Source organism: uncultured Clostridium sp. (assembly GCF_900547735.1).
Lineage (GTDB): Bacteria > Bacillota > Clostridia > Lachnospirales > Lachnospiraceae > Otoolea.
On record NZ_URHZ01000007.1, the window covers coordinates 1 to 56,557 of the forward strand.

Here is a 56,557-nt window from a genome sequence, read left to right on the forward strand (position 1 = left end):
CACTCCCCCGTCCGCCGTCTTACAGAGGCGTCCTCGCATCTCAACTAAATCCTCACACAAAGAGAAAAGGAGAGCTTCCCTTTCCGGAACATCTCCCCTCTTCCCGCCGCTTTTTTGTAATGAACTTTTTTTCCTTATATTATATACATAATTAGATAAGGCAACTTTACTGCTGTGTCTGTTACTCAAACTATATCCGCTATTTCTGCTTTTTAGCCTCCAGAAAATCATTCAGCTCCGTGTTCAGCACATTGGTGATGAACATATGTCCCGGAGCGTGGGTGATGACAAGCGGAAGCTTTGCATTCTCAATCGCAGCCTGGGGTGTTACGCCGCAGGCCCAGAATACCGGGATTTCTCCCTCGCGAATCTCAACGCTGTCGCCGTAATCGGGCTTGTTGATATCCCTGATTCCGATTTTTTCCGGATCCCCAATCTGAATCGGCCCTCCGTGAACATTTGGATAACGGTCGGTAATCTCCTTGGCAATCTGTGCATTCTCCGGAGTCATCGGGCGCATGCTGACAACCGTCGGCCCTTCGAATACGCCTGCTTTCTCGCACTGGATATTGGTCTTATACATCGGTACATTGCAGCCCATCGCGATATGGCGCACTTCGATTCCAGCCTTCATAAGCGCTTCCTCAAAGGAAAAGCTGCAGCCAATCAGGAAACCGGTAAAATCATCCTGCCAGTAGGAGGAGGCATCGGTTACTTCCTCAGCTCTGACGCCGTCCCTGTAAATAAAATATCTCGGGATATCGGTCACGATATTGGAACCTTCTCCCATATCGTGAACATCGGGAGTTCCCTCCACCACTTCCAGGATTGGGCATGGTTTCGGATTTTTCCTTGCGAACTCTTTAAAATCTTCAGCATACTGTTTGGGCAGGATGACCAGGTTTGCCTGAGCATATCCCGCACACATTCCCGCTGTCGGGTAATCAATTTCGCCGGACCGGATCAGTTTCCATATTTCTTCCGGTGATGTCTTGCTGTAATCTTTCATGGGTATCTACCTCCCTGTTCTAATTTCCGATATGCCGCTACCGCAGGCCTTCTCTCTCTTCCTGGATTTCAACGATAAATTCCTCACCGTCGATCCGGACTTTATACTTGCCTGCCCGGCTCCAGTATTTGCGCGCCTCGTGGGCAACCGCCGCCTGAATGGCTGCGTCCCGCTCCGTACACGGTTCCGGCGCCTTGGAAAGCTTTTCCTTCAGCGCTTTGAACTCTTCCGCCTGGGCAATATATAACTGCTGGGCCTCCTCGATGGAAACCTTCTTGAATTTTACTTTATATCCCGGCCTGGACTGTGCAACCTTCGGGAGATCCACGGAAATTACACTGGCAATCTTTGTGTAGCCTCCGGTCGTCTGGTGGTCGGCCATCATGATGATTGGCTTGCCGTGGGACGGAACCTGGATTGCGCCGAAAGCGATACCGTCGGTGATGATGTCGCCGCCGTTCTTGTGCTCAATCACCTCGCCCTCACAGCGGCAGCCCATACGGTCCGATTCATTGGTAAACGTATAGGTTTCGCTTAAGAACGTATTAATTCCCTGCTCCGTAAAATAGTCGTCCTGCGGTCCCATCACCACGCGCAGCTCCTGCTCCGTTTTAGTGAAATCGTCGGCCTTTATTTTTCTCAGATACATGTTGGGAAGGGTGGTCTTTGGATCGGTAAATGCGATCTCATCTCCTGCTCCCAGCTTCCTGCCCTCAAATCCTCCTACTTTAGATTTCAGGTTTGTGGACTTGCTTCCCATAATAAGCGGAATATCCAGCCCTCCCGCAAAAGCCACGTAGGCCCTGCTGCCGCTGAACATTCCGGCGAAACTCATGGAATCGCCTTTCTGTACCGGCACCGCCTGGTACATCGGCAGATCCTTCCCGTTTAACTTCGGTCCAAGATTCGCTCCCGTCACCGCAATGATATTGTCGGCCGTGAATTCCATCATCGGTCCCATCAGTGTGACTTCGAGCACGCCCTCATTCTCGTCATTCCCAACAAGGATGTTCGAAAGCGCCGCAGAGCGCTGATCCATGACGCCGGATACGGACATACCGGACTCCTGGTAACCAACGCGTCCCATATCCTGGATTGTTGTGAGGAATCCTCCATTTAAAAATTTGACGCCCATCGTTACACCTCCTTGTCGTACACAACATACTGGTAGCTGCCGTCTTCCACAGCTTTCAGCGTTTTGTCATACTCATCCTGGGTAATGGACTTAAATTTTATGTACTGTCCAGCCTCCAGAAGCACCGGTTTTTCACGCTCCGCGTCATAAAGCTTAAGCGGAGTCCTTCCAATGAGCTGCCATCCTCCCGGGGAATCCAACGGGTAGATACCGGTCTGCTCTCCGGCGATTCCAACCGAGCCGCCGTCGATTTTTACCCTTGGGCTTTTAAGCCTTGGAGTTGCGATTTCTTTACTCATGCCGCCCAGATAAGGGAATCCGGCAATAAATCCAATCATATAAATCAGATATTCTTCCGATGTGTGAATCTTAATTACTTCGTCGACTGTCTTTCCGTTGTGTTCGGCCACGTTTACAATATCCGGACCCATTTCTCCTCCATAGAGAACCGGAATCTCAATCACGGATGGCGGCGGAATCTCAATGTTGTCCAGGGAGCCCATCAGCTCCTCAAATTTTTCGGAAATCTGTTTAAAGCTGATGACTTCCGGCTTGTAATAGACAAGCAGGGAACGGTAGGTGGGAACCGTCTCTACGATTCCTTCAATACCGCTTTTTTCCACAGCAATTTTGAATGCCCTGATTTTTTTGTTAATATCGGGGCTGATCTCGTTGCCGAACTCTACGCATACAGAGCAGTCGCCCGATACAAGGTATCTTACTTCGCTCATTTATTTCCCTCCGAATTCGTCAGACGTCGGGCAGGAAATCCCCGCCCGACGGAACAGTTATATTTTATCAGCCAAAGATAGTCAGAATCTTCGGAAGTGCCTTGATGCCTGAATAACCGGTCAGGAGTACAACGCCGATTCCCAGAACGATCAGAATCATAGGATGTTTGTAGTTTTCTCCTACAATGTCTTTTCTCCTGCTGGCCAGAAGGATGGTCAGAAGAGTCAGAGGAAGGATCAGTCCGTTTACGGAGCCCGCCAGTACGAGCAGGGTTGCCGGCTGTCCTAATAAGGTCATAATAAACGTTGATATTGCAATAAATCCGATGACAAACCATTTCTCATTTGCCATGATAAACGGATGCAGTGTTTTTAAGAAGGATACGGACGTATAAGCCGCACCGATAATGGACGTACAAGCCGCAAAGAAAATTACGAGGCCGAAAATCTTATAGCCAATCACTCCCGCGCCTGCCTGGAATGCTGCTGCCGGCGGGCTGGCCACCCATGCATCGCTTCCGACAACCTGAGGCATAGCCGTAACAACGCCCAGGACTGCAAGGAATAATAAGATTCTCATTGTTCCGGATACGCCGATACCCATAAGAACGGATCTGCGTACTTCCGGAAGGTCTTTTGTGCCTGAAAAACCTGCGTCAAGCAGACGGTGGGCGCCGGAGAACGTAATATATCCGCCGCAGCTTCCGCCAAGCAGTGTGATCATCGGGAATACCAGTCCCGGAGCTTCGGAAAAACGGAAGACACTTGTCACTGCCTCTCCTACCGGAGGTTTGGATTTAAATGCAACGAAAAGTACTACAAGAATCATAATACTTCCCAGGTATTTTGTCATCTTATCCATTCCTGCTTTCGCATCCTTGGACAGGAAAATCAGAATACCGATAGCTCCGCCGATGATTGTGCCTGCCTTAATTGGAAGGCCGAACATGACGTTCAGTCCGGTGGCTGCGCCGCCGACGTTACCGATGTTAAATACCAGGCCGCCGAGGGCAACAAGGAATGCGATAAAATATCCCAGTCCCGGAAGTACCTTGTTGGCAATATCCTGGCCGCGCATACCGGAAACTCCGATAATCGACCAGATGTTTAACTGTGTTGTAAGATCCAGAAGGATCGTACAGATGATAACCATTGCAAATACGGAACCGTACTGGCCTGTAAATGTAGCCGTCTGTGTCAGGAAACCGGGTCCGATTGCCGATGTGGCCATCAGGAACGCGGCGCCCAGAAGGACCGTCATATTATTCTTTTTCTTCTCTCCCATATATATCTCCTTCGCCTTAGATTACTTTAAAGCTTTGTTTTCATTCCCCTTACATGAGATTTTTAATCTCTACGCCTTCCGCGATCAGAGTTTCGCGGATATTTTTTACAAATTCAAGAGCCTTTGGATTGTCGCCGTGAACACAGATGGAATCTGCCTTGATGGCGATGTCATTGCCGTTAATGCTCTCTACCTTGCCTTCTTTGACCATTCTGACTACGCGTTTGATTGCCAGATCTTTATCCTTAATTACAGCGCCCTCTAATTTTCTGGAAACCAGAGTGCCGTCGTCATTGTATGCCCTGTCTGCAAATACTTCACTGGCTGCCTTAAGGCCTGCCGCCTCTGCTGCCTCGATCATCTTCGAACCGGCCAGACCCATGAAAATGATATCTTTATCAACTTCATAAACTGCCTCGCACATTGCCTTTGCCAGTTTCTCGTCAACTGCCGCCATATTGTAAAGCGCGCCGTGCGGTTTTACATGCTGAATCTTAACCCCGTGGCTGTCCGTAAATGCCTTTAAAGCGCCAAGCTGGTACTTCACATAAGCCTTTGCTTCCTCCGGAGTAACCACCATATTTCTTCTGCCAAATCCCATTAAGTCGGGAAATCCCGGATGGGCCCCTATAGCTACCCCATTTTCCTTCGCAGTGGCAACCGTTTTCTCCATCACGATCGGATCACCTGCATGCCATCCGCATGCTACGTTTGCGGACGATACATATTTAAGAATCTCACCGTCCATGCCAATGGTATAATTGCCGAAACTCTCGCCCAAATCACTGTTCAGATCCACATAATACATAGTCTTATCCTCCTTACCTTGCTCATTGTCTTTGCCCCTTGGACCATATGATCCCAACAGTATTATTTTATCTGACTTTTCCATATTTTTCAATATTGATTTTGATTATATTTATTTTTCTTTCTTATTAACGCAAAAATCGTGCAAAAACGCACGAATTTTGCGTGCGTTTTTGCACGATGTGACTTTTTGCACTGTTCACATCCGCCCGAGCCCTATTCCTCCCGGTCCATCCTTCTTTTCATCGAAAAACGGGTTGTTCCGAGAAGGGCCGCTGCCTTCGTCAGGTTGTTGTTACAGAGTTTAAGCGCCTGCTCCATATAGAGTTTTTCCAGCACGGAAACCTCCTGTTCCAGACTGATTGGGCCTTCATCCAGATTCTTAAGGTAATAGCAGTTTCCGCTGCCTGAGGCCTCCGTTTTTTCAACCGGCGTCAGTTCCACATGCTTTTCCAGCACATTGCCCTGGCTGAATAAAAAACAGCGTTCGAAAATATTCTTAAGTTCCCTGACATTACCTTTCCAGTCATACAGTATCAGCTCCCTCATAAATCCCGGCTCCACTTTTTCAATATTCCTGGCAAATGATTTATTATAGTAGTCGAGATAATAATCGCAGAGGGCCGGTATGTCCTCCCGTCTCTCCCGAAGCGGCGGAATTACGATCTGCATGACGTTGAGCCGGTAAAATAAGTCTTCCCTGAACTGTTTGCTCTCGATGGCCTTTTCCAGGTTCCGGTTCGTGGCCGCAATCACTCTGACATCCAGTTCGATATCTTCCAGCCCGCCGATCCGTTTATATTTCCTGTCATCTAAAAATGCCAGGAGTTTTGTCTGCATGGCCAGGGGCAGTTCTCCTATCTCATCCAGAAAAACGGTTCCCCCGTTCGCCAGCTCGATCAGCCCCTTCTTCGTCTTTAACGCGCCCGCAAATGCTCCCCTCTCATAGCCGAACAGCTCGCTCTCAAGCAGGTTCTCAGGAATAGCGCCGCAGTTGATTCTGACCATCAGGTTCTCCCTCCTGTCACTGCAGTCGTGGATCTGCCTGGCCACCACCTCTTTGCCGGTTCCCGTTTCTCCCCGGATCAGGACATTGACGGAGGAATTCTCCCCCAGCACCTTAATCTGAGAGCGGATCTGACAGACCGCTTCACTGACTCCGGTAAAATCCTGAGATTTTCCCTTTAAAAATTCCAGGGAATCCTTCCGTTTCATCTGCTCCAGACATCTTTTGATGATAAAGTCGATCTCATCCACGTCAAACGGTTTCAGGACATAGTCATAGGCCCCTCTCTTTGTGGCCTCCACGGCCTGGGATACGGAGCCGTAAGCCGTCATGAGAATGACCTGGATGTCGTCATCCATTCCCTTGAAGGTGGCTATCTCGTCGATCCCCACGCTGTGTTCCAGGAGGTTGTCGAGAATCACCACATTGGGATGGAAACTTTTCACGCATTCCAGGGCCTCCTCAATGGTGCCGGCGGATTTTGCATCGTATCCCCTGTCCTTTAATCCCTCTTCCAGTGTATAGCGGATCAGAAATTCGTCATCCACGACTAATATTTTCTTCATAGTCTTCCTCCCTCCTGTAAAATGTGAGTCTCACGCAGGTTCCCTCCCCGCAGGCGCTGGCCATTTCCAGAGCGCCTCCGTTCTGTTCCACCAGTTTCTTGACAATGGCGAGGCCGATGCCGATTCCATTGATGCTCTTTGTGTAAAACGGTTCCATGGCCTGAGCCAGTTCCTCCTTACTCATGCCTTTTCCGTTGTCCTGAAATTCTATCAATGCCCTGCTGCCGTCACTCTTTCCTGTGATTTTAAGCCGTCCATCCGTGCCAAACGGGATGGACTTGATGCTGTTGCTGATCAGGTTATGGGCAATCTGGCGGAATTCATTTTCATTCAGATAACCGGTCAGCCCCTCCTCAACACCGGTTTCCATCGTGACTTTCTGTCCCTCCGGCCCCTTGGAATAAATCATTGCAATCTCGCCAATCACCTTTTCAAAGGATATCAGTTCCTTCGGGGACTCCTTTTTCACGGAGAGGGTAAACAGGTTCATAATAAGAGCCGTCACCCGGTCGATCTCCTTGATCATGCTCTCACAGAGCATCCTGTCTCCCTCTTTGGCCGCCCTGTCCTTCAGAAGCTGGATGCCAGAACGTATCCCTGCGATGGGATTTTTTATTTCATGGGCAAGGGTGGCGGACATCTTACTGGTATATTCCATCTTGGTGTAGTTGTCCATATTGCGGAGCAGGCTTTCAAATGTGACGGCAAGCTGGCCAATCTCATCCTTTCTCTTGACCGACTCAAACCGGTAATTTCTGTAATTTCCCTTATTTTTATTGATTTCCCTGCAGGTGCTGCTCATGCTCCTGATGGGCCTTGTAATGTTGTGGGAAATAAAAATACTGGCCTGGATAATAATGAGAAGAGACGCAATCGCTCCGACCACCACATAGTTCTGTTTTTCCAGGATCTCCTCCCCAAATGTCTTACCGTCTATCAGGAATTCCAGCTTCCATCCCAGTTTATTGCCAGTCTCATTGGTGAGGAACACCTCCCGGTCGGATGCTGCGCTGCTTTCATAGGTCAGAACCGTTCCGTTTTCATCGGTGATTCTGATATATCCGCGCCCGTAATATCTGTATTTCTCCCTCAGATCGTCCTCGCTGATTTTCCCGGTCAGGAAATTGACGTCCTTGTTAATCTCATCAAACATCTGAAGCGCCATTGCTTTCTGGTTATCCCTCTGCATCGTGTAGCCGTTGTAATAGGAAATGGCGCCGAACCCGCAGATTACGATGATTCCTACGAATAAAAAGGGAACCAGGATTTCATTTTCTATCTGGAAAAACCATTTTGACAGTCTATCACTCAGCCATTTCATCTCTCATCCCCCATTTTCTCTCAATGTACGAAACTGCAAGGTATGCAAAGACGGAACAGGCCGTGGCCGGAAAAGCCCAATACACCCTGGTGGTTCTCCCCCAAAGCAGGAGCGAACAGAGGACTCCCGTTATAAATGCCGCATAGGCCCCTGCTTTTGTTCCCTTCGGATACAGCAGGGCGCCGTAAATAAGCGGCGTAAAAACCACTGCAAATGCTCCCCATACATCCGCCCCAAAAAACAGGATATTGCCCGGCGGATTGATGGAGAGAATCAGGGACAGGGTGCCGCCGATAAAAATAAACCATCTGGCCCGGACCAGGAGCTTTTCCTCCTTCATCCCATTGCTTCCGAACTGGCCGGCCACGTCGTAGGAGAGCATGGAGCCAATCAGCAGAAGCTGGGAGTTGGCGGTAGAGAGGCAGGCTCCGATCACGCTGATCAGGAAAAAGCCGCTGAACCTCGTATGGAGCAGATGATCAATCGCGTAGACAAAGATGTCGTCCGTTGCACAGAATGTCTCCAGATGAGGAAACAGGATTTTAAGCCCCAGACCGATCTGGGTCAGGGCGAAATAGAATACCGCCAGAAACCCCATAGCGCAGAGAAGCATCCTCTTTGCCGTTTTCTTATCTTTTGCTGCAATAATTCGGACCATATACTGGGGATTCGTAGCCAGCCCCATCCCCCAGCCGAAGAACATGGAGATATACATAAGAGGGGAATAATCCCGGAACAGTCCCTTCTGCTCCACCACCGCTCCGGCCTTCATTGTTTCCCGGGCCACGGTGCCGTCGGTCAGGAGCCATGTTCCCTCCACTTTTCCCACAATGACAAAGTAGATCACCCCGACACTGATTGCAAGCATCACCAGATTCCCGGCGTCCGTCTTGGTAACGGAGTTAAAACCGCCGAAGGTGGAATAAAGGATGAACAGATACACCAGAAAAACGGCCACCTTGTAGTCGATATTGAGCAGGTTGGAGGCGGCAATGCCAAACCCCTTTATCTGCATGACGAGATACAGCACATATCCGCCCGACATCAAAAGGGCCGAGGCAATCTGCAGTCCCTTGGAGCCGTACCGGTTGCGAATTAACTGGGGAATTGTAAAAATGTCGTTGTCGTAAAGCCGGTCACTGATTGCATACAGCATCACGGCTCCGATAAACCACGGAATAACGGACATGGAAATGACGGCCACACCGTTCTGGTACACGTTTCCCGTATACCCCAGAATCGTGGCCGCCGAAATCCAGGTTCCCACAAATGTAAAAAAGAGCCGGCAGACGCCGATTTTCCTCTCTCCTACAAAAAATTTAGAAATGGAATCACTCTCGCCGAAGGACGATTTTCCTATAATAAGAATTGCCAGCGAATAAAGTCCGAAATAGACCAGATAAACAAATGTTTTGCTCATTTTCCCCCCACTATGCCGGTATGCCTTAAGGCATGTTCTTCCGTTTTTTCCTGCTCTTAATTATACGTGGTAGGGGAGGGTTCGTCAATAAAGTATGGTTGAGATGTGCGGACGCTTCCGGAAGACGGCGGGCCGGGGGAGGTTATCATCCCCCGGCCGGCGGCGTTCTTATTCCTCTGAAGAATAGAACAGAATATTTCCCGGACACTTCATATTCCTGTCCACAACTTCCTCTTTGCTCACGGTTCCGTCCGCGGCAACCGCCAGCCTGGTGATACTGCCCGTCAGATTTGCCACCAGCAGGAACCTGCCGTCGGGGGAAACGGCAAAGCCGCGCGGTCTCTTTTCTTTCAGTTCCAGGCTCTGGATCATGGTCAGCAGCCCGCTCTCTTCATCCACGGCAAATACGGTCAGCGCATCCGTGTACCGGTAGAAATCATAGACAAATTTCCCGTCCTTACTGATTTTGATATCGGACTGGGAAATGCGTTTTCCCTCTTTGACGCAGCCGAGACCGGGAGACGCATTCAGAGTCTGAACCATTGAAAGACATCCGTTTTCATCGTAACGGATGGTATTGACCGTGAGCGCACGCTCATTATTCATGTAAAACAGCTTTTTTTCCGGATGGAACGTCCCGTAGCGCGGCCAGCTTCCCTCCGGACATCTGAGTGTGTCGCAGATTGCAAGCTCTCTCCGCCTGTGGTCGATCCGAAGCATGAGAACCCGGTCCTGTTTCATATTGGTTATGATAAGATGCTCCCCGTCCGGCGCAAAATAGACGGCGTGGAGACAGGCGTTCTTTACCGGAATTACGCTTCTGTCGGGTTCAAATTTCAGCATATCACAGGCAGGCAGGATACTTCCGTCCCTGTCCAGCGGATAGAGCGCCACCGTAACCTCGCTGAAGTCCGTGACGACACGGAACTTCCCGTCCCTGCCTTTCACGGCCTTTGTAATCGCCTGCTTATCTCCGTGGTTTACAACGACCAGCCAGTTTCCGGTACCGTCCTGGGCCGCATAGGTCGGGAGGGTTCCGAAGGAGGGCTGTTCCTCCCCAAGCTGTGTCAGAGAACCGTCTTCCCGTCCGACCGAAAAGGCAAGCACCCGTCCGCCGCCGCCCTGCATGGCAAAAGCGGGGCTGTTTTTCTGTTCATCCACCATGTAAAGGACGTTTCTTCTTTGATCCGCACAGATTATTCCGGGTGTGATATCCGGCCGCACGGTTTCCAGATATTGAAGTGAGCCATCCTCTTCCGAATATTTATAAATACCGATGCCGCTCTCATTATCCTCTGCCTGGACGGTCCAGTTTCCAGCGTATACAAAGGTATTTCCCCGTCCCGCCGCGGTACAGTTGTTTTTCTTAAGCTCTTCCATGGGCTTTTCCTCTGATTTCTCAAACATATTTGGTGTGTTTTGTCTCACAGGGATGAAAGGTATCTTCCCAGAGACATGGCCGCAGTTACCCCGTCACCCACGGCTGTCGCCATCTGGGCCGGTGAATACTGTCTGATATCCCCGGCTGCGTAAACGCCCGGAAGTTCGGTGGCCATGCTCTCATTGACCGGAATCTGGCCGGCCGGGGTAAGGTTTATGGTGTTTTCCAGGAACTGCGTATTGGGAATCAGACCGATTCTGACATAGATTCCCTCCACATCCAAAACGCGCTTTTCACCGGAAGCCACATCTTCCACCGCAACGCCGGTCACCCATTCTTTCCCTGTAACCGCCTCAATCCTGGTTCCGCAGAGCACTTCAATATTCGGATTCTCTTCGGCCCGGTCAAGCAGTACCTTCGATGCCTTCGGCTGTTCCATCAATTCCACAACCGTCACGCGGCAGCCCAGTTTTTCCAGGTATAACGCCTCCGTGATTCCGCTGTCTCCCGCGCCTGCCACAACTACCGGTTTCCCGGCGCACTGGGGTCCGTCACAGGTTGCACAGTAGAACACGCCCTTGCCGGAGAGTTCGGCCTCCCCCGGCACTCCAAGCTTTCTCGGATGGGAACCGGAGGCAATGATAATTCCCCGGCAGGTCAAAGAATCGTCTTGCGTCCTGACTATTTTATAATTTCCCTTATCCTGAATTGAGGTCACCTCACCGGCCTCTATCCCGGCTCCTGTGCCGGCGGCCTGTTCCAGCATTGCTTCTGCCAGTTCCGGCCCCATAATTCCCTCCGCAAACCCGGGATAATTCTCAATCAACTGGCGGCTCATCGCCTCCCCGCCCATGGAACCTTTTTCAATAATATAAGTTTCAAGACCCGCGCGGCTTGTGTAAATGCCTGCTGCCAGGCCCGCACAGCCCGAACCGATAATAATTACATCATAATCTGTAAACATATGCTTTCCTCTCCCAACTGTTTTTTTTAATGTTTTCCTGAATATCTTTCCCCTTGCTTCTCTCTTATCCGATGAAACCGATCGCCGTATACACATACGCCAAAAGCGGCACCAGAATGACACACATGAGCATCCCGGCCAGTGTCAGCGGCCAGTTGCCCCTGATACAGTCCCCGAACGAATAGTGACCGGTTCCGAATGTGTAGGCCCACGTCCCCTCAATCGGGAAGAGGAATCCGGTTCCCGCCTGTATACCGATTACAAACATGGCCGCCGCGCACGGAATGCCTGCGGCCACGCAGACAGGCGCGATTACCGCTGCGCTCAAAGCTCCGTTGGCTGAACCCTGAGGAACCAGCGTATGTACCATAAATGCCGCCAGGGTAGCCATAATGTAGACCGTGATCGTGTTCCAGCCCGTTGAATCGGCAAACATCTTATTGACGAGCCATTCTCCGGCTCCGGTGCTGGACATGCCCGCCGCCAGAGGAAATATGCAGAGCATGGTCACGATGACCATTGCAGAAAAGTTCTTTTTATAGTCTTTTCCAGACAGAAGGTTGATGCCGGGCAGCATCATCAGGAACATTCCCCCGATTGCCACCGTTGCGACATCAAGCGTTTTGATCCAGTTGCTGGCAATCCAGCATACCATCATAATAGCAGTAATAATGACATAGCTCCAGTCCTTCCTGTCAAGCCGTTCCGGAATGGAGCCGAACATCTTCTCAATCTCCTCCGTCTGCCCGACAGTTAGCGTTTCCGGCTTAAAGTACCTTGGAATCAGCCTGGATGCCATAAGCGTCAGCAGAAATCCGCAAGGAATTCCAAAGATAGCCCACTGGAAAAAGGTCATGACACGGCCGGAAACCACCTCGCTCAAGTCCATAATGGCAACATTGACGCTGTTGGAGCAGGGCAGGAACAGTCCTCCTGTAAAAGCTCCGACCGTAACGGCCATCATCATGCCGCCCGCAAACCGGCTGGTGCGCGGCTCCGGATCCCCGATCGCCCTGACCACTCCGGTGACTACGGCCAGTGTCACGATCTGGGCCGCTCCGTCGGAGACAAAGATGGAGATGATTGCAGCCATCCATACGACCGCGCCTATCATTTTTCCGGAATCACCCCTGCCCAGTTTGTAAAGCGTCCTGAGCAGGACAGCCGCCAGGTTTGTGTTCTGGAGCGCCGCTCCCAGCCCAAACCCGGCCATACAGAAAAATACGGTGCTGCTGCATGCGGTCTGCTGGATTGTTTTCCAGGGCACCACTCCCGTGTACTTCATAGTGAAAATAATCATCATGCATGTGATTGGCAGCGGCGTGGCCTCACTGATAAAAAGCGCCATAGCGGCAACGACAATGGCCAGCATGCGCCACCCCTCCACGGAAAGTCCCTCCGGCGGTGTGGTCACAAGTCCTGTCAGTACGACAATCACTGCAAGAATAATAAACGAAATTTTAAAGCTGTCCTTCTCTTTGATACTTTTGTTCATTTACCCGTCCCCCGTTTAAGCATTCATCGAATTTTTTAAAAGTTCATCCCAATTGGGCGGCAGTTTCACTGCCTTGCTGGTCAATCGTCCCTGCGTGTAATTCTCACGGAAGAACAGGCTCCTGTTTCTCGTGGGATCGCCTGTCACGACTACCAGTATCCTTGCTTCCGGGCCAAGTAAAGGCACCATCCGCTTCGGATCATCCGATTCATACCACTCCCGGGGCAGGTCCCCCTGCTCCACCGCTTCTTTCAGACTATATGGTTTCCAGTTGTTAAAGCGTGAGCTGTTCTTTTCAAAATATTCCGCCGTCACCTTTGCATGTTCCCTGATGTAGCGGTCAATGTCCTGTTTTGAGTACCCCTGTTCCGACAAAAGCTTTGCAACGACGGGGCTTATAAAGAGGACATGGGTCTCCTGGTAACGCCGCATCGCCTCATAAGGTTCGATCATGCGCTCCACCCAGTCGGTCATGTAGTCCAGATGCTGCTTGGCAAGCTCTCCTGTGGACTGGAAGGGATCGCTCGTCACACGGCCGGAGGTGATGGTAACCACATTCTCCCCCTGTGCAAATCCCTGTTCCTCCCCCAGGGTTTTCCAGCCGATTTCCTCACAAAACCTGTCGTTTTCCGGTGCAACGGCACGAAACATCTGGCCGTGGGTGGACATATCCGTCGCCCCCGGCAGCGAACCCGCCACGTTACGGATCAGCATCCTGTAAAAACGGCCGATGGAAATGTTAGGCCGGGATCCGGGCCGCTGATGGCCTGTCTTATAATTAAATTGAAGCTGGTCACGGATTGGGCCGTTTAACATGATAACCGCTTCCCATCCCGGCGTTGCCCCTGAATCCTTCACACTATATCCCGGCTCCGACACAATTTCGGCAACCGCCAGCAGAATGGGCATATATTCGGGACGGCAGCCCGCCATCACTCCGTTTACCGCCACTTTCCACACCGTACAGGCGCCCATGGCCGGTTCCAGGATGCCGATTACCTCCTCCGGTGAGCGTTCCGTGAACTTCAGGAATTCCTCCACCTTTTCGAGTGTAGGAGGAACAACAGGCAGACCGTCCGACCACTGTTTCTCATAAAAATAAGACTGTATCTCCTCGTAGCTTCCTCCAAAAACAATGTCACGCTCCCCCGGACCGCGTTTTTTTGCCCTGACCGTGCTTTTAACGGGTTCCGTCAGAGCCTTCAGAATCCGGGGAACGACAATTTCCTCCGTATTTCTCTTAAGAGCCGCCGCATCATCGAGGGCAATCGGCGCCGGATATTCTGCGACGCGCAGATCCGGGAAGCCCGCACTCTTTGCTATCTTTTTCACCATAAATGGAAAACCCTGGCATGCTACCGCAACCGCGGGTATACCCGTTTTCTCCACTAATATTCCTGCCCGCGCAACTGCGGGCGCGCAGGTCCCTCAGCACCCGTTTCCGACGATTACGGCATCGCACCCGAAGTTCTTGAGCATTTCGGGCAGGGCCGCCATCATTTTTTCCTCCTGGGACGGATCGTGGAAATTGCCGAATTCCTTATAGCTTACAAAGCGGACATCGGGATATTTCTCACGGATTTTTTCCTCAATTATGGGAAACGTTTCATCCCCGCGGAACCCGTGGTTCCACAGCTCACCAATTACCTTGCCGTTCAAATCCGGCAGGGACGGGGCCACCTTCCTCTCCTGTGTCGCCTGCACCCCAACAGGATAAACAACACTGTACATTTCGTCCATAAACAACCTCCTGGTTTCTGTTTGTTTGATTATTTTTATTGTATATCGAAAGGTGAGTAGTGGTCAAATTGGACATTGCATGCGATTGATAACCGCATAGCTATCAATTGCCGTTTCATATCTTTCCCTGTATAGGCCCTGCTTCAATATTGACTCCCCTATTTCCCTGTGATAGACTGAATTTATGAAAACGATTTCTGCGTGACATAATTTTCAAATAGACAGGAGGTCATTCCATGGATACCGCTACCCTGAAATATTTCATTGCAGTGGCTCAGACACAGCATATGAGCAAAGCTGCCCAGAAACTCAATATTACCCAGCCTTCCCTGTCCACCTCCATCCGCCGTCTGGAGGCCGATATCGGCTATCAGCTCTTTGACCGAACCGGGCGCGGTATCCAGCTCAACGAGTACGGAAAAATATTTTTGGAGGGTGTCACGGCCGCCGATCATATTATGAGTTCCTGTTTAAGTGAGATGGAGGAGCTGAAGAAGAACTCCGTCAGTTTTGTACGGATGGCATGTTCCAATTCGCCTACCAACTCCCAGCTTATCGATCTGCTTTTATCCAAGGGCATGAACCTGAAGGTGGACAACATTCCCAATAACTGGGAACAGGAGCTGCTGAGCCAGAACTGTGATCTCGTCATCACCATGGGAAATCTTCACCACTCTAATATCGCCCATGCAGTGCTCCGCTATCAGAAGCTGGCAGTCGTGGCCAATAAATATCACCCTCTCGCCAGGGCGGAGACCGTCACGCTGTCCGATCTGCACCGCTGCTCTTTCTGTTCCACCGATGCCCCCCACTCCCTGTTCAACGTTGTAAAGGAACAGAATCCGGACTATGATTTCCATCCGAGAATCACGTTTCTGGGACGCAACTCGTCCGATATGCTGAAGGCCATACGCTCCGGCATCCACGTCGGACTGATGGTAAAACGTAATCTCCCCGATACGGAAGATCTTGTGCTCCTTCCGGTACAGGATTTTGATGTCACCCTGCCTCTCTATCTCTACTGGCGGATGAGTGATACAAAAAAAGCCGCCCTCGCTTCCATGAGGCAGAATATCATTGACTTTTATCAGGCCCTGCCTGCCGATGAATAGAGCAACGCAGAACAGGCTCCCCCTGTGCCGTCGCGGTAAAACGCCGTGCACTGGGGGAGCCTGTTTCTAACTGCCACCGCTTTGTTTTAATAATATCCACTGTTTATGACATCAGGATCCGGATATCCCCATTCTTCTTTGTAATCTTTCTCCGGTCAAATGCGTCCAGAAGCATGACGGAATATTTCCGTGAAGTGCCGAGCAAATCCCGGTACTCAGCCAGAGTAATCTCCCCATTCTCCCTGAAGTGCCCATGAAGGATTTCAAGCGCCCTCTCCCAGTGTTCCGCCGCCATATAGGCATCGGGGTTCACTTTGACCAGCTCTCCCGTCCGCGTAAGTTCCGCCATAATCCGGCGCGCCTGCTTCTTATCGCCAAAACGGCCGGCGGCCTCTTCATTGGATGGTACCTCCCATCCGGATCGGCGGTAGAGCGCTTCCAGTTCCCGTTTCACCGTCTCATTTTCCCCGGAATAACCGGCGGTAAACCCGGCCAGGGCCACCATGCTGGCGGCGGCCGTTACCACCTTTCTCTTTATGAGTTCCTTAAGAATCTCTTCCCGTATCTTTGGAGGAAGATAAAGTTCCTGCCCCAGCCTGCTTTTAAATTCCTCGCGCTCCATTCCCAGTGAGACGGGATTTCCGCTGTGGAACTGTGTTAATACCAGCTCCGCCAGCCGGACGATTTTCTCCCAGTATTCCCTGTGGATACAAAAGGAACTGCTTAGAATCAGGATCTTTTTCTGTTTTTTCAATTTTTCCAGTATCGCATCCATATGGCCGGCCGTCGTATTCAGGCGGACCGCCAGCTCTTTCTTTTCGGGGAACCGGGTTCCGGACTCCCTTATCCCGGCCTCCGCCGCTTCTTCATCGGTTCCTGTCTCCTTGATCCTGAGAAATTCCGTCACCTCTTCACGGAATCTTCTGTGTTTACCGGCTGCGGCCTCCAATACCACTCCACCGCCGAATGTCTCGACAGGAGAATAAAAACGGATGATAAACCGATCCCCGCGTTTTACCGCCGCCGGTTCGTCAAACCGAAGCTGGGCATAGGCCTCCTCCCCACCCGCCAGCTCATCTATGGAAAGAAGAACCACCTTGCACACCGACTGTGCGGCCCCATAACTGATGTGGACCCGGTCTCCATTCTTAAGCCGCCGGTCTGTCGAGGAAAACAGGCGGATCTTTACATCTGCCATTGCTCCGGGAATGATGGAACCCGGAGCCGCAAGAATGGAGCCACGGCTAATCTCTTCCTTTTTAATTCCAGAAAGGTTTAACGCGGTTCTCTGGCCTGCCGATGCCGTCTCTTCCTGATTTCCATGGCTCTCAATCCCACGGATCCTGAGCAGACGCTCCTCCGGGTAAAGCATGATCTCCTGTCCCGTACGGCAGCTCCCCTCCAGAAGCGTACCCGTCACAACGGTTCCAAACCCTCCGGCCGTAAAAACGCGGTCAACAGGCAGACGGAACAGTTCCCCGTCACTCCTCTTTTCTTCTATACCGCGGACCTCCTCGAGGATCATCTGTCTCAGCCTGCCGATGTTGTCTCCCGTGCGGGCGGAAACACGGACCGTGGGAGCTTCTTCCATAAAAGTGCCTTTCACCAGCTCCTTTATGTCTTCCTCCACCATCATGGCCCACTCTTCGTCCACAAGATCCGACTTCGTAAAAACAAGGATCCCCCTTCCAATGCCAAGCATGCTGAGAATCTCGAAATGCTCCACCGTCTGAGGCATAACCCCCTCATCCATGGCAATCACAAGGAGAACCAGATCAATGCCGCCAATTCCAGCCAGCATATTCCTGATAAACTTTTCATGCCCCGGGACATCGACGATGCCAATTCGCAGCCCTTCGTCATTGGGCAGGCTGGCAAATCCCAGCTCGATTGTGATTCCCCGCTTTTTCTCCTCCGCCAGCCGGTCCGTGTCAATCCCCGTCAGCGCTTTAATCAGACACGTCTTCCCGTGATCCACATGGCCGGCGGTTCCGACAATCACATTCCGCATCCGTTCTGCCTCCTAACCGCAAAATGCCTGTGCAATCAAATCAAATTCATCTTCTTCTATCGTCCTTACGGAGAGCCAGACGCGGTCATGGGCTCTTCTGGCAATAACGGGGACCTGAGCTTCTCTAAGCAAACGCTCCAGATGCTCCGCAGTTCCTGCACCTCCATCCACCGTCACGGCCCAGCCCTTTAAAAGTACCATCGGGGCGGAGCCTCCCCCTACCTGATCATCACACGGCTCCAGGCCGAAGTGCAGAATATCCACCTGCAGACGCTCCTGAATATGGCTTCGCAGTCTCTCCGCTTTTTCCCGGAGCTCCTCTTCCCCCGCCGTGATCATCCGCAGCGCCGGTATCTCCCGGAATGCGCCGCCCATATCCTGATACTGGCAGAAAGTGGCCTCCATGGCGGCCAGCGTCATCTTATCCACGCGGAACGCCCTGGCCAGGGGATGTCCCTTCATCTTATCCACATATTTTTTCTTTCCGACGATAATTCCACCCTGAGGGCCGCCAAGCAATTTGTCACCGCTGAACATTACTACATCGGCGCCGTAGCTGAGGGCATCCCCCACCGTGGGTTCATCCAGTCCATACCGGCTCATGTCAGACATCAGCCCGTTTCCCATATCGTAAATGACGGGAACCTGGCATTCCTCTTTAATCTCGCTCAGCTCTTCCAGTGTTGTCTCCCTTGTAAATCCCACAATCCGGTAGTTGCTGGTGTGTACCTTTAAAAATGCCCCTGTTTCTCCCTCGCGGAACGCTTTCCGGTAGTCCGAGGGCTTTGTCTTATTGGTAGTTCCCGTCTCAACGAGAATTGCGCCGCTCTCCTCCATAATCTCGGGAATCCGGAAGGAACCGCCGATTTCCACCAGCTCGCCGCGGGAAACAATTACCTCTTTCCCCCGTGCAAGGGCAGACAGGCAGAGCATTGCAGCGGCCGCATTATTGTTGACAACCATGGCGGCTTCGGCTCCGGTCAGTTCTTTTACCAGTTGTTCCACCCTGTCATTCCTCAGGCCGCGTTTTCCTCTCTCCACGTCATATTCCAGGTTCGTGTAAAACCTGGCCGCCTGTGAAGCGGCTTCGGCCGCCCGTTCAGACAGCCTGGCTCGGCCCAGATTGGTGTGAAGGACGACTCCGGTTGCGTTAATTACCCTTCTCAGATTTTTTCTCTGCCACTCTGTAAACATCACTTCCACCTGTTCAACAATCTCCTCCGGCGTCACGGCATACTGCCGCGTCCCCGACTTTATCTCTTCCCTGGCCAGCGCCGTAATTTCCCTCACCGCATCAACGAGCACCTGCCTCGGCATTTCATCCATAAAAAAAAGGAGACGCTTATCCTGCAGCATCTCATCCACCTTCGGAATTCCTCTGAGTAATTCCTGCATTTCTTCCATTCTTGTTCTCCTGTCCGCCACAGATATTTTTATAAAAAGTCCGGCCTGCCGGACTCTCGCGCCGAGCGCGGCCGCATAGCGGCATATTACATCTACGCGCGAGTGCGCATCTCACCCGGAGGGCTTTTTATATGATAGAGCACTTTCCTATGATATAAAAAACGGAGGAGGTGGGGATCGAACCCACCCGGGAGGCTCCTAACCCCCCACAACGGTTTTGAAGACCGCGAAGCACACCAGCACTTATCTGCCTCCACGTTTTGTACTATCTTATCATCCCCCCGGCCGCTTGTCACTACCATTTTACCAGTAAACAGTAATATAAAAACCTTCCGTCTCAATTCCCGACTCTGCTGCGGTCTGTTCCACCAGATTCCGCTCCCCGGGCGGAGCCGACCAGGCCATGCCGCAGCCCGCCCTCAGCGTTCCGGGTACGGGAATTAATCTGCCCTCCACTCCCTTTGCTGCGCAGACGCGCTCCATTGTCATGGCCGCCACAGTTGTCCGGAAGGTCACAATGAGCCTGGGCTGTTTCTCTCTCATTCTGCAATCCTCCTCACCGCGTCAACGGCGGTTTCCACCTCCGCCTCGGTATTAAACCAGGAAAAGCTGAACCGGACAGCCCCCTGCTCTGCGGTACCCAGGGCCAAATGCATCCTGGGCGCACAGTGTCCGCCCGGCCTGACCGCAATTCCATAGTCTTCCGACAATTCATCGGCTACCGACCCAGAATCAAAATCCCGGATATTCAGTGCAACTACCGGAGCTTTCACAGCCGAAAAATCTCCATAAACGGTGACTCCCGGAATCTCCCGCACTCCCTTATAAAACAGGTCTGCCAGCCGTTTTTCCTTCTCTAAAATCACAGCGGTTCCCGTTTCTCTGATAAAATCCAGGGCCGCCGACAGCCCCGCTATTCCATGTCCGTTCAGTGTCCCGGCCTCCAGACGCTCCGGATACTCCTCAGGCTGAAATTGGTCATACGTCTTTATACCGGTTCCCCCCACATTCCAAGGCCGGATTTCCACACCCGGACCAATGCACAAACCGCCGGTCCCCTGGGGACCCATAAGGCCTTTGTGCCCGCTGAAACAGAGGATATCGATATTCAATTCCTGCATATTAACGGGAAAAACTCCCGCCGTCTGGGAGGCATCTACAATAAACAGGCTGCCGTTTTCACCTGCCATCCTTCCGACCGCCGCAAGATCCATCAGATTACCGGTCAGATTCGATGCGTGGGTACAGATTACCGCCCTTGTCTCCGGCTTCAGAACCTTCTTAAACACACTGTAATCAATGCAGCCGTTCCGATCGGCCGGAATGAAATCCAGCCCGGCGCCCTGCTCCTTCTCAAGCCTGTACAGCGGGCGCAGCACTGAGTTGTGTTCCCAGTCTGTCGTTACGATGTGATCTCCCGGGCAGACTGTCCCATTTATCGCCATATTCAGCGCCTCTGTGGCATTACCGGTAAAAATCACCCGGGACGCCTCGCAGCCAAACAGCTCCGCCAGCTTAACCCTGGTCCCGGTCACAGTTCTGGCTGCTCCAAGGCTCCCGGCATGGGTTCCCCGGAATGAATTTCCCATTGTTTTCATGGCCTCCGCCACCGCATCCGCCACCTGCTCCGGCTTATGAAGTGTTGTAGCCGCGTTATCCAGATAAATCATGGTTTAATCACCTTATCCGCCTCATATAGTTTTTCGGCAATCGTATACATATTGGTAATGCTTCCGGCGCCGAGGTTCTCCGTCAATCCATAAAAGTCAAGACAGGTCCCGCAGGTCAATACTTCCGTTCCCCGCTCTTCCAAACTGCGCAGATCCTCGCAGGACACCGCGCCTTTCATCGGAATGCGCGCTCCGCTGTTGTAAAACAGAATTGTCCGTGGAAGTTCTTCCTGCTGGGACAGGGCATAGATAAATCCTTTCATCAGAATCTTTCCCAGTTCTTCATCACCGTCTCCCATACAGTCGGAACCGATTGCCACCACCGTGCACCGTTTCGTTTTTATATCCTCTGCCACTGACACCCTCTCAGCTCCGGCACCGGGAACCGCCGCATCAACGACATCATTTCCACTTTCAGTTCCCTTTTCATCCGTCGTCATTATGACGGCAAAACACGTTTCCCCCACCTTATGGATCTCACACCGGAGCCCCTTACCCGAAGCCAGCCGCATCAGGTTCTGGACGGCGTTTTCATTATCAACATGCACTTCCAGTATATCACCGTCCCGCAGCTCCTTCAGCGCCCTGTTGGCCTTAACAACAGGAACCGGACAGGCCTCCCCCACAGCATCTACAATTATCTTCTCCACAATCAATCACTCCCTCGCAATATCTCTCAAAGTCCCGTCTCCCCGGATAATACCGTACCTTTCCAGGCAGACTTCCCTTCTATTCCTGTTTCTGAATCTATTGTACATTTAACCGGCTGTAATAGTCAAATTGTATCTGCTGTCGATCCGATAGTTCCATAGCTATCATTCAATAATTCATATCATTCTGTTTATCGGCCCCGCTCCCATTTCTCAATCCCCCATTGCTTTTTCATTTTCCCAGTGCTATGATAATCAAAAAAATACCTGCCTCCCCATTTAACCGGGGGCAGGCTGAAAAACAGGAGGTGAACCCATGTCTAAAGAACTGCCTTTAACACAGATGACAACCTCGGCAGGCTGAGCGGCCAAACTGGGACCGGGTGTCCTCACGGAAATACTTGAAAATCTGCCCAATATCAGGGATCCCAGGCTGCTGGTCGGCTTTGATACCAGCGACGACGCCTGCGTCTACAGGGTTACAGACGAAATCGCGGCAATCCATACCGTGGATTTTTTCACCCCTGTTGTGGACGACCCCTATCTGTTCGGGCAGATTGCCGCCGCCAATGCGCTGAGCGACGTTTATGCAATGGGTGGGAAACCGGCAGTGGCAATGAATCTGCTGTGCGTTCCGAACTGCCTGAGTAAAGAAACAATTCGGCTGATTTTAAAAGGGGGGCATGACAAAGCGGTGGAAGCCGGCTGTGTCATAGCCGGAGGCCATACAATTCAGGACCCTGAGCCAAAATACGGGCTCTGCGTCACAGGATATGTCCACCCCGATAAAATTCTGAGAAATGCCGGTGCAAAGCCGGGCGATGTTCTCGTCCTGACAAAGCCGCTCGGTACCGGTGTCCTGACCACGGGAGCCAAGGCCGATATGGTATCGCCATCGGATTACAATGAGATGACCGCCTCCATGGCAGCATTAAATGCAAAGGCGGCAGAACTGATTCAGGGTTTTCAGGAAGTCCATGCCTGTACCGATATCACCGGGTTCGGACTTCTGGGCCATGCTTACGAGATGGCGGCCGGGAGCCGGGCGGCGCTTTATCTTAAAAGCGGCCTGATTCCCCTGCTGCACGGTGCACGCCAGATGGCCGAAATGGGCATTATCCCCTCAGGGGCCTACCGCAACATGGAGTATGTACGGCCGCACCTGAGCCTGCATCCGTCTGTTCCCCAGGCCCTGGCCGATCTGATCGCCGATCCCCAGACATCGGGCGGACTTTTGGTAGCCCTGCCGCCCGGGGAGGCTGAGAAATTGACGCAGCAATTGAAAGCCGCTTCCCTGACGGGGGCTGTTATCGGACGGGTTATGGAAAGATGCGATGCAGACATAATAATCGAATAGCATGACGTGTTTTGCACAGTCTGCAACAACGAAAAGCACGCTTCGCGAACTTTTCATCGCCACTCAACAATAGAGAATGAGGACTGCGGTTTCCGCGTCCTCATTCTCTGTTTTACCGCCGGTTTACACCTGCATCTTTAATTACTGTTTCATACCCATGATAACGCCGTCATCCAGTCCCGCCTCATCACACATCCAGAATCCGTCATCTTCTTTTACAATATAAAATCCATACCTGCCGCCGTCCCGGAACCTCTCTTTTTCATCATCCGCCACCGACACGCGCCTTGCTCCGTTCCGGTATGCCTGATGCACCACGCGCCTCACAACGCCCTCAAACTCTTCGTCCTCACAGCGGTGTATTGTAAGATGGGCCGGACCGCCGCCGCTCACTTCCCTCTGATCCAGGACGTAATGCCAGTGTCTGTTCTCTCCCTCCAGATATGGCTGGAGTTCCTTCTCATAGTCCAGACTTACCAGTGTCAGACCCTCGGCTGGAATTGTCGGCCCTGCCGCCGCCCTGTTCCTGGCCTCCAGTATCTCTTCCATATGCTCCGGGGGATAAGCCCCCATCCCCACCTTCACAAGAGTCCCCGTAATAATACGCACCATATTGTAAAGAAATCCGCTTCCGCTGATGCGGATTGTGATTATGTCCCCGGTCTTATCAACATCCAGACTGTAGATCGTCCTGACCGTCTCCTCCGCCTGGGAACGGATCGTGCAAAAGCTCTTAAAATCATGCTCCCCGACCAGATATTCGGCCGCCTTCTTCATCTTGTCCACGTCCAGATCAAAATAACAGAAATAGCTGTAAAGCCGTTCCAGCGGCATACTGATTTTCCGGTTCATAATCTTATACTCGTAGGTTTTCGTGCAGTTGGCCTTTCTGGGGTGATAGGTGAGCGGAACCTCCTCCGATGCCTGGATCCGGATATCGTCCGGAAGACGCTGGTTCAGGGCAAAACAGATTTTCTCACCCGGGATCCGGCTCTCCGTATCGAAAACAGCCACGTTGCCTCTCGCATGGACGCCGGAATCCGTCCTGCTTGCGCCGATAACGGCAACAGGCTCCTTCAGAAGTCCTGTCAGAGCCTTGTTTAGTATTTCCTCTATTGTCACGCCGTTCTGCTGAATCTGCCATCCGCAGTAAGCAGTTCCGTCGTAAGCTACAATCAGTTTAATTCGTCTCATCTTTCATCTCCTGCCGTCATTCGTTACTGTTCACGCCGTGCACAGCAGCCGCGATTCTTCTACAGGACAACGCGGATCGCGATCACAGCTGCCAGATAAACAATGAATACGGCATAGGCCGCCCTGTCTCTCTTCTCATAATGAAGCGGCTTCATCTTCGTCCTTCCCTCGCCGCCGCGGTAGCATCTGGCCTCCATAGCCATGGCAAGATCCGTAGCCCGCCGGAATGCGGAAACAAACAGGGGAACCAATAGCGGTATCATGCTCTTTGCCCGCTGCATCAGATTACCCGTCTCAAAGTCGGCGCCTCTGGCCATCTGGGCCTTCATAATCTTATCCGTCTCCTCGATCAGGATCGGAATAAAACGAAGCGCGATCGACATCATCATCGAAACTTCGTGCACAGGAACACGGATTTTATTTAAAAATCCAAGGCTCCTCTCCAGACCGTCCGTAAGCTGGTTGGGAGTCGTAGTCAGCGTCATGATGGATGAACCCAGAACCAGGTACATCAGGCGCAGTCCCATAAAGAAAGCCAGGCTCAGCCCCTCCGCCGTTATCTTCAGGAAACCGAGGCGGAAAATCACGCGTCCCTCCGTCAGAAACAGGTTAAAGCTGACGCTGATCAGCAGCAGGAAAACAATCGCCTTTAACCCCTTCACAATAAATTTAAAGGGAACCTTGGACACCCGGATCACAACGGTCAGAAAAAGGGTGGCGGCCAGATAGCACCAGAGGTTATTTGCAAAAAAAAGCGAAATAATATAAATCATTGTCCCGAACAGTTTTGTCCTCGGATCCAGGCGGTGAACCGCCGAATCTACCGGATAGTACTGTCCGATCGTGATATCTCTAATCATAACGTAAGCCTCCCCCTCTCCCGAAGGAGGTTAAGAATCGCATCCCTTGCCTCTTCCACGGTCGTAATCGTATCATCCACCGGGATTCCCTGCTCCCGGAGTTCCTGCACGACATACGTAATCTGAGGCGCTGCCAGGCCCATGTCCTCCAGCTCCTTATAATGCTTAAACACTTCCCGCGGGGTGTCGTCGTAAACCTTCTCCCCATGGTTCATCACCATGATCCTGTCTACATAGCGGGCCATGTCTTCCATACTGTGTGAGACGAGGAGAATCGTAAGACCGTGCTGACGGTTCAGCCTCTCCACCTGATCGAGGATCTCATCCCGGCCCTGCGGATCCAGTCCCGCCGTCGGCTCATCCAGAATCATCATCTCGGGACGCATAGCCAGAACTCCGGCAATCGCCACCCTTCTCTTCTGTCCGCCCGACAGCTCGAAAGGCGACTGCTCATAAAAGCTCTCATCCATTCCAACGAGATCCAGCGCATGTCTGGCCCGCTTCTCCGTCTCCTCCTTCGTGCAGCCCAGATTCTTCGGGCCGAAGCAGACATCGGAAAACACATCGGCCTCAAATAGCTGGTGCTCCGGATACTGGAACACAAGCCCTACTTTACTCCGCAGTTCCTTCATCTTATACCCGTCACTGAAAATGCTTGTCCCGTGATATAAGATATCCCCGCTGGTAGGACGGATTAGTCCGTTCAGATGCTGGATTAACGTGGATTTACCGGAACCGGTATGCCCGATCAGCCCGACAAATTCACCGTCGTTTATCTCAAAATTCACATGTTTCAGGGCATGCTGCTCAAAGGCAGTCCCCGCCCCATATGTGTAATTCAAATCTACAACCTTAATCGACATATCTTTATTCCTCTTTTAAGAGCGGAAGCAGCGCTTCCATCAGCTCTTCTTTCCTGAGTATTCCATCCGGCAGCGCAGCTCCGCTCTTCTTCAGCTCATAGGCCAGCTCCGTCACCTGAGGAACGTCCAGACGGTAGCTCTTAAGCTCGTCCACCCTGGAAAAAATCTCCTTCGGAGTCCCGTCCATGACAATCTTTCCGCCGTCCATGACAATCACTCTGTCTGCATCGATTACTTCTTCCATATAATGGGTAATCAGGAGCACGGTAATCCCTTCCGCCCGGTTCAGTTCCCGAACGGTGCTGATAACGTCTTTACGGCCGTTGGGATCCAGCATTGCGGTCGGCTCATCCAGGACAATACACTGTGGCTTCATCGCCATGACTCCCGCAATCGCCACCCTCTGCTTCTGTCCGCCCGACAGACGGTTGGGAGACTTCTTCCTGTAGGCCGTCATCCCCACTGCCTTAAGGCTGTTATCTACGCGTTCCCAAATCTCCTCGGTGGGAACTCCGATGTTCTCCGGGCCAAAGCCCACATCTTCCTCCACCACATTGCCGATAATCTGATTGTCCGGGTTCTGAAACACCATCCCGGCCGTCTTTCTCACATCCCACAGAAGATCATCGTCCGCCGTATCCATCTCAGACACCCAGACCGTTCCCTCCGTCGGAATCAAAATACCGTTAATATGTTTTGCGAACGTGGACTTGCCCGAACCGTTATGTCCCAGGACCGCCACAAAGCTCCCCTTTTCTATCTCCACATCCACGTGGTCGATAGCCCGGTTCACTTCTTCTATTTTATCTTCCTCATCCCGCCTGATATAATCAAAAACAAGATTTGCCGCTTTAATAATATTCATGATCAAGCCCTTCATAACCGCATCTTATCACTGCGCATTTGTGTAAATTGTAGAGCAATTGTAACTGGGAGTCAAGTAATATTTTGTCTGAAAAGCTCCCTTATTATGCCCGAAGACGACTGTTTTGCGTCCCTCGCCGAAGCAGCCGCAAAACGGATACAGCCGGCCGGACAGGACAGCTCCACTGCAAAAATGCCGTCCACCGGTAATTTTATCATATCGGAACCCGTGATACAATTAAATAACAATTAAAACTGAAAAACAACGCGCACGCCGGATCCACGCCAAAAACCGCCGCATCAACAGCTCCTGTAACTGCTGATGCGGCGGCTCTTTTTCCGCCCTGTATATAATTTCCCCGGAAAAATTACTGGAAATCCTTTTCCGCGTCTCCCGTATAAAGCACCTTGCCGGCTCTTTTTTCCATATAAATTGAGAGTCCCAGCGCTGCCAGGCCATAGAGCATGGCCCCGATGATGGCCGCCACGGGAAGTGTCTGGAACAGCAGATAGGTCTGGATCACTACGAGTATCATGGCAACTACCGCCACCGCATTCATCGTTCCCGGTTTCAGAATAAAGAATGCCTTCTTACACGCCTCCGGATACCTCTTATGTAACTGCGTCGAGGCGGCAATGGGAATGATGGTCATAAAGATTGAAATTCCCGAACCGTAGGTGGAAACCGTCTGCAGAGAAACGCCTGTGATGACAGGCACGATTCCGATCAGATAGAACATCGTAAGCAGCACGTGGGGGGTGCCGAACCGTTTATTTACTCTGGTCAAAATTGACGGAAGATAACCGTCGGCCGCAGCCGCAAGAAGAGGTTTCGTCACCCAGCCGAACACCGAATTCAGCGTTGTGGCAATTGCAAAAAGCGCTCCTCCAATGATGAAATAAGTGTAAAGCGGTCCCGGCAGGATTGCCCTTGCCACCTCCGACAGGTTCTTGTTCGCCACCTGTGCCCAGGGAAGCACTCCCGAAGCCACCAGGCCGAGAAAAGCATAGAATACACCGACAATACCGGTTCCAAGAATCATACACAGCGGAATGTCCCTGCCCGGATTCTTCATCTCGCCGCCCATATTGGCGATAACATTGGAACCGCCCACGGCAAATGTCATAAGAGCCGATGCCGTCATTAATCCTACGATACCGTTAGGCACAACATTATCTGAAGTAAAGGCCTCAAAATTCACCTGAGGCATGCCGTATCCGATGAACAGCACAAATGCAGACAGCAGCACAAGCACCATTATTTTCTGAACCATGGCTGCCGACTTCACTCCTATGAGATTCAGCACATAAAACAGTGTCAGCAGGGCTGCGCCGACCAGTTTAAACGGGATCCCGGGCACCAGTGACTGCATGTAGTCGGCAAATGAAATCGCATACAGCGAAAGCGTGATATTATATGAAAGAAAAATCAAAACATAAAAAACTCCCCAGCGCGGAGCCAGAAGCCTGGCGCCATACATATATGCCCCTCCGGTGGCCGGAAGAGTGGAACCCATAATAGCGGTCGGAAGAAACAGTACAATTACAAGGAACGCCGCTACAATAAATGCCAGCACCACCCCGTTTCCGGTAAAACCGATGGCCTGCCCCGTCATGGCCATAACTCCGGTTCCAATACTTTGTCCAATTGCAATACTCAACGCTTCTTTAAAACCTATATCTTTTTTCAGAGTAACCGTCTCGCTCATAATACCCTCCTTTATGTGCTGTAATTACCCGCCCGGCGGACATGGATGCATGTCCGCTGCAAGTATTATAGCATAACCAGCTCCCCATTCTGCACTCATTAATACAGAAATGGATAATCGGCGCTATTTTAGCCGATTTCAGCTCTCCCCTGTTATTCTTTATAAAAAGTCATACGGCATGTAGGACATCCGTCTGCAATCGTATCCGTAAGTTCGAAGCCCAGTCCCATCCCTTTCGCCATGTTTCTGTCTCCCTCCATGGCCATATCACACAGCTTCATGCATGTAGCATCATCGTACCCCAGATCCTGCCAGGATTTTAAGAGCGGACAGAAATGGTATTCGATTCCTACTTTCGACTCCCCTTCCGGCGTCACCTCGGCCTCAAAGGCATTTACCGCGACCGGTGAACCGAATGCCTGGGCAAATTTCTCCATGTCCAGGGAACCGTTTCCGTCATCCAGCGCCTTTTTAATATCGGCCCCCTGATTCTGTCCGTATCTTCTGACCGCCCTGCGGATTATCTCTTCACCCTCCGCTCCCATACCGGCTTTGCACGCCTCCTCGTAAATCAGCGCCATCCAGCAGGCTCTCGTGCCTACGGCTCCCCTCAGGATATTAGCCTTCTCATCGTCCAGAATTGATGCTTTGTTTGTAATGCTGCTCATAATTTCTTTCCTCCTCATAGAATTTGTTTGCTCCACTGCTTCGTTATGACACTTTCGCCGGTCTGCCGCTTACTGCTCCGGCAGATGCATTTTCACCGGCGGCCATACTCTCTTTACTGAGCATAATGGAAATGATATTCATATCCACCCCGGACATCCCCTCCCTTGAAAGACGGGACACATTCCGTATCGTCTCCTCCACACGGCGGCTTATAATTCCGTCCGTCTGCTTTATGATACTTCCCTCCATTGCAAGGCCTGCCGCCAGAACAGCCTCCCCCGCGCAGTTTCCCAGCTTCAGCGCACATCCGTCTTTTGCCCCGTCGCAGAGCATCCCCGATACACTTCCAAGCATGTTCTGGATGGCTCCCTCTATCTGTTCCCGGCTTCCGCCCATCAGCCACACAACGGCTCCGGCTCCGGCCGCACCCGAGAGGGTGGCACCGCAGATGGGCGAGAGACGGCCGACATGATATTTGATGCGGATTGTAAGCAGAATACTCATCATGACGCTCCGAAGCATTTTCTCTTCCCCGCAGCCCAGATATTCTGCCGCCGACGCCGGAAGTAAAATAGCCTCAAAACCCTGGTTCCCGCTGCCCAGCACGGTCATGGCGGAGAGCGGGGCTCCTCCCATCCGGCAGTCACAGGCAGCAGCTACGTTCATTTTGACGAAGCTTGCCAAATCGTCCGGGAGCACACCCTTTTTCACCATTCCGCGTATTTTTTTTCCAATATTCAGGCCGTAACTCCGGCTGAGTCCCATCTGTGCCGCGAGGCGGTTCATCTCAATACCTTCTTTCAAAAAAGCTATTTCCCCAACCGGTATTTTCTCACAGATATCAACCAAATCGCAGATGGACGACTCAGTTATCCACAATTCTCCTTCATATGAGTCCACATTGTGGTCATTCCTCCGGTCCAGCAGAATCTTACCGTCTTTTTCTATGTAGGCCAGATTGTCATGCCTGTCCAGAGTAATGGTCCGTACCGCCTCCCGCCCGGCGCTTGCCGTCACTTCAATATAAAACCGGTTATCCGGCTCCACCTCCAATGTGACAATACCGTGTTTCAGCATTTTTTCCGCCTCTTCGGTCAGTTCCGCCGTAACCCGTGAGAATAATTCCATCGTATTATCCCTTCCCGCCAGCAGCGCTCCCAGGGCTGCCGCCAGAGGGATACCCGCTTTATCCGTATTGGGAATTTTCACACAGAACGCGTTTTTAAAAATATTGGAACTCAGCTTCAGATGTATTTCCGCTGCCGGCAAATTTAGTCTGCCGCATGTATTGGACACAGCAAGACCAATCGCGGCCGGTTCCGTGCATCCCATCCCCGGCTTCATCTCCGACTGAATCAATCCGATAATCGTTTCCTGATCCATTGCTCCATTTCCTCCTTTCACCTTATCTGCCTTATATATAAGCAACCTCCGTGCCACTTTTCCGTGTGTCATGGTCTAAACGGAAATATCTGTAAAATAAAGTCCGAGTCTCTCTGTTTTGATTCGACTTTATCTGTTATTATCCATGATCCTCCTCTTTTCCAATCTCTTTCTGCATTTTTGAGCACAAAAAAAGACCTTATCAAAAGGTCTTTTTCTGGTATCTGTCCTAAAAATGTCCCGGAAATCATCTTCCACAGGATGATGGAATGGAATCGCCTGCAACTCTCTCTTAAAAGGTAAAATATCCTTTACTTTTGTAAAATATATTTTACATACTATGTATCATATTTTTTACACATCTCCAGCCGCCGCATGCGGTGATACAGATTCTGCCGGGAAATCCCCAATTGCTCTGCCGCCTTCTTCTGATTGCCTCCGTTCCGAATAAGCGCCGTCTCAATCAGCTCTTTTTCGTATGTCTGCAGGCTGCCGGAAAGACTTACGCAATCACTGCTTTCACTTCCGTCTGCTCCCACTCTCATAACCGGTCCGCCTCCCACTGACATGGCGTTTTCCACTGTCATGGTGTTTTCCACTGAAACGGGGACTTCTCCGGCGTTTTCGAACTGGCCCTGAAGGTGACGCGGCAGATCCGAAAGCTTCAACTCACTCTCTTCCGCCCTGATCATCATGTTCTCGATTACATAATCCAGCTCCCGCACATTGCCGGGCCAGCCATATGCACGAAGAAGCCGCTCCATTTCCGGAGAAACTCCCTTTATATCCTTATAAAAAATCTTATTATATTTACCGATAAAATACCGGGCCATCGCCAGTATGTCCTGCGGCCTCTCCCGCAGCGGCGGGATATACAGCGATAAGGGCGCAATTCTGTAAAACAGATCACTCCTCATCTTGCCGGTATCCATAAGAACCCTGGGATCCTCGTTGATTGCACTGACAATCCGGCAGTTGATCGGATACATCTTATGGCCTCCGACCCTCATGGCTTTTCTCTCCTGCAGTACACGCAGCAGTTTTGTCTGCATGGAAACCTGCATGGAATTCAGCTCATCCAGAAACAGTGTTCCGTTTTTTGCCAGCTCAAACAGGCCTTCCGAATCCACCGCGCCGGTATAGGCGCCCCTGACCGTCCCAAACAGGATACTTTCCAGAAGATTCTCCGGAATTGCCGCACAGTTCACCGGGATAAACGGTTCCTTTCCTCTCTTGCTGAAATTATGGATACTCTGGGCGAAAACTTCTTTTCCGGTTCCAGTCTCGCCGACTATCAGGAGATTGCGGTCCACCCCGGCAATTGTCTGGGCATCCCGGATGGTGTCCACCAGGGCCTTGCTCTCCCCGACAATATCGAGAAAAGAATAGGAGGTGTCATTCTCCTCCTTGTGTTTCTCATCCTTCAAATCCCTCAGACGGAGACGGCGCTTCAGCTCCGTGATCTCACGGAGCGTCTCCTGCGCCTTCCTGTCATCCTGGATAATCGTATATGCCAGTATATTTTTCCCATGATAAGCAAAGGGATAGGTACTGTACATCAGGGGACGATAGACATAATTCTTCGCCCTGGCGGGATTGTCACTGTATTTGTCTATGATTGGAATCCCGGTCTCGATAACATCCCGGTGTTCGTGCTCATCTTCCGTAAGGTAATTGTAGAAATCGGCCAGAGAGCGGTGATAAAGCTGCTCCCGGCTCATCCCGTAATACTGGGCGGCCATCTTACTGACGATTACGATTTCTCCCTTTGCGTTCGTTCCCATAACATCGAGTTTTTCAACAATCTCTTTATAGCATTCACGCTGGATTCTGGGATTGTCAAAGCTGGTCAGGTTATCCAGAAAATAAATCGTCCCGCCTTCCCAATCCTCCGTCCCGCAGCCATAGGTGTCTCCCCACGGTGAGCGGAGAAGCTCTCCGCCGTCCTCCGTCAACTGTCCGGCAAAACAGGAACCAAACTCTTTTCCGATCCATTCATCCAGCTTTGCGGCATTCTCCGCATACTGATTCACCCAGAGTATTTTCCCCTCGTGGTCCGTAATGATAACTTCCTGCTCCATGCGGTCTAAAACATTTTTCAGTGTACTTATACTCTCCATGGTAGTTTCCCGCTCCCCGGCGGTTTGCCTGAGTAAAGAGCAGAAAGAGCCGTCTTACTGCATCTTTCCGTCTCCGCCTATTGTGTAGCCGTCTATCACCGTGTTCGCAGCCATGCTGCCGTCCTCATAGAAATAGTACCACTCGGAAGGTGAGAGCTGGTACCAGCCGATAGCCATGGCTCCTGTGGAATCCGTATAATACCACTTGTCGTTCAGGTTCAGCCAGCCGGTCAGCATCTTGCATTCTGCGTCCATGTAGTACCATTTGCCGTTGATGGCGCGCCAGCCGGTCACTGCGTAACCATTCTCATCAAAGTAATACCAGGTGCCCAGAACATAGCGCCAGCCGTTCACGGCCTCGACTCCGTTCTCATCGGTGTAACGGCGTCCGGTGCGGTCCTGACGCCAGCGTCCTCCCACTTCTCCCAGATTATCCACGAATGAATCCTCGGAAGTGACATAGGCCCCGCTCCGTCTGTAGTTTGCATCGTTGCTGTTCTTCGAGGTGGCCCTCACCTCGTAGAAATAGTTTGCCTCTTTAGTGATATACTCCGTCAGGTCCACGTTTGTCCCTTCCAGCGTCAGTGTCGTCACATACTCGTCATTGCCCCGGTACAGCCTGAGCTGATATGCCGTAGCGTACTTTACTTTCTTCCAGACGGCCTTCGTCTTCGTCAAATCACTCCATCCGGCTTTCTCCGTCTGTCCGAGCTGTACAACCGGATAATAGGTCGCCTTTACGACCAGGTTTCCATCCTCATTCCTCTTGGCGGAAACAAAATCCGCTCCGCTGATGGTGCTCTTCTTGGAAGAATAAGAACCGTTAAATGATCTGCCGCTTCCCGGAACCAGAGTAACCGTTGCCGTCACTTTGGAACCAGGACTCCACTTATTAAGCTCCTTGCTCCAGGACACATCCTCAACCTCATAGCCGCTTCCGGTTGATAAAGTAGGCTCCAGAATCTCTCCGCCGTCATTGTCGTAGTTATTCTTGAACGTCACTCTGATACTGGCAATCGTTGTATCCGCATATGCCGTAAAAGCGCTGCCCGCTATGATCAGTGCCGCCGCGAAACCGATCCATAATCCCCTTGCTCTTCTCCTGAACATACCAATACCTCTCTTCTTATAATTTTATGCAGCCGTCCAGGGCTTTTCCAGTTACCGCTTCACACAATATACCTTCTGAACAGTTACAGTTTATATACTATCTGCGCCATACTCCGTCCGCTCCCACATAAAAGGTGCTGATCGTAGTGTTTACAGCCATACTTCCGTCTCCCGGATAGAAATAATACCAGTTTCCCCCTACCTGGGTCCATCCTTCGCACATCACGCCGTTCTCTCCCAGATAATACCTCTTGCCGTTGCTGTCCAGCCACTGGTTCTTGAACATCGCCCCCTCGGTCCCGTCCGGACCCGGATTTAAGTAATACCAGCCGTTGGTTGCCTGCACCCAGCCCTTTCTCATCGCGCCGTTATTGTCCAGATAATACCAGTTGCCGTTCTTCTCCTGCCAGCCGGTCAGCATCCATCCGTCCTTGTCGAACAGATACCAGATATTGTTGATAAACAGCCAGGAATCCTTCTGATAGGTGCCGTCCGGATAGCGGTACCACCAGCGGCTTCCGTCCTGGATCCAGCCGACCTGGGTTGTGGAATTGTTTGCCGCGCTGTTTGTATTGTTATAATCGATTTTACCCGAACCGTCTGAAACCGACTCTTTGGCGACATAGACCTCATCCGACTCCGTCCAGTCACTGCTGTCCGCATAATCCTTCTGGTTGTCACTCGACGGAGTGGAACGCACCTTGAAGGAATACGTTCCCGCACTCGTCATGTACGGATAAAAATTGATTGTTGTGCCTTTGTATGCTTTCACCTTATAAATGGCGCTGCTTCCTTTGTAGAGGGTAACGTCATAGGCATCCACGCCGCTCACCTTATCCCACTTTGCATGTCCCAGTTGGTTCTGCTTCCACTCGGCCTCATCGGGGGCTTCATATTCGCCCTTCACCGGCTTTGTCTTCACCGTCACGATCAGGGTATCGTAGCCCTTTCTCGACGCGGTAACGAAGGTTCCGCCTTTAACCGTTACATTGCTGGCTTTGTAGGTTCCGACGAACCCGTAAGTATCCGGGTCCTCCGCCTCCAGCCATACCTTAAGCGTATAGGTACTTCCTATCTTTACATCTTTTGAAGTGGAGCTGACCCACTGCGCCTCGCTTGCCACGTATCTGTCGTTGCCCGCACGCACGTTAAAGCCACTGTCCTTCCCCGCTTCCAGGTCTGGGAGGCTCTCGCCGGCGTCCAGATTCAGGTCCAGGGTAATGGAAACTTTACTGATTGTCTTTCTGGATGAAGCAGCGTAGGAAACGACTGCTCCTCCGAATACCATACAGGCTGCAATACATATGGAAACAAGCGGACCAATCCACCTGCGTTCTCTTTTCATCTTCCTCATCCTCTCCGGCGAAAAACCTTTTTATTGCTGAATTTTCCGCTATTTTTATGATTTTATTATAAAGCGTTCCTCTATGACAGTCAACTTACGATATTCTTGCGAAGTAAAGGGATTTACAGCCATTTCTCCAGCGTCTTTTTTAACTGCCTGGGATCGATTGGTTTTGCCAGATGTTCGTTCATTCCCGATTCTGCGGTTTTCTGACGGTCGTCGGCGAAGGCGTTGGCAGTCATGGCAATGATTGGTATGGTCCCGGCGTCTTTTCTGTCTAATGCGCGGATGGCTTTGGTGGAGGTGCAGCCGTCCATGATGGGCATCTGCATATCCATGAAGATTAAATCGTAATAGCCAAGGGGAGATTCATTGAATTGGTCCAGAGCCGTCTTACCGTTTTCGGCTATCTCTACCGTAACTCCCATCATTCCAAGCAGTTCGGCGGCTATCTCCTGGTTCAGGGCGTTGTCCTCCACGAGCAGTATCCGTTTTCCCGTATACAATGGTATCTGTTCGCTATGCTGCTCCTGCTGCGCCGGTTCGGGAATTACCAGAAACTGTTTCAGATTGGAAACAAGCCGCGATAAAAACAGTGGTTTGGTGATAAAGCCGTTGACTCCGGCCGCTGTCGCTTTTTCCAGATATTCTGAGAAGTCATAGGCGGAAATCAGGATAACCGGAAGAGTATTTCCCAGTTTCTCCCGTATCTTACGTGTTGTCTCTATTCCATCCAGGCCCGGCATCTTTAAATCCATTATTACCGCAAAATAGTCCTCACCGGATGCGTGCATCGCAATTGCCCTATCTAGCGCTTCCCTTCCGTTTGTTACCCATTCGGTCCTGATACCCAGAGCTTCAAGGCGTTTGCAGGTGTTAATGCAGGTAACCTCATCATCGTCCGCTATCAGGACGGACCTGCCCCGGAGGGCGCTGTCGTCGATTGTTCCATCCGACCGTTTCAGATAAACCGATGCCGTAAACCTGCTGCCCCGTCCGTATTCACTTTCAACCCGGATCTCTCCGCCCATCTTTTCAACAACGCTTTTACAGATAGAAAGCCCCAGACCGGTTCCCTGTACCGAATGGATCCTTTCATCATCCGCCCGCTCAAACGGCTCAAAAACACGATCGAGGAATTCGGCCCGCATTCCGATTCCATTATCCTCTACGGCAAATTCATAGCGGCCTGTCAGAGGGTCTTCGGACGGCCTCTCAAAAATTTCCAACCGGATCATTCCTCCCTCTCCGGTGTATTTTATTGCATTGGTCAGCAGATTCATGATGAGCTGCTGCAGGCGCTGCATATCGCCCATGACAAACTCATGGCGTATGTCGTTCAGATGGATTTGAAACTGCTGGCTCTTTTCGTCTATCAGAGGCTGCACCATAGATACCACGCTCTGGACCAGCTCCGACAGATTGACAGCCTCCTCCGTCAGTACGATCCGGCCGCTCTCTATTTTGGACATATCCAGAACTTCATTAATAATGCTCAGAAGCAGTCTTGATGAAGTATCTATTTTGTCAAGGCAGCTCACCAGACGTTCTTCATTATTAAGATGGGATCTGGCGATGGTCACCATACCCATGATGGCGTTCATGGGAGTACGGATATCATGGCTCATCCTGGAAAGAAAATCCGACTTTGCCCGGCTGGCCTTCTCCAAATCTGCGGTGATCTGCTTTTCCTTCTCAAGCGCCTCCCTCAAATCGGTCTGCAGATTCATCTCCTCGGTCATATCGGTATACGTTGCATAATAGATGCGGCACTCTTCGGATTCCTGGCGCAGGCTCAGCTCCGCGCTTACCCATGCGTATGTGCCGTCTCCACAGAGCAGCCGGTACTTTTTCACGCTGAAGTTATTCTTTTTGAACCCTTCCGAATATTCCTGGCGCACCCGTCCTTTATCCGGTTCCGGGATATTGGCGAAAAAGTCGTCGAAATACGCTCCTTCTAAGGCAGCCACGCTGCGATCCGGAACGACCGCATTCTCTGCGGTCCGTGCAATCTTAAGAATTCGGTACATGCCCAGATTACCGTATAAGGGCTTGGCCCTTCCATCGGGGTACAGGCACACCAGAATCACGCCGGCCGAAATCGAATCCAGAAGCTCATATGCCGTATCGGCCCGTTCCTGTGAAGCTCTCAGGGAACTTTCCAAATGTTTCTGGTATTCTCCGCTGCTCTGCGCATACCGGGCTTTTAAGAGAAATACGCCGATAATCTGCGCTATGGTCATCACGACTTCATGGATCTCGCCGTCGCTCTCCCAATCACTGCGCAGCTGCCGGAAGTCCGTGATTCCCAGACAGGCGGCAAGCTGTCCATGATATTCAATCGGCGCCTGGAGTACCGATCTGGAACCAAACTGTTCAAGAATGGCGGTCTGTTCCGGCGGAAGTGTATCCGTACTCCAAAAGACGGTCTTGCCGCCCATGGCAAAATCGTCCTCAAAAGCGGACAGGCGTTTCCACTCCGCCCCACTCATATCCCATGGAGACTTCGCAGAACCGGAAGCGTTCCAGAGATAAGTCCTGCCGTATCCGCCGTCGTGCTCCGAAACATAGACACTGTCAGCCGAAAACTCCATTCCTACCAGTGCCAGCACCTGACGGACAGCGGTATCAAAATCCTTTTCCTGCCACAATATATCTAAAATGTGAGTTTTCAGCTGACTATATTTTTCTACTTTCATATGTTCCTCCGCATCCTGCTTCACGTACATTTCCGTATTCCCCTTATTATAAATCATGGTAATACAAAACTCAATATTTTCCTGTGCAGGCGGATTATGGCAGGCAGCTTATAGTGCAGGCAGCATGAAATCATAAAAACGCCATACCCGGCATTTCGATGTATTGCTCATCTAATGTCAGATATGGCGCTGTATTTATTCTCCTGAAATGAATATCAAACTTGTTTCTCCGATGATCCCCGCTGTTTTTGCTATCTCCACATAACCTCCGCCGCCCAGATACAGGCCGGCATGGAGATGATTGACAGCAGTGTGCTCAGGCAAACCGTTTTAACGGCATACGTATAGTCCGTCCCCAGCTTCTGGGCGTATACCGCCACATTGGAACCGACCGGGGCGGCGGCCGCAATCAGCAGGCTCATTTTCACCTCGGTTCCCATTCCCCGGAACAGGGACAGGAAGAGAAGCGTGGCAGCCGGGATAATGAAAAGACGGGCAAGGGAAACATAGTAAAGCTTCCTCTCCTCAAACAGTACCTTGATATCCGTCTGCGCCAGATATACCCCCAGCACAATCATCGCAATCGGAGCATTCAGGGCGGAAAGGGCGTTAATTGGCGTCAATAACAGCTCCGGCAGTTTTATCCTGAGGAAGTATACGGCGAGGCCGGCTGCAAAGCTGAGAACCAGAGGGTTCGAAAGTATTTCCTTATAATGCAGCTCCATTTTCTTTCCGGCCAGGATACTCTGTCCGTAAAACCACTGGAAGATGTTTAAAAAGGCCACCATACCCGCCGTATACAGGACTGCCTCCGGACCGACCAGCGACGAAATGAGAGGAATTCCCATAAAACCGGCATTGGAAAAGGCCGCTCCGAAATTGTCGATCGGATTTTTCCGGAACAGCGCGGCCGCAACCGCCATGGCAAGAAGGAGGATTGCGATACCGAGCAGGACGGAACCCGCGATTGCACCGGCGCTCTGCCTGTCATCGGCCGCACCGAACGATTTAATGATGACGGAAGGCAGAATCACATAAAGTAAAAGATTGGCAAGGCCTTTACTCGCCTCCTTTGATAAAAGTTTTTTCCGGAACAGGATGCATCCCACAGCCATGTAGATAAACATAATCACCATTTGTTTTAATATAATTACCGTACCTGCCATACCGGACCTATTCCATTTCCGCCAGTGTCTGTTTTAAAAAGGCTTCGAATTTTATACTGGATGAAATGCTCAACCGTTCCTTCGGCGTGTGGTGGCAGAACCTGGAAGGTCCCATGGCGACCGCATCCTCCAGCCCCAGACGTGAATGTAAAATCCCGATTTCATTTCCCGCATGGCACGTAAGCACTTCCATATCACTGCCGTTAATCCGCTTCCAGGTATCCATGACCGTTCTCCTGAGCGGGGAATTCATCCGGTATCTCCATTCCGGATATTTGCTGTGAATTTTTACCTCACCGCCCGACCGCTCCGCGGCCGCCCTTCCCTTTTCGGCAATTCTTTCACGCGTGGCCGGATAAACACTCCTTATCTCCTCCACAAATGTGATCGTGCTCTCCGTGGTTCTGAGAATTCCCAGATTCGATGAACTCTCCACATCCCCGGAGCGTTCGCTGCTCATCTCCTGGATTCCGTTCGGAAGCAGGTATGCGGTGCCAAGCAGCCGTCCGAGACAGCCGTCCGTCAGGGCATTATAGTTTTTCTGCCTTCCCTTTTCTATCTTCAGATAGAGGCCGGAGTCACTCTTTCCGTATACCTCCTGCAGCTCTTCGAAGTACCTGCCGCATTCCTCCTCTATCGCCGTCACACTGCGGCTTCCACAGTGAAGCATCACGCCCGCCTCCCTGGGAATCGCCAGCCTGGAATTGCCCCCTTCCATCTCTGATATGGAAAATTCTTCTCCTCCGGACAGGAGCCTTCTGAGCATGCCAATCATAAGCATGATTGCGTTTCCTCTTCCTCTGTGGATATCGGCGCCGGAGTGTCCTCCGGTCAGACCTCCGATTTCCAGCCACAGTGTATCCGGATACAAATCCTCCCGAGCCCGTTCCAGGGGAACCTCCACCTCCATGGCCATCCCGCCGCAGGAACCGGCAAGCATCCTGTTATCCGGGCTGGTATCCAGGTTAATCATTCTCGTTGCTTTAAAATAATCGTGTGAAATATTCCATGCCCCGCTCATATCCGTCTCCTCGCAGACCGTAAAAAGGGCCTCCAGCGGCGGATGGGAAAGTGATTTATCTTCCAGGACCGCCATGATCAGCGCCACGCCAATCCCGCAGTCCGCTCCCAGGGACGTGCGCTCCGCCGACATGATCCAGTCTCCTTCTATCTTCCACTCAATTGCATCTTTTTCAAAATCATGGAGTGATTCCGGTTCCTTGTCACAAACCATATCGAGATGAGCCTGGAGAAGCAGCGGTGCGGCGTTTGCATTACCGCCTTTTCCCGGTTTCTTTATCACCAGATTGGAGATGGCGTCCTGGAAAACTTCCAGGCCCAGCTCTTTTGCCCATCCATATATGTAATCGCTGACCGCCTTCTCACTGCCGCTGTCACGCGGGATTTTGCACAATCTGTAAAAGTGGTGAAGCGTCCTGTGATTCAGCAAAGATTGTATTTCCCTGTTTTCCTCCTCACAGGGTACTTTTCCGCACTCGTTTGTTTCTGCTTTCATCCGTGTTCCTCCTCTTAGAATGGTCCCAGGTTAATGAACTGGGCAAACATCGTGGCAGCCACAGCAATACTAATCATAATCACAAAGATTTTGACAATAAATTTTACCCAGGATAAATAATTGATGTTGGCAATTCCAAGTCCTATCATCAGCGTGCCGCATGTCACCCACATCATATTGGAAAGTCCGTCTCCGAGCTGGAACGCCAGTACGGCTACCTGCTGGTTGACGCCGAGTATCTGTGCCAGAGGCGACATAATCGGCATTGTAATCGCCGCCTGTGTGGAACCCGAATTGACAAAGAAGTTAATCAGTGTCTGTACAATTACCATCCCTCCGGCCGAGATAACGGGCGGAAGCTTCTCCAGAGGAAGCGCCAGATAGTACACGATGCTGTCCAGAATACTGGCTGAATCCAGAATCTGTGTGATTGCCATGGCAAAACCGATAATCAGACAGGGAACCGCCATATCCTTTGCCCCTTTACTGAATTCGGTAAAAATCCGGTTCAATCCGTAACCGTTTGCAATGCCTGCCAGCAGTCCGATTGCAAGAAAAATGGTAGCGCACTCCGAGAGATAAAATCCTTTTGTGATAGTTCCCCAAATCAGGAATGCGAGGCCCGCAAAGAAGATTATCCACACTCTGATATGGCCGCCCGTCATTGCCGTCTTTTCCGATGTATCGGAGAGAAACTCTTCCGGCACGTTGGGGCTGAAGCTGTAAGCACCGTCTTTATGCACCTTTCCTGCATAACGGAGCATGTAAGCGAGAGCGACAACATAAAGGATTACTGACAGCGCCACTCTGTATCCGGCTCCGGACGGATAAGGAAGACCTGCAATCCCCTGTGCAACCGCAAGATTAAAGGGATTGAGGAATCCGGCTCCGTAACCAATTGCATATCCCAGAATCATGCTGCCGATTGCGGTGATGGTGTCAAACCCCAGAGAGACCATCAGGACAATGATAAACGGTGCAAATGCCATCATTTCCTGGCCCATTCCAAAGGTGGAAGAGCAGAACAGGAAGAAGAACATGACGCCCGCTATGACAAATCCACGGCTCTTATCGCTTTTAAACCGGTCCACCATCTGGCTTAATGCGGCCTCAATCGCTCCCGTTGAAGTGATTACCCCGAGCGCCCCTCCTATCAGGAGCAAAAACGATATGATGGAAGATGCTTTTTTAATTCCCGCATCAAACGACAGCATGACGTCGATCGGCGTTGCCGCATTCTGTGCAATCTGATGATAGGTGCCGGCCGCTACGACGGTCTTTCCGGTTGCCGGATCCACGATCCTTTCAAATTCCCCGGCCGGAATAAAATAGCTCAGAATGGCCACCAACACTACAAGTACAAACAAGAGTGTAAGCGGATTCAGATTTGAGAACAACTTTGTGATTTTCCCCTCTTTTTTCGTATGCATTCCATTTTCCTCCCCGTTCCCCTGAACGATATGTTTTTTGCTTTTACTTTTCCCCACTGCGAGTTGCTGTTAACTGGTTTCAAAACGTTTTGATTTATATTGACATTGTAGCACCGGGGTATTAATATGTAAAATATTGATAAAATATCTTATCTATTCGAAAAACATATAGATTGAGTTCCGGGAATGCGACCTGGAAAACATTTTCCTGAGATTGGAGGTTCTATGGAATTAAGACAGCTTCACTATTTTATAGCAATCGCCGAGGAGGGTTCTATCACCGCTGCGGCCGCACGGCTGCACCTGACCCAGCCGCCCCTCAGCCAGCAGCTTAAAAAGCTGGAGGAAGAGCTGAATGTCGTACTGTTTGAAAGAGATTCGAGAAAGGTCCAGCTTACCGACGTCGGACAGCTCTTCCTGATCCGTGCCAAGCAGATTCTGGCCCTCAGCGAGGCCACGCAGAGTGAAATCAGCGACTATGCCAACGGATGCCAGGGAACCATCTTTGTCGGCATCACGCCTACCGCGATTCCGCTGATCCTTTCTCCCGCCATCGGTGAATTCCATCGCAAATTTCCGCTGATTAATTTTGAGATATTCGAAGGAAACACCTCCTATATCAGCGAGCTGCTGACCAAGGGAATCGTGGATATCGGAATTCTGCGCTCCCCTTTCAATACCAAGGGGCTCAATTCTATCCGCAAGAAATCGGAACCCATGGTAGCCGCCATGTCCCCGTCCTACAACTGGTCCGACGCCCTCTCCTGCTCCGTCAGGGAGCTGGACAAGAAGAAGCTGATTATCTACAGGCGCTATGAAGCGCTCCTGCAGGAGTCATTTGCCCAGTATAATGCCAAGCCGCATATTATCTGCAAGACGGAACGCTCCTACACCGCCCTCCGGGCAGCCGAGTCCGGGCTGGGGATTGCCGTCCTGCCGTTCAGCGCCCTCCAGATGGCCCAGGATCAGTTAATCCTTAAGATTCTGGAGGATCCGAGCCTCTCCACCAGTCCCATGGCCGTATGGATGCCGGACCGCTATCTGTCAAAGGCGGCCGAGGCCTTTCTTGAATACTTTAAAGAGCTGTAAATAATGAAAACACTCAGGTTCCAATCTGATAACGAAAAAAAGGCACTCCCAAAGCGGGAATGCCATTTTCATTATCTATTCGGATATAAGATTAAACAAGCTCTAATAAAACTTCCATAGCGCCGTCGCCCTTACGCTGGCCGATTTTAACGATTCTTGTGTATCCACCGTTACGGTTAACGTACTTAGGAGCAATCTCATCAAAGAGTTTTGCCGGCATATCTACGGATTTTGTGTTTTTCTTTCTGCCTGCTTTTGCAGTAGGAACTTCTGTGATATCATAGAAAACTTTTAACATCTGTCTTCTTGCATGAAGTCTGGATGGTTTGTCTTTCTTGATCTCTTTCTCTACTTCGTCATAAACGGTTACTTTCTTGCCGTCAACAACTTCTTTTACCCTCTTGCCGTCTTTGTCTTTGCGTGCAACTTTTGCAGTAACTTTAACGGTTTCGAAGTTATCTTTTTCCTTAACTGCCATAGCAATTAAGCCCTCGGCGATTTTCTTTACTTCTTTAGCTCTTGCTTCAGTTGTAGTGATTTTGCCGTGGTATAACAGGTTGGTAACCTGGTTTCTAAGTAATGCTTTTCTCTGGCTGGAAGTTTTTCCCAGCTTTCTATATCCTGCCATGTTTGAATCCTCCATTATTGTGGAAGCCGGCGTCCATGCTTCTTCGGACTTACTGTCCGCCTGACTTATATTTTGTAAGCGCCCGGCTGTGCCTTTTGGTCTTACCTGTCGGGTACTCCATGCTTTCTTCTAAACGATACGGATTAAGCCTCTTCGCTCGGGTTGAGCTGTAAGCCTAATTCTTTTAATTTGGCAAGTACCTCTTCCAATGACTTGCGGCCCAGGTTTCTGACCTTCATCATATCTTCCGGAGTCCTGTTGCACAGTTCCTCCACGGTATTGATACCTGCTCTCTTTAAACAGTTGTATGAACGTACGGATAATTCCAGTTCATCAATGTTCATCTCAAGCACTTTCTCTTTTTCATTGTCTTCCTTCTCTACCATAACCTCTGCGGTTCTGGCATTCTCGGAAAGGTCAATGAACAGATTTAAATGCTCGCTGAGAACCTTAGCTGCCAGGCTGACTGCCTCATCAGGAGCAAGAGTTCCGTTTGTAAACACATCCAGTGTCAGTTTATCGAAGTCGGTAACCTGGCCTACACGGGTATTTTCAACGGTCATATTGACACGCTCTACCGGTGTATAGATGGAATCCACAGCGATCATTCCGATTGGAAGTTCGTCGTTCTTATTCTTGTCTGCGCTGATGTAGCCGCGGCCCTTGGTGATGTTCAGTTCCATATAGAACTTACTGTCCGTACCGCCGCTCAATGTGGCAATTACCTGCTCAGGATTTAAAATCTCAATGTCAGAATCAACCTGGATATCAGCGGCCGTTACAACGCCTTCTCCTTCGAACTCGATATAAGCGGTCTTCGGCTCATTCGTTTCGCTCAGATTCTTAATTGCCAAACTTTTGATGTTCATAATAATCTCAGTTACGTCTTCCTTTACGCCGGGAATCGAACTGAATTCATGCAAAACGCCATCGATTTTCACTTGACTTACTGCTGCGCCAGGCAAAGAAGAGAGCATAATTCTTCTTAAAGAATTTCCTAAAGTAGTTCCATATCCTCTTTCGAGTGGTTCAACTACAAACTTGCCGTATCTTTTGTCTTCTGAAATCTCAGCAATTTCAATTTTCGGTTTTTCAAAATCGAACACTATAGCCCCTCCTTTTGGGAACTTTTATTGAGGGTCTGCCATACTCCATAAGCTAAGAGAAGATAATTTGTTACACGTCTGCCGAATGCAGAACCATAACGACATTGCCGCTGTACGGCCCCGAAGGACCGTACAGCAACAGTGATTTTTAGTCAACTCTTAATTATTTGGAATATAACTCGACGATAAGCACTTCATTAACAGGAACATCAATTTCGTCTCTGGTTGGTAACTCTTTAACGACACCCTTTAAGTTTTCAGCGTCAGCCTCTAACCATGCAGGTACCATTCTTCCGGCTGTTACCTCTAATATATCTTTATATCTCTGTGAAGTTTTGTACTTCTCTTTGATCTCGATTGTGTCACCAGCTTTTACGCGGTAGGACGGAATGTTTACAGGCTTTCCGTTAACCAGTACATGCTTGTGATCTACGATCTGTCTTGTCTCTTTTCTCGTGCGGCCAAAGCCCATTCTGAATAATACATTATCAAGTCTGCACTCCAGAAGGATCATGAGGTTGGTACCAACCTGTCCGGACATTCTGGAAGCTTTTGCATAATAATTTCTAAAAGGTTTCTCTAACACACCATAGATGAATTTTGCTTTCTGTTTCTCTCTTAACTGGAGACCATACTCGCTCATCTTTCTATTGGTTCTCTTTAACTCTCTCTTGGATTTCTTGTCGATTCCTAAATAAATCGGATCCAGGTCAAGAGATCTACATCTTTTAAGTACAGGAACTCTATCTACTGCCACTTTACTTGCACCTCCTAATTAGACTCTTCTACGTTTTGGCGGACGGCATCCGTTATGCGGAACCGGAGTTACGTCCTTAATGCTGGTTACTTCAAGACCACATGCCTGAAGGGCACGGATTGCTGCTTCACGGCCTGATCCCGGACCTTTTACCATAACGTCTACTGACTTTAAGCCATGGATGAGAGCTGCCTTTGTAGCAGTTTCTGCAGCCATCTGAGCTGCATATGGAGTAGATTTCCTTGAACCTCTAAATCCCAGACCGCCAGCACTTGCCCATGACAATGCATTACCCTGAGCATCTGTTAAGGTAACGATTGTGTTATTAAAAGATGACTGGATGTGCGCCTGTCCGCGTTCAACGTTTTTCTTTACACGCTTTTTTGTCACTTTTTTACCAGTTGACACTTTTTTAGCCATTTTAAACTAACCTACTTTCTTCGATTATTGAATCCTGTTACTTCTCTAACCTGATTCACAACTTATTTGTTACCAATTATTATTTCTTCTTGTTCGCTACTGTCTTTCTCGGTCCCTTACGTGTTCTTGCGTTTGTCTTGGTCTTCTGACCACGAACAGGAAGGCTCTTTCTATGACGAATTCCTCTGTAGCATCCGATCTCCTGAAGTCTCTTGATGTTCATAGCGATTTCTCTACGTAAATCACCTTCAACAACCTGACTTTCAGTGATGACTGCTGCGATTCTCTTAACTTCGTCGTCAGTTAAATCCTTAACACGTGTGTCAGGATTAACGCCAGCCTCTGCAAGAATACGGCTTGCACTTGTTCTACCGATACCGTAGATGTAAGTTAAACCGATCTCGACGCGTTTTTCTCTTGGTAAATCAACACCTGAAATACGAGCCATGTGTGTAGTACACCTCCATTAGTTTTTTTCTTTGCTTCTTTGAGTTGAGTTAAATGTATTATGCCATTCCATGTAAACCCTGAATAGTTATGAACAACTTATCCTGGTGGTTCATATAGAAAGCCGTGCGAAAAAATCAGGCAGACAAATGCTTATCAGCCCTGTCTTTGTTTGTGCTTTGGATTTTCACAGATTACTCTGATACTGCCTTTTCTTTTAATGATCTTGCACTTTTCGCAAATTGGTTTAACCGATGATCTAACCTTCACAGTGATTCTCCTTTCCGTAATAGTCCGTCCTGGTTAAGGACTTACAATAATTTAATATTACCCATTGCAGTCCTTATATGCCGGACTTACAGGTACAGCAGGCGTCACTTTCCTTGCTTAGCCCGGGTTCGGCTAAAAGGGCGGATCTCACCTGTTGCTTCAACAAAGTTCGCTAGAGCATTATAACACTTATTTTTATATAATGCAAGCATAATTTCCCGTAAAACAAAGGTTTCCCGCATATTCGGTGCGGTGGGTCCCGGATTTGATACGGGCGGAAGCGGATTCAGGAAAATGTTCTCCACCCGTTCCCGCTCCGTCGCCCGAAGGTCTCAGGTCAAAACCCGAGCCTATTTATCTCTCCAGATAATTCTTCCCTTGGACAGGTCATATGGAGACATCTCCATCGTAACCTTATCGCCCGGCAGAATTCTAATATAATTCATACGAAGTTTTCCGCTGATAGTAGCTAAAACTACGTGTTTGTTCTCCAGCTCCACTTTGAACATCGCGTTCGGTAATTTTTCAACCACAACGCCTTCAATTTCAATTACATCTGCTTTTGACATAAACTTTTTACCTCCCTGGGGTTCCTGGTTGTTCCCGGTTTTCTTGTGGGTTTTCTAAATGATTCTCCCGTTACATTTAATGAAGCGTTTCACCTCTTCATCTCTGACGGTGCCGCCGCTCACCAGCTTTTCGCAAAGCTTTTCATCGCGGATACGGGATATCTGAACATGCTTCTTCTTTTTGCGCTTCGGATCTGCCACGGTGCGGAGTCTTCCATCCGCCAGGTAAACATATTCCGCATCTTCTTTTATTATGATAAATATGTTTCCTTTGTCATGACCGGCCAAAGACCGGACAAGACAGCCTGCTTCATATCCTGCCATCTTACCACCTCGAATCAGAGTATACACTGGTCGCTAAGTACTCATAGTATTGATAAAATCTCTGGTCCATCCTCGGTAATGAGAATGGTATTTTCATAATGAGCCGACAAAGAGCCGTCATCCGTCACTACAGTCCAGTCGTCATCCATCCAGACCACATCATAACTTCCCGCGTTGATCATTGGCTCCACAGCCAGCGTCATGCCGGGCTGCAGAAGAATGCCTTTTCTCCGCCTTGCGAAGTTGGGCACCTCCGGATCTTCATGTAAATGAGTGCCGATCCCGTGACCTACCAGGTCCCTGACTACCCCATAGCCGAAACTTTCGGCGTATTTCTGGATAGCCGCGGAAATATCATTTAGATGATTGCCAGGTTTGGCAAATTTAATCCCCTCAAAGAAACTTTGTCTGGTTACTTCTATGAGCTGCTTCGCTTCTTCGCTTATTTCACCGACTCCATGGGTCCTGGCCGCATCGGAATGATACCCTTTATAGATAACACCCGCATCCAGGCTTACAATGTCACCTTCCTCTATATAATGCTCCCTGTGCGGAATTCCGTGTACCACCTCATCATTGACCGACACACAGATAGACGCAGGATAGCCGTTATAGTTCTTAAAGGAGGGAATGCACCCATAGCTGCGTATGATTTCTTCACCCATATGGTCAATGTCCCATGTGGACATGCCGGGTTTCAGGTTTTTTGCAAGCTCTTCGTGAGTGACGGCAAGGATTCTTCCCGCCTCTCTCATCAGCTCAATCTCTCTGGGAGATTTAATCGTTACTGCCATATGTTATGCTCCTAAAATCTCAGTGATGCTCTGGAAAACTTCTTCCATTTCTTTGGTTCCGTCTACGGAATGCAGCACGCCTTTTTCCTTATAATAGTCAATCAGCGGCTGTGTCTGCTCGTGGTAAACTGACAGACGTTTCTGAACCGTCTCAGGTTTGTCGTCATCCCTGAGAACCAGCTCTGCTCCACATACGTCGCAGATGCCTGTTTTTGCAGGGGGAGCAAATGTTACATGGTAAGTTGCTCCACAGTTTAAGCATGCGCGGCGTCCTGACATTCTGCTCACGATGTTCTCATCGGGAACGTCCACGTCAATTGCATAGTCGATTGCCTCTCCCATGCCGGAAAGGGCTTTTGTCAGGCTCTCAGCCTGCGGAATTGTCCTTGGGAAGCCATCCAGAACATAACCCTTCTCACAGTCGTCCTGGTGGATACGGTCAAGAAGCATTCCAATCGTAACTTCATCCGGTACTAAGAGTCCCTGATCCATGAACTGTTTCGCCTTCATGCCCAGCTCCGTACCTTCCTTAATATTAGATCTGAAGATATCTCCGGTAGAGATATGAGGGATCTGATATTTCTCTGCAATTCTTTTGGCCTGCGTGCCTTTGCCGGCCCCCGGTGCTCCTAACATAATAATCTTCATAGGCTTACCTCCCCGTTTAATGCGGCGACAGACGCTTTGCGATCCTCTTCACCGCCAACCAATGAAACGCTTCCTGCAAATACAACAGAATCGCCCCTATGCAGGATCAGCCCGGTTCCGGATCGGCCGGTTTCCAGGAGTTCCTGCTTAGAAAGCGAATTGTTTTAATCGTTTAAAAATCCTCTGTAATTACGAACAAGCATCTGTGACTCTACCGCCTTAATTGTCTCAAGGACTACGCCAACAATAATGATCAGGGACGTTCCGCCGAAGGACATATGTCCGACAGAGAAAATTCCGGATACCATAATCGGGATCAGACATACTACGATAAGACCGCAGGCGCCGATAAATACGATATAATTTAAAATGCTGTTCAGATAATCAGACGTTGGCTTACCTGGACGGATGCCCGGGATAAAACCGCCGGATTTTTTCATATTGTTTGCAACTTCCAACGGGTTGAATGTGATGGATGTGTAGAAATACGCGAACACCACGATCAAGCCGATATAAACTATCATACCAATTGAATATACAGGATATTCCGCATGGAACCATGAACCGGAGTTAAGCATTCTTAAAAGCTTTCCGCCGATGGTATTGTAATCCACCTGGAAAAACTCTGCAATAACAACCGGGAAAGACATCAGGGAGGAAGCAAAGATTACAGGAATAACACCTGCGGTATTTACTTTCAGAGGGATATTGGAGGACTGGCCGCCCACCATCTTTCTGCCCTGCATCTTCTTGGAATACTGAACCGGAATTCTCCGCTCCGCATCCTGCAAAACAATAACGAACACTACCATGGCAAGAATAATCGCCAGGATAATGATCAGTGATACGGTTGCCACAGGCACATTCTTACCAACGAGGAATCTCTCGTAAATGGTAATCATATCGCTGGGCAGTGTGGAAATGATGTTGAACAGAAGGACGATGGAAATACCATTTCCTACGCCGTGCTCTGTGATTCGCTCACCAATCCACATGAGCATTGCACTACCTGCCGTCATCGTAGTGATGGCAACGATAACGCTGACTGCATTAAAGTTAACCAGAAGGCCTCTGCCGCCAAATCCTACGGACATGGCAATAGACTGCATAAGTGCAAGGCCTACAGTGAGGTAACGTGTATACTCTGCAATTTTCTTTCTTCCGTCCTCACCTTCACGCTGCATCTCTTCCAGTTTTGGAATCGCGATCGTGAGAAGCTGCATGATGATGGAAGATGTGATATATGGTGTGATGCTCAAGGCGAATACTGACATGTTCGTAAACGAACCGCCAGTAATCGTATTGAAAAATCCAAATGCATCGCTGGACTGTCTTGAGAACAGTTCATCGAAGAAATTCGTTTGTACTCCCGGGATCGGCAGTTGCGAACCAATACGGATCACAACCAGCATAAAGAAAGTGTAGAGGATTTTCTCTCTGATTTCCTTTATCTTAAAAGCGTTCTGGAGTGTTTTTAACATATTAGATCACCTCGCAGGTTCCGCCAACTGCTTCAATCTTGGCTTTTGCTCCTTCACTAACAGCATCTGCTTTCACAGTGAGTTTCTTGGTCAGCTCGCCGTTGCCAAGAATTTTAACGCCATCGCGTGGGTTTTTAACGATACCTGCTTCGATTAATGTTTCTACTGTAACAACTGAATCGTTGTCAAATCTCTCTAATTCGCTAACATTGATACCAATGATTGTCTTAGAGTTTCTATTCGTGAATCCTCTCTTCGGGATACGTCTGTATAAAGGCATCTGGCCGCCTTCAAATCCCGGTCTAGTTGCACCGGAACGAGCTTTCTGGCCCTTATGTCCTTTACCAGCAGTCTTACCATTACCTGAAGCGTGTCCACGGCCTCTTCTGAAGCTGTCGCTGTGTTTTGAACCTACAGCCGGCTGTAAATTAGATAAATCCATGACTGCACCTCCTACGTGGATTTTAGATTTCTTCAACTTTTACCAAGTGTCTTACACACTGAATCATGCCCCTGACTGCACCGTTATCCGGCATCTCAACTGTCTTGTGTAACTTCTTTAAGCCTAAAGCTTCAACAGTTGCTTTCTGCTTCGGAACGGCACCGATAGGAGATTTTACTAAAGTGATTTTTAATTTCTCTGCCATTTTAATACCCTCCTATTAGTTCAGAATCTCTTCTACAGATTTACCACGGAGTTTTGCAACTTCTTCAGGTGTCTTAATCGAACATAATCCTTCGATAGTAGCTAAAACAACGTTGGTCTTGTTGTTGGAGCCTAAGGATTTTGTACGGATGTTCTTATATCCTGCAAGCTCCAGAACGGAACGGGCCGGACCTCCTGCGATAATACCTGTACCTTCAGGAGCCTTCTTCAGAAGTACGTTTGCACTTCCAAATTTGCCGATGAAGTCATGTGGGATACTGTTATTTTCATCAAACGGAATCGCTACAAGGTTTCTTGCTGCAGCTTCTTTTCCTTTACGGATAGCTTCCGGAACCTCAGCAGCTTTACCCATACCTGCACCAACGTGCCCGTTTTTGTCACCAACTACTACTAATGCGGAAAATCTCATTGTACGTCCGCCTTTAACAGTTTTGGACACACGTTTGATTGCCACTACCTTATCTTCTAACTCGAACTGGCTGGCATCAATTTTTGTACGTTTCATGTGTATGTTCTCCTTCCTACTAGAATTCCAGACCAGCTTCGCGAGCTGCATCTGCTAATGCCTGAACTTTACCGTGATATATGAATCCGCCTCTGTCAAAGACAACTTCCTTAATACCTTTTTCGATTGCTCTCTTTGCGATTACAGTACCAACGTAAGCTGCCGCATCTACGTTGTTTGTCTTCTCAAGCTCAGCTTTGATTGCTTTCTCTGCTGTTGAAGCTGCAACTAAAGTATTGCCAACTGTATCGTCAATAATCTGAGCATACATATGATTATTACTTCTAAACACTGCTAAACGCGGTCTCTGAGCTGTTCCAGAGTAACGATTACGTAATCTAGCATGTTTCTTTACGCGAACTTCGCTTCTTGACTGTTTGCTAACCATCTTTACACTCTCCTTAATTATTTCTTACCAGTCTTACCAACTTTACGTCTGATAACTTCATCAGCATATTTAATACCTTTGCCCTTGTACGGCTCAGGTCTTCTCTTGTCTCTGATTTCAGCAGCGTATTGGCCAACTTTTTCTTTACTGATTCCTTTTACAGTGATCTTGTTCTGACCTTCCAGAATTGTCTCAATTCCGTCCGGATCTTCCATCTCTACAGGATGGGAATAACCAAGGCTGAGAACCAGTTTCTTGCCCTGTTTAGCGGCTCTGTAACCAACGCCGTTAACTTCCAGAACTTTCTCATACCCTTCAGTAACACCATGAACCATGTTGCTGATTAAGGTTCTTGTCAGACCGTGTAAAGATTTCATTTTCTTTAAATCGCTGGGTCTTGTAACGATAATCTGACCATCTTCTTCTTTGATCGTCATTTCTACCGGTAACTCTCTCTCGAGTGTTCCCTTAGGACCTTTTACAGTCACTAAATTGTTTTCTGCGATTGTTACAGTAACTCCTGCCGGAATCGCGATTGGCATTCTTCCTATACGTGACATGCCGATTACCTCCTACTTAGATTCTCGGAGAAGCCGTCAGCGGCTTCTCTGTTTTCAGTTCTAATACTTATAGATTACCAAACGAAAGCCAGAACTTCTCCGCCTACGCCGAGTTCTCTTGCCTGTTTGTCTGTAATTACACCCTGGTTGGTAGAGATGATAGCCACACCTAAACCACCGAGTACTTTCGGCATATCTTCTTTGTTTGCATAAACACGAAGACCTGGTTTGGAAATTCTCTTGATGCCGGAAATGATTTTCTCATTTTTGTCTTTACCGTATTTTAATTCCATACGGATAGATTTGAAATTGCCATCTTCTACGATGTCATATTTTTTGATGTAACCTTCTTTTACAAGAATATCAGCGATTGCTAATTTCATCTTGGATGACGGAACATCTACTGTATCATGTTTAGCAGTATTTGCGTTACGAATTCTCGTAAGCATATCTGCGATTGGATCGCTCATTGTCATTTTGAGTTTTGCCTCCTTAATAATTTCATCTGCCACTACGTTTTATGGGATGTTCTCGGGACAGGCTTTCGCACTGGACTCGAAAACACCTCGTCAAGTGCTTAATGCCTACCAGCTTGCTTTTCTAACGCCCGGAATTTCGCCCTTGTAAGCTAATTCACGGAAGCAGATACGGCAGATGCCGTATTTTCTTAAGTATGCATGTGGACGGCCACAAATTCTGCAGCGGTTGTATTCTCTGGTGGAGAATTTTGCCGGACGCTGCTGTTTAATCTTCATTGAAGTCTTTGCCATTGATAAATCCTCCTATTATTTTGCAAATGGCATGTTGAACTGTGTTAACAGCTCACGTGCTTCTTCGTCTGTCTTTGCCGTTGTTACGAAGATGATATCCATACCTCTTACTTTGTCAACCTTATCATACTCGATTTCCGGGAAGATAAGCTGCTCTTTGATACCAAGTGCGTAGTTTCCTCTGCCGTCGAATGCATTCGGATTAACACCTCTAAAGTCACGAACTCGTGGAAGTGAAAGGTTGATTAAACGATCAGCAAACTCATACATCTTCTCGCCGCGCAGAGTAACTTTACAGCCGATTGCCATACCTTCTCTGAGCTTGAAGTTAGCGACGGATTTCTTTGCCTTTGTCAGAACTGCCTTCTGTCCGGTAATGATTTCCATATCCCTTACAGCAGAGTCCAGAACTTTAGCATTTTCTTTTGCTTCACCAACGCCCATGTTAACAACGATTTTGTTTAACTTCGGCACTTCCATGACATTTTTATATCCGAACTTTTTAATCATAGCGTCTACGATTTCGTTCTTATAAATTTCTTTTAATCTAGCCAACTTAAATGTTCCTCCTCTCTGTATTAGTCAATCACTTTTCCAGTTGCTTTTGCAACACGGACTTTTTTGCCATCTTTTACTTCGAATCCTACTCTTGTTGCTTTTCCATCAACTACGAGCATTACGTTGGAATAGTCGATAGGACCTTCCTGATGGATGATACCGCCCTGCTGGTTAGCTGCGGATGGTTTGGAATGCTTTGTAACCATGTTGCATCCTTCAACCAGAACGGTGTTCTTCTTTAAGTTTACGGAGAGAACTTTTCCCGTTTTATCTTTGTCTTTACCTGCAATAATTTTTACCAGGTCATCTTTTTTAATTTTATGCACAGTCGATACCTCCTACAGTACTTCTGGAGCCAGGGAAACGATTTTCATAAACTGTTTCTCTCTTAACTCTCTGGCTACTGGCCCAAAGATACGTGTCCCTTTCGGGTTCTTGTCATCTTTGATAATAACTGCTGCGTTCTCATCGAATTTGATATAAGAACCGTCTTTACGACGTGCGCCCTTTACAGTACGTACGACAACGGCTTTCACAACGTCACCTTTTTTTACAACACCACCTGGTGTTGCATCTTTAACAGTGGCAACGATAACATCACCAATATTTGCATATCTTCTTGTAGATCCGCCCATAACACGGATACAGAGTAATTCTTTAGCACCGGTATTGTCGGCAACCCTTAATCTGGTTTCCTGCTGAATCATGCCCAATACTCCTTTCTGATATTAAAATTATCTTGCTTTCTCGATAATCTCAACAAGTCTCCATCTTTTGTCCTTGGAGATAGGTCTTGTTTCCATTACTTTTACAGTATCACCGATTCCGCACTCATTGTTCTCATCGTGTGCTTTTAACTTATATGTCTTTTTAACGATCTTACCGATTAAAGGATGTTTTACGTGGTTTTCGATAGCAACTACAATAGTCTTATCCATCTTGTTGCTTACTACTTTACCCGTACGTGTTTTTCTAAGATTTCGTTCCACGGTAGATATCTCCTTTCCCATTCTAGGAATCTATATTATCCAGTTAAATTTGCCGTAATCTGCCCTGCATGTTCACTCAGCTAAGCTCATAAAATACCTCGCTAAGTTTTGTGAACGGCCTCGCACTAGACTCGGAACCACCTCGTCAAGTTGCTTTCGGTCTATGCGTTTGCCTTCTCTGTAATAACAGTCTGGATTCTGGCGATGTTCTTGCGAACTTCTTTGATTCTGCTCGTGTTATCTAACTGATTTGTTGCGTTCTGGAATCTCAAGTTGAACAGTTCCTTTTTAGCAGCTACTAATTCTTCTCTTAATTCTGCAGCCGATTTGACTTTTAAGTCTTCAACGTACTTATCAATTTTCACTGTTATCACCGCCTTCTAAATCTGCTTTAGAAGCAATTTTGCACTTGCAAGGAAGTTTATGCATTGCAAGACGAAGTGCTTCTCTGGCTGTCTCCTCTGGTACACCCGCGATTTCAAATAATACGCGGCCTGGTTTAACAACTGCTACCCAGTATTCAAGTGCGCCCTTACCGGAACCCATACGAGTCTCTGCAGGTTTTGCAGTAACCGGCTTATCTGGGAAAATTTTAATCCAAACCTGGCCACCACGTTTGATGTAACGGGTCATGGCAACACGGGCTGCCTCTATCTGATTCGATCTGATCCAGCATGGCTCTGTGGAAATCAGACCGTACTCTCCGTAGCTAATAACATTGCCTCTTGTAGCTTTGCCGGCCATAGAACCACGGAACTGTTTACGACGCTTTACTCTTTTAGGCATTAACATTATTTATCGCTCCCTTCCCTATTTCCTTTAGCAGGAAGAACTTCGCCTTTGTAGATCCAAACCTTAACGCCTGTCTTGCCGTAGGTTGTTTCTGCCTCAGCGAAACCATAGTCAATATCTGCTCTTAATGTCTGAAGCGGGATTGTACCCTCGCTGTAGAACTCAGTACGGGCCATATCTGCGCCGCCAAGACGTCCGGAAACAGATGCCTTGATACCCTTAGCTCCTGCCTTCATGGATCTGCCCATTGCAGACTTCATGGCACGGCGGAAAGAAACACGGTTTTCTAACTGCTGAGCAATATTCTCGGCTACTAACTGAGCATCTCTGTCAGCTCTCTTAACTTCTTTGATATCAACAAAGACTCTCTTGTCTGTTAACTGCTGAACCTGTTTTTTTGTCTTCTCAATCTCAGATCCGCCCTTGCCGATTACAACGCCGGGTTTCGCTGTGTAGATAATGACTTTAACTTTATCTGATGCACGCTCGATTTCGATTTTGGAAATGCCAGCGCTGTATAATTTCTTTTTCAGATATGTTCTGATCTTGTGATCTTCAATAAGATTGTCAGCAAAATCAGCTTCAGCATACCATTTTGAGTCCCAGTCTTTAATAACACCGACTCTTAAGCCGTGTGGATTAACTTTCTGTCCCATATTTGCCTCCTTTTATCTCTCATCAAGCACGATCGTGATGTGGCTCATTCTCTTTTCGATTCTGTAAGCCCTGCCCTGTGCTCTCGGTTTAACTCTCTTCATTGTCGGTCCCTTGTTAGCGAAGCACTCCGCTACGTACAGGTTTTC

62 protein-coding genes and 1 tRNA gene (1 of these 63 cut by a window edge) are annotated in these 56,557 nt (G+C 49.5%); 3 read left to right on the plus strand and 60 right to left on the minus strand.

All coding sequences use genetic code 11. The features are described 5' to 3' along the window. Positions 1-199 precede the first annotated feature (199 nt). The 13 genes from QZT18_RS03320 to QZT18_RS03380 all read right to left on the minus strand — a co-directional run bounded on the left by QZT18_RS03320 (position 200) and on the right by QZT18_RS03380 (position 14,860). Positions 200-1,009 carry a putative hydro-lyase gene (locus QZT18_RS03320; RefSeq protein ID WP_294144201.1) on the minus strand — a complete coding sequence of 270 codons (810 nt, stop codon included), beginning with the start codon at positions 1,007-1,009 and terminating at the stop codon, positions 200-202. Positions 1,010-1,046: 37 nt separating this feature from the next. Continuing rightward, positions 1,047-2,144, minus strand: a complete 1,098-nt coding sequence (locus tag QZT18_RS03325; protein ID WP_294144203.1) for a biotin-dependent carboxyltransferase family protein — start codon at positions 2,142-2,144, stop codon at positions 1,047-1,049. Between the two features lie 2 nt (positions 2,145-2,146). Continuing rightward, a complete protein-coding gene (gene pxpB, locus QZT18_RS03330; protein WP_294144205.1) occupies positions 2,147-2,875 on the minus strand; it encodes a 5-oxoprolinase subunit PxpB in 729 nt (242 codons plus the stop codon). Between the two features lie 67 nt (positions 2,876-2,942). Beyond that, positions 2,943-4,160 (minus strand): NRAMP family divalent metal transporter, encoded by a 1,218-nt coding sequence (locus tag QZT18_RS03335; protein WP_294144207.1) that lies wholly within the window; start codon positions 4,158-4,160, stop codon positions 2,943-2,945. A 49-nt stretch (positions 4,161-4,209) separates the two neighbouring features. Next, the gene (locus tag QZT18_RS03340) at positions 4,210-4,968 is read right to left on the minus strand and encodes a LamB/YcsF family protein (RefSeq protein WP_294144209.1); all 759 of its coding nucleotides are present in this window, start codon (positions 4,966-4,968) and stop codon (positions 4,210-4,212) included. A gap of 215 nt (positions 4,969-5,183) precedes the next feature. Next, a complete protein-coding gene (locus QZT18_RS03345; RefSeq protein WP_294144211.1) occupies positions 5,184-6,539 on the minus strand; it encodes a sigma-54 dependent transcriptional regulator in 1,356 nt (451 codons plus the stop codon). Continuing rightward, the gene (locus QZT18_RS03350) at positions 6,514-7,860 is read right to left on the minus strand and encodes a HAMP domain-containing sensor histidine kinase (protein WP_294144213.1); all 1,347 of its coding nucleotides are present in this window, start codon (positions 7,858-7,860) and stop codon (positions 6,514-6,516) included. Before QZT18_RS03350 ends, QZT18_RS03345 begins: the two co-directional genes overlap by 26 nt. After that, positions 7,844-9,280, minus strand: a complete 1,437-nt coding sequence (locus tag QZT18_RS03355; protein WP_294144215.1) for a sodium:solute symporter family protein — start codon at positions 9,278-9,280, stop codon at positions 7,844-7,846. Before QZT18_RS03355 ends, QZT18_RS03350 begins: the two co-directional genes overlap by 17 nt. A 168-nt stretch (positions 9,281-9,448) precedes the next feature. After that, positions 9,449-10,660 carry a beta-propeller fold lactonase family protein gene (locus QZT18_RS03360; RefSeq protein WP_294144217.1) on the minus strand — a complete coding sequence of 404 codons (1,212 nt, stop codon included), beginning with the start codon at positions 10,658-10,660 and terminating at the stop codon, positions 9,449-9,451. A gap of 44 nt (positions 10,661-10,704) precedes the next feature. Beyond that, on the minus strand, positions 10,705-11,625 hold the full coding sequence (locus QZT18_RS03365; protein WP_294144220.1) for an NAD(P)/FAD-dependent oxidoreductase: 921 nt from the start codon (positions 11,623-11,625) through the stop codon (positions 10,705-10,707). A 64-nt stretch (positions 11,626-11,689) separates the two neighbouring features. Beyond that, positions 11,690-13,120: an SLC13 family permease gene (locus QZT18_RS03370; protein ID WP_294144222.1), complete on the minus strand. Its 1,431-nt coding sequence runs from the start codon at positions 13,118-13,120 to the stop codon at positions 11,690-11,692. A 15-nt stretch (positions 13,121-13,135) separates the two neighbouring features. Then, positions 13,136-14,509 carry a hypothetical protein gene (locus tag QZT18_RS03375; protein ID WP_294144225.1) on the minus strand — a complete coding sequence of 458 codons (1,374 nt, stop codon included), beginning with the start codon at positions 14,507-14,509 and terminating at the stop codon, positions 13,136-13,138. A gap of 39 nt (positions 14,510-14,548) precedes the next feature. Then, positions 14,549-14,860 carry a hypothetical protein gene (locus tag QZT18_RS03380; RefSeq protein WP_294144227.1) on the minus strand — a complete coding sequence of 104 codons (312 nt, stop codon included), beginning with the start codon at positions 14,858-14,860 and terminating at the stop codon, positions 14,549-14,551. A 236-nt stretch (positions 14,861-15,096) separates the two neighbouring features. On the opposite strand from QZT18_RS03380, the gene QZT18_RS03385 reads away from it, so the two are divergent. Beyond that, positions 15,097-15,972 (plus strand): LysR family transcriptional regulator, encoded by an 876-nt coding sequence (locus QZT18_RS03385; RefSeq protein WP_294144229.1) that lies wholly within the window; start codon positions 15,097-15,099, stop codon positions 15,970-15,972. A gap of 103 nt (positions 15,973-16,075) precedes the next feature. Here the strand turns inward: QZT18_RS03385 and selB are convergent, their stop codons facing one another. The 6 genes from selB to yedF form a co-directional block, all read right to left on the minus strand. After that, positions 16,076-17,983 carry a selenocysteine-specific translation elongation factor gene (selB, locus tag QZT18_RS03390; protein ID WP_294144231.1) on the minus strand — a complete coding sequence of 636 codons (1,908 nt, stop codon included), beginning with the start codon at positions 17,981-17,983 and terminating at the stop codon, positions 16,076-16,078. Positions 17,984-17,995: 12 nt separating this feature from the next. Beyond that, positions 17,996-19,387 (minus strand): L-seryl-tRNA(Sec) selenium transferase, encoded by a 1,392-nt coding sequence (gene selA, locus QZT18_RS03395; RefSeq protein ID WP_294144233.1) that lies wholly within the window; start codon positions 19,385-19,387, stop codon positions 17,996-17,998. A gap of 162 nt (positions 19,388-19,549) precedes the next feature. Then, positions 19,550-19,642 (minus strand) — tRNA-Sec (locus QZT18_RS03400). A gap of 48 nt (positions 19,643-19,690) precedes the next feature. Then, complete coding sequence (locus tag QZT18_RS03405) at positions 19,691-19,930, minus strand: DUF3343 domain-containing protein (RefSeq protein ID WP_294144235.1); 240 nt, start codon at positions 19,928-19,930, stop codon at positions 19,691-19,693. Next, positions 19,927-21,057 carry an aminotransferase class V-fold PLP-dependent enzyme gene (locus tag QZT18_RS03410; RefSeq protein WP_294144237.1) on the minus strand — a complete coding sequence of 377 codons (1,131 nt, stop codon included), beginning with the start codon at positions 21,055-21,057 and terminating at the stop codon, positions 19,927-19,929. The genes QZT18_RS03405 and QZT18_RS03410 overlap by 4 nt, the downstream gene beginning before the upstream one ends. Continuing rightward, entirely contained in the window at positions 21,054-21,707 is a 654-nt protein-coding gene (yedF, locus tag QZT18_RS03415) for a sulfurtransferase-like selenium metabolism protein YedF (RefSeq protein ID WP_294144240.1), read from the minus strand. Before yedF ends, QZT18_RS03410 begins: the two co-directional genes overlap by 4 nt. Positions 21,708-22,023: 316 nt before the next feature. Between yedF and selD the strand changes: the two genes are divergently transcribed. Next, entirely contained in the window at positions 22,024-23,064 is a 1,041-nt protein-coding gene (gene selD / locus QZT18_RS03420; RefSeq protein ID WP_294144242.1) for a selenide, water dikinase SelD, read from the plus strand. Between the two features lie 141 nt (positions 23,065-23,205). Here selD and truA read toward each other — a convergent pair whose 3' ends face one another. The 15 genes from truA to QZT18_RS03495 form a co-directional block, all read right to left on the minus strand. Further along, positions 23,206-24,258: a tRNA pseudouridine(38-40) synthase TruA gene (gene truA, locus QZT18_RS03425; RefSeq protein WP_294144244.1), complete on the minus strand. Its 1,053-nt coding sequence runs from the start codon at positions 24,256-24,258 to the stop codon at positions 23,206-23,208. Positions 24,259-24,317: 59 nt separating this feature from the next. Next, positions 24,318-25,118: an energy-coupling factor transporter transmembrane protein EcfT gene (locus QZT18_RS03430; RefSeq protein WP_294144246.1), complete on the minus strand. Its 801-nt coding sequence runs from the start codon at positions 25,116-25,118 to the stop codon at positions 24,318-24,320. Beyond that, complete coding sequence (locus QZT18_RS03435; protein ID WP_294144249.1) at positions 25,115-25,981, minus strand: energy-coupling factor transporter ATPase; 867 nt, start codon at positions 25,979-25,981, stop codon at positions 25,115-25,117. The genes QZT18_RS03430 and QZT18_RS03435 overlap by 4 nt, the downstream gene beginning before the upstream one ends. A gap of 4 nt (positions 25,982-25,985) precedes the next feature. Then, positions 25,986-26,846: an energy-coupling factor transporter ATPase gene (locus QZT18_RS03440; protein ID WP_125142024.1), complete on the minus strand. Its 861-nt coding sequence runs from the start codon at positions 26,844-26,846 to the stop codon at positions 25,986-25,988. A 71-nt stretch (positions 26,847-26,917) separates the two neighbouring features. Further along, a complete protein-coding gene (locus QZT18_RS03445; RefSeq protein ID WP_294144255.1) occupies positions 26,918-27,064 on the minus strand; it encodes a hypothetical protein in 147 nt (48 codons plus the stop codon). 149 nt (positions 27,065-27,213) lie between these two features. Then, entirely contained in the window at positions 27,214-28,554 is a 1,341-nt protein-coding gene (locus tag QZT18_RS03450) for an APC family permease (RefSeq protein WP_294144257.1), read from the minus strand. Positions 28,555-28,706: 152 nt separating this feature from the next. Next, on the minus strand, positions 28,707-29,222 hold the full coding sequence (locus QZT18_RS03455) for an L-2-amino-thiazoline-4-carboxylic acid hydrolase (protein ID WP_294144258.1): 516 nt from the start codon (positions 29,220-29,222) through the stop codon (positions 28,707-28,709). 43 nt (positions 29,223-29,265) lie between these two features. Beyond that, the gene (locus tag QZT18_RS03460; protein WP_294144259.1) at positions 29,266-30,606 is read right to left on the minus strand and encodes a serine dehydratase subunit alpha family protein; all 1,341 of its coding nucleotides are present in this window, start codon (positions 30,604-30,606) and stop codon (positions 29,266-29,268) included. 338 nt (positions 30,607-30,944) lie between these two features. Then, positions 30,945-32,726, minus strand: a complete 1,782-nt coding sequence (locus QZT18_RS03465; protein ID WP_294144260.1) for a sigma-54-dependent Fis family transcriptional regulator — start codon at positions 32,724-32,726, stop codon at positions 30,945-30,947. 54 nt (positions 32,727-32,780) lie between these two features. After that, a complete protein-coding gene (locus QZT18_RS03470) occupies positions 32,781-33,836 on the minus strand; it encodes an N-acetylmuramoyl-L-alanine amidase family protein (RefSeq protein ID WP_294144261.1) in 1,056 nt (351 codons plus the stop codon). 97 nt (positions 33,837-33,933) lie between these two features. Then, positions 33,934-35,181: an N-acetylmuramoyl-L-alanine amidase family protein gene (locus QZT18_RS03475; RefSeq protein WP_294144262.1), complete on the minus strand. Its 1,248-nt coding sequence runs from the start codon at positions 35,179-35,181 to the stop codon at positions 33,934-33,936. Positions 35,182-35,303: 122 nt separating this feature from the next. After that, positions 35,304-37,880 carry a response regulator gene (locus QZT18_RS03480; protein ID WP_294144263.1) on the minus strand — a complete coding sequence of 859 codons (2,577 nt, stop codon included), beginning with the start codon at positions 37,878-37,880 and terminating at the stop codon, positions 35,304-35,306. Between the two features lie 251 nt (positions 37,881-38,131). Then, entirely contained in the window at positions 38,132-39,046 is a 915-nt protein-coding gene (locus tag QZT18_RS03485) for an AEC family transporter (protein WP_294144264.1), read from the minus strand. Between the two features lie 7 nt (positions 39,047-39,053). Continuing rightward, the gene (gene pepD, locus QZT18_RS03490) at positions 39,054-40,562 is read right to left on the minus strand and encodes a beta-Ala-His dipeptidase (RefSeq protein ID WP_294144265.1); all 1,509 of its coding nucleotides are present in this window, start codon (positions 40,560-40,562) and stop codon (positions 39,054-39,056) included. Positions 40,563-40,576: 14 nt separating this feature from the next. Next, complete coding sequence (locus tag QZT18_RS03495; RefSeq protein ID WP_294144266.1) at positions 40,577-41,992, minus strand: YfcC family protein; 1,416 nt, start codon at positions 41,990-41,992, stop codon at positions 40,577-40,579. Between the two features lie 225 nt (positions 41,993-42,217). Between QZT18_RS03495 and QZT18_RS03500 the strand changes: the two genes are divergently transcribed. Beyond that, positions 42,218-43,081, plus strand: a complete 864-nt coding sequence (locus QZT18_RS03500) for a LysR family transcriptional regulator (protein ID WP_294144267.1) — start codon at positions 42,218-42,220, stop codon at positions 43,079-43,081. 91 nt (positions 43,082-43,172) lie between these two features. On the opposite strand, the gene QZT18_RS03505 is transcribed toward QZT18_RS03500, so the two are convergent. From QZT18_RS03505 to rplV, 26 genes are all read right to left on the minus strand, one after another. Further along, positions 43,173-43,709 (minus strand): bL17 family ribosomal protein, encoded by a 537-nt coding sequence (locus tag QZT18_RS03505; RefSeq protein WP_125142011.1) that lies wholly within the window; start codon positions 43,707-43,709, stop codon positions 43,173-43,175. A gap of 143 nt (positions 43,710-43,852) precedes the next feature. Then, on the minus strand, positions 43,853-44,815 hold the full coding sequence (locus QZT18_RS03510) for a DNA-directed RNA polymerase subunit alpha (protein ID WP_003497792.1): 963 nt from the start codon (positions 44,813-44,815) through the stop codon (positions 43,853-43,855). 163 nt (positions 44,816-44,978) lie between these two features. After that, positions 44,979-45,572 (minus strand): 30S ribosomal protein S4, encoded by a 594-nt coding sequence (rpsD, locus tag QZT18_RS03515; protein WP_227033022.1) that lies wholly within the window; start codon positions 45,570-45,572, stop codon positions 44,979-44,981. An 18-nt stretch (positions 45,573-45,590) separates the two neighbouring features. Continuing rightward, positions 45,591-45,992, minus strand: a complete 402-nt coding sequence (gene rpsK, locus QZT18_RS03520; protein ID WP_022360550.1) for a 30S ribosomal protein S11 — start codon at positions 45,990-45,992, stop codon at positions 45,591-45,593. 79 nt (positions 45,993-46,071) lie between these two features. Continuing rightward, positions 46,072-46,440, minus strand: a complete 369-nt coding sequence (rpsM, locus tag QZT18_RS03525; RefSeq protein WP_125142009.1) for a 30S ribosomal protein S13 — start codon at positions 46,438-46,440, stop codon at positions 46,072-46,074. Positions 46,441-46,595: 155 nt separating this feature from the next. Then, positions 46,596-46,709: a 50S ribosomal protein L36 gene (rpmJ, locus tag QZT18_RS03530; protein WP_003497809.1), complete on the minus strand. Its 114-nt coding sequence runs from the start codon at positions 46,707-46,709 to the stop codon at positions 46,596-46,598. Between the two features lie 350 nt (positions 46,710-47,059). Next, a complete protein-coding gene (gene infA, locus QZT18_RS03535; protein ID WP_227033021.1) occupies positions 47,060-47,278 on the minus strand; it encodes a translation initiation factor IF-1 in 219 nt (72 codons plus the stop codon). A 54-nt stretch (positions 47,279-47,332) separates the two neighbouring features. Continuing rightward, the gene (locus QZT18_RS03540; RefSeq protein WP_294144595.1) at positions 47,333-47,602 is read right to left on the minus strand and encodes a KOW domain-containing RNA-binding protein; all 270 of its coding nucleotides are present in this window, start codon (positions 47,600-47,602) and stop codon (positions 47,333-47,335) included. Positions 47,603-47,643: 41 nt separating this feature from the next. After that, positions 47,644-48,396: a type I methionyl aminopeptidase gene (gene map, locus QZT18_RS03545; protein WP_294144597.1), complete on the minus strand. Its 753-nt coding sequence runs from the start codon at positions 48,394-48,396 to the stop codon at positions 47,644-47,646. Between the two features lie 3 nt (positions 48,397-48,399). Further along, complete coding sequence (locus QZT18_RS03550; protein WP_294144599.1) at positions 48,400-49,044, minus strand: adenylate kinase; 645 nt, start codon at positions 49,042-49,044, stop codon at positions 48,400-48,402. A gap of 164 nt (positions 49,045-49,208) precedes the next feature. After that, positions 49,209-50,525 carry a preprotein translocase subunit SecY gene (secY, locus tag QZT18_RS03555; RefSeq protein WP_294144601.1) on the minus strand — a complete coding sequence of 439 codons (1,317 nt, stop codon included), beginning with the start codon at positions 50,523-50,525 and terminating at the stop codon, positions 49,209-49,211. A gap of 1 nt (position 50,526) precedes the next feature. Beyond that, on the minus strand, positions 50,527-50,967 hold the full coding sequence (gene rplO, locus QZT18_RS03560) for a 50S ribosomal protein L15 (RefSeq protein ID WP_021640639.1): 441 nt from the start codon (positions 50,965-50,967) through the stop codon (positions 50,527-50,529). Between the two features lie 22 nt (positions 50,968-50,989). After that, positions 50,990-51,172, minus strand: a complete 183-nt coding sequence (gene rpmD / locus QZT18_RS03565; protein WP_125142005.1) for a 50S ribosomal protein L30 — start codon at positions 51,170-51,172, stop codon at positions 50,990-50,992. A 15-nt stretch (positions 51,173-51,187) separates the two neighbouring features. Continuing rightward, positions 51,188-51,697 (minus strand): 30S ribosomal protein S5, encoded by a 510-nt coding sequence (gene rpsE / locus QZT18_RS03570; RefSeq protein WP_125142004.1) that lies wholly within the window; start codon positions 51,695-51,697, stop codon positions 51,188-51,190. Between the two features lie 19 nt (positions 51,698-51,716). After that, the gene (gene rplR, locus QZT18_RS03575; protein ID WP_003497822.1) at positions 51,717-52,085 is read right to left on the minus strand and encodes a 50S ribosomal protein L18; all 369 of its coding nucleotides are present in this window, start codon (positions 52,083-52,085) and stop codon (positions 51,717-51,719) included. A 17-nt stretch (positions 52,086-52,102) separates the two neighbouring features. Next, a complete protein-coding gene (rplF, locus tag QZT18_RS03580) occupies positions 52,103-52,645 on the minus strand; it encodes a 50S ribosomal protein L6 (RefSeq protein WP_125142002.1) in 543 nt (180 codons plus the stop codon). A gap of 74 nt (positions 52,646-52,719) precedes the next feature. Then, entirely contained in the window at positions 52,720-53,121 is a 402-nt protein-coding gene (gene rpsH, locus QZT18_RS03585) for a 30S ribosomal protein S8 (protein WP_294144607.1), read from the minus strand. Between the two features lie 108 nt (positions 53,122-53,229). Further along, positions 53,230-53,415: a type Z 30S ribosomal protein S14 gene (locus QZT18_RS03590; protein WP_003497828.1), complete on the minus strand. Its 186-nt coding sequence runs from the start codon at positions 53,413-53,415 to the stop codon at positions 53,230-53,232. Positions 53,416-53,430: 15 nt separating this feature from the next. Then, positions 53,431-53,970 (minus strand): 50S ribosomal protein L5, encoded by a 540-nt coding sequence (gene rplE, locus QZT18_RS03595; protein ID WP_294144613.1) that lies wholly within the window; start codon positions 53,968-53,970, stop codon positions 53,431-53,433. Between the two features lie 23 nt (positions 53,971-53,993). Then, positions 53,994-54,299, minus strand: coding sequence for a 50S ribosomal protein L24 (gene rplX, locus QZT18_RS03600; RefSeq protein ID WP_125141999.1), 306 nt, complete (start codon positions 54,297-54,299; stop codon positions 53,994-53,996). 12 nt (positions 54,300-54,311) lie between these two features. Continuing rightward, positions 54,312-54,680, minus strand: a complete 369-nt coding sequence (gene rplN / locus QZT18_RS03605) for a 50S ribosomal protein L14 (RefSeq protein WP_294144617.1) — start codon at positions 54,678-54,680, stop codon at positions 54,312-54,314. Between the two features lie 27 nt (positions 54,681-54,707). Then, a complete protein-coding gene (gene rpsQ, locus QZT18_RS03610; RefSeq protein ID WP_206429482.1) occupies positions 54,708-54,983 on the minus strand; it encodes a 30S ribosomal protein S17 in 276 nt (91 codons plus the stop codon). A gap of 140 nt (positions 54,984-55,123) precedes the next feature. Continuing rightward, positions 55,124-55,327, minus strand: a complete 204-nt coding sequence (rpmC, locus tag QZT18_RS03615) for a 50S ribosomal protein L29 (RefSeq protein WP_294144620.1) — start codon at positions 55,325-55,327, stop codon at positions 55,124-55,126. Beyond that, on the minus strand, positions 55,317-55,754 hold the full coding sequence (rplP, locus tag QZT18_RS03620; RefSeq protein WP_294144622.1) for a 50S ribosomal protein L16: 438 nt from the start codon (positions 55,752-55,754) through the stop codon (positions 55,317-55,319). The genes rpmC and rplP overlap by 11 nt, the downstream gene beginning before the upstream one ends. Then, on the minus strand, positions 55,754-56,410 hold the full coding sequence (gene rpsC, locus QZT18_RS03625) for a 30S ribosomal protein S3 (RefSeq protein WP_294144624.1): 657 nt from the start codon (positions 56,408-56,410) through the stop codon (positions 55,754-55,756). Before rpsC ends, rplP begins: the two co-directional genes overlap by 1 nt. A 12-nt stretch (positions 56,411-56,422) precedes the next feature. Then, on the minus strand, positions 56,423-56,557 hold the final stretch of the coding sequence (rplV, locus tag QZT18_RS03630; protein ID WP_294144625.1) for a 50S ribosomal protein L22. Its footprint extends 252 nt past the window's final position; only the last 135 of its 387 coding nucleotides appear in the window; its start codon lies off the right edge, out of view — the gene reads right to left on this strand; the stop codon is at positions 56,423-56,425.

Coding starts and splice junctions, on each gene's coding strand:
- QZT18_RS03320 (WP_294144201.1), bottom strand. CDS start 1,009: ATGAAAGATTACAGCAAGACATCACCGGAAGAAATATGGAAACTGATC.
- QZT18_RS03325 (WP_294144203.1), bottom strand. CDS start 2,144: ATGGGCGTCAAATTTTTAAATGGAGGATTCCTCACAACAATCCAGGAT.
- pxpB (WP_294144205.1), bottom strand. CDS start 2,875: ATGAGCGAAGTAAGATACCTTGTATCGGGCGACTGCTCTGTATGCGTA.
- QZT18_RS03335 (WP_294144207.1), bottom strand. CDS start 4,160: ATGGGAGAGAAGAAAAAGAATAATATGACGGTCCTTCTGGGCGCCGCG.
- QZT18_RS03340 (WP_294144209.1), bottom strand. CDS start 4,968: ATGTATTATGTGGATCTGAACAGTGATTTGGGCGAGAGTTTCGGCAAT.
- QZT18_RS03345 (WP_294144211.1), bottom strand. CDS start 6,539: ATGAAGAAAATATTAGTCGTGGATGACGAATTTCTGATCCGCTATACA.
- QZT18_RS03350 (WP_294144213.1), bottom strand. CDS start 7,860: ATGAAATGGCTGAGTGATAGACTGTCAAAATGGTTTTTCCAGATAGAA.
- QZT18_RS03355 (WP_294144215.1), bottom strand. CDS start 9,280: ATGAGCAAAACATTTGTTTATCTGGTCTATTTCGGACTTTATTCGCTG.
- QZT18_RS03360 (WP_294144217.1), bottom strand. CDS start 10,660: ATGGAAGAGCTTAAGAAAAACAACTGTACCGCGGCGGGACGGGGAAAT.
- QZT18_RS03365 (WP_294144220.1), bottom strand. CDS start 11,625: ATGTTTACAGATTATGATGTAATTATTATCGGTTCGGGCTGTGCGGGC.
- QZT18_RS03370 (WP_294144222.1), bottom strand. CDS start 13,120: ATGAACAAAAGTATCAAAGAGAAGGACAGCTTTAAAATTTCGTTTATT.
- QZT18_RS03380 (WP_294144227.1), bottom strand. CDS start 14,860: ATGGACGAAATGTACAGTGTTGTTTATCCTGTTGGGGTGCAGGCGACA.
- QZT18_RS03385 (WP_294144229.1), top strand. CDS start 15,097: ATGGATACCGCTACCCTGAAATATTTCATTGCAGTGGCTCAGACACAG.
- selB (WP_294144231.1), bottom strand. CDS start 17,983: ATGCGGAATGTGATTGTCGGAACCGCCGGCCATGTGGATCACGGGAAG.
- selA (WP_294144233.1), bottom strand. CDS start 19,387: ATGGAAGAAATGCAGGAATTACTCAGAGGAATTCCGAAGGTGGATGAG.
- QZT18_RS03405 (WP_294144235.1), bottom strand. CDS start 19,930: ATGAGAGAGAAACAGCCCAGGCTCATTGTGACCTTCCGGACAACTGTG.
- QZT18_RS03410 (WP_294144237.1), bottom strand. CDS start 21,057: ATGATTTATCTGGATAACGCGGCTACAACACTTCATAAGCCGGAGCAG.
- truA (WP_294144244.1), bottom strand. CDS start 24,258: ATGAGACGAATTAAACTGATTGTAGCTTACGACGGAACTGCTTACTGC.
- QZT18_RS03430 (WP_294144246.1), bottom strand. CDS start 25,118: ATGATTAGAGATATCACGATCGGACAGTACTATCCGGTAGATTCGGCG.
- QZT18_RS03435 (WP_294144249.1), bottom strand. CDS start 25,981: ATGTCGATTAAGGTTGTAGATTTGAATTACACATATGGGGCGGGGACT.
- QZT18_RS03440 (WP_125142024.1), bottom strand. CDS start 26,846: ATGAATATTATTAAAGCGGCAAATCTTGTTTTTGATTATATCAGGCGG.
- QZT18_RS03445 (WP_294144255.1), bottom strand. CDS start 27,064: ATGATAAAATTACCGGTGGACGGCATTTTTGCAGTGGAGCTGTCCTGT.
- QZT18_RS03450 (WP_294144257.1), bottom strand. CDS start 28,554: ATGAGCGAGACGGTTACTCTGAAAAAAGATATAGGTTTTAAAGAAGCG.
- QZT18_RS03455 (WP_294144258.1), bottom strand. CDS start 29,222: ATGAGCAGCATTACAAACAAAGCATCAATTCTGGACGATGAGAAGGCT.
- QZT18_RS03460 (WP_294144259.1), bottom strand. CDS start 30,606: ATGGATCAGGAAACGATTATCGGATTGATTCAGTCGGAGATGAAGCCG.
- QZT18_RS03465 (WP_294144260.1), bottom strand. CDS start 32,726: ATGGAGAGTATAAGTACACTGAAAAATGTTTTAGACCGCATGGAGCAG.
- QZT18_RS03470 (WP_294144261.1), bottom strand. CDS start 33,836: ATGTTCAGGAGAAGAGCAAGGGGATTATGGATCGGTTTCGCGGCGGCA.
- QZT18_RS03475 (WP_294144262.1), bottom strand. CDS start 35,181: ATGAAAAGAGAACGCAGGTGGATTGGTCCGCTTGTTTCCATATGTATT.
- QZT18_RS03480 (WP_294144263.1), bottom strand. CDS start 37,880: ATGAAAGTAGAAAAATATAGTCAGCTGAAAACTCACATTTTAGATATA.
- QZT18_RS03485 (WP_294144264.1), bottom strand. CDS start 39,046: ATGGCAGGTACGGTAATTATATTAAAACAAATGGTGATTATGTTTATC.
- pepD (WP_294144265.1), bottom strand. CDS start 40,562: ATGAAAGCAGAAACAAACGAGTGCGGAAAAGTACCCTGTGAGGAGGAA.
- QZT18_RS03495 (WP_294144266.1), bottom strand. CDS start 41,992: ATGCATACGAAAAAAGAGGGGAAAATCACAAAGTTGTTCTCAAATCTG.
- QZT18_RS03500 (WP_294144267.1), top strand. CDS start 42,218: ATGGAATTAAGACAGCTTCACTATTTTATAGCAATCGCCGAGGAGGGT.
- QZT18_RS03505 (WP_125142011.1), bottom strand. CDS start 43,709: ATGGCAGGATATAGAAAGCTGGGAAAAACTTCCAGCCAGAGAAAAGCA.
- rpsK (WP_022360550.1), bottom strand. CDS start 45,992: ATGGCTAAAAAAGTGTCAACTGGTAAAAAAGTGACAAAAAAGCGTGTA.
- rpsM (WP_125142009.1), bottom strand. CDS start 46,440: ATGGCTCGTATTTCAGGTGTTGATTTACCAAGAGAAAAACGCGTCGAG.
- infA (WP_227033021.1), bottom strand. CDS start 47,278: ATGTCAAAAGCAGATGTAATTGAAATTGAAGGCGTTGTGGTTGAAAAA.
- QZT18_RS03540 (WP_294144595.1), bottom strand. CDS start 47,602: ATGGCAGGATATGAAGCAGGCTGTCTTGTCCGGTCTTTGGCCGGTCAT.
- map (WP_294144597.1), bottom strand. CDS start 48,396: ATGGCAGTAACGATTAAATCTCCCAGAGAGATTGAGCTGATGAGAGAG.
- QZT18_RS03550 (WP_294144599.1), bottom strand. CDS start 49,044: ATGAAGATTATTATGTTAGGAGCACCGGGGGCCGGCAAAGGCACGCAG.
- secY (WP_294144601.1), bottom strand. CDS start 50,525: ATGTTAAAAACACTCCAGAACGCTTTTAAGATAAAGGAAATCAGAGAG.
- rplO (WP_021640639.1), bottom strand. CDS start 50,967: ATGGATTTATCTAATTTACAGCCGGCTGTAGGTTCAAAACACAGCGAC.
- rpmD (WP_125142005.1), bottom strand. CDS start 51,172: ATGGCAGAGAAATTAAAAATCACTTTAGTAAAATCTCCTATCGGTGCC.
- rpsE (WP_125142004.1), bottom strand. CDS start 51,697: ATGAAACGTACAAAAATTGATGCCAGCCAGTTCGAGTTAGAAGATAAG.
- rplR (WP_003497822.1), bottom strand. CDS start 52,085: ATGGTTAGCAAACAGTCAAGAAGCGAAGTTCGCGTAAAGAAACATGCT.
- rplF (WP_125142002.1), bottom strand. CDS start 52,645: ATGTCACGTATAGGAAGAATGCCAATCGCGATTCCGGCAGGAGTTACT.
- rpsH (WP_294144607.1), bottom strand. CDS start 53,121: ATGACAATGAGCGATCCAATCGCAGATATGCTTACGAGAATTCGTAAC.
- QZT18_RS03590 (WP_003497828.1), bottom strand. CDS start 53,415: ATGGCAAAGACTTCAATGAAGATTAAACAGCAGCGTCCGGCAAAATTC.
- rplN (WP_294144617.1), bottom strand. CDS start 54,680: ATGATTCAGCAGGAAACCAGATTAAGGGTTGCCGACAATACCGGTGCT.
- rpsQ (WP_206429482.1), bottom strand. CDS start 54,983: ATGGGAAAGGAGATATCTACCGTGGAACGAAATCTTAGAAAAACACGT.
- rplP (WP_294144622.1), bottom strand. CDS start 55,754: ATGTTAATGCCTAAAAGAGTAAAGCGTCGTAAACAGTTCCGTGGTTCT.
- rpsC (WP_294144624.1), bottom strand. CDS start 56,410: ATGGGACAGAAAGTTAATCCACACGGCTTAAGAGTCGGTGTTATTAAA.